Consider the following 54,964-nt stretch of genomic DNA (forward strand, 5'->3'; position numbering starts at 1 on the left):
CATTCCGAATCGCTCGATCAACCTGTTGGTCAGCGATGAAGAACTGGCTGCACGCCGGGTCGAGCAGGACAAGAAAGGCTGGAAGCCGGTCGAACAGCGTCCACGCAAAGTGACCACCGCTCTGAAGGCCTACGCCCTGCTGGCGACCAGCGCCGACAAGGGTGCGGTGCGTAACAAGGCGATGCTCGACGGGCTGTAAGCGTCGAATCGCCAAAACAAAAATGCCCCGCCAACTGCGGGGCATTTTTTTGCCTGATGCTTGCAAACCACCCCATGTAGGAGCTGCCGCAGGCTGCGATCTTTTGATCTTGCTCTTAAAAACAAGATCAAAAGATCGCAGCCTGCGGCAGCTCCTACAGGGATTTCAGGACTTACTGAATTTCTTCAGGCTTGACGATCACCCAGTTCTTGTCCGCCGTCACCGGCAACCCTTCCTTGGCCTGCGCCGCTGCGTGCTTGGCCATCATGCCGTTCAATTGAGTCATGTATTTGTCCTTGCGGTTGACCCACAAGTGAATGCCGCCCTTGGCCACATCCACATCGTGGAACAGCATGTAGCCATCGCTGCTCGGGGTGTCGCCGCCCACCAGTACCGGTTTTTTCCACTCATCGATGTAGGTCAGGATCGCCGCATGCTTGCCGGCCATCCAGGTCGCCGGGGTCCACAGGTACGGCGTCAGTTCGAGGCCGAGGTTGGCCTTCTCGTCATACTTGCCGGCGGTGATCTGTTTGCGCGCTGTGGTCAGTTCGCCGGTTTCGCGGTTCTTCAGCAGCGTGGTCACGCCGATCACGTTTTGCGGTTTGACGTTGTAGCCGTACTTCGGATCGGCCGCGACCATGCGTACCAGTTCTTCCGAGGCAGCGGTCATCACGTAGACCTCAATGCCATTCTCCATCAGCTTGTTGTACAGCTCGGCCTGGCCGGTGAAGACTTTCGGCGGCTGCACATCGAGGTTCTTCACCACGTCGCCGTCGTAATAAGTGGTCGGCACCGGTTTGCCCGACGCCATCAGCTCATCGACGTAGCCTTTGAGCTCCTTGAGCGTGAAGCCGGAGAACACTTGCGCCACCCACGGGTAGCAGACCATGTCGTCGACTTCGCACAGGCGGTAGTAGTAACTGAACAGGCTTTCCTTATGGTCGGCGGTGTCCTTGAACGGCATCAGCTTCAGGGAGGGATCGAGTTTGTCGCGGGTGATCAGGCCCTTGTTTTCCATGAACGGCAGCAACGACTCTTCGAGGTCATAGCGGTAACTGGTGTTGTCCATGTCGAACACCGCGTAGTTACCTTTGTTGGCGTTGGCCGCGATCATCGCGTCCAGTGCCTTGGCCTGATCCGCCGGCCAGTGCTTGAGATCGGTGGCGAATGCGTGAGCGGCTAGACCCAATCCAAGCACCACAGCGAGCATTTTCGGTGCGAACTTCATCGGCGTTTTCTCCCTGACTGAAAGACATCGACGCTAACAAATAAGTGTGACAGTCCTCGTCTGTCAGCGACCGCTTACGTCTCTTCAACGCCAGTTGCATTGCCAAGAGCGACAAGCGCTTATTCCAAAAACGACGGACGACCTGCTATTTCGGTATTAATTCATTGGAAATCAAACTGTTAGGCTTGCCGGTTCGCAGTTGCCCCAGAAGGCGACTGGCACAAGTCTTATCGGAGTCTTCATGAATCTGCCGCTGATCCTCAATCTGCTGGTGTTCCTCGCCCTGCTCTTCGGTCTGGCGCAAACCCGCCACACGACGTGGAGCCTGGCGAAAAAAGTCCTGCTTGCACTGGTGCTGGGCGTGGCGTTCGGCGTGGCCCTGCACACCGTTTACGGTGCCGGCAACCCGGTGCTGAAAGCCTCGATCGGCTGGTTCGATCTGGTCGGCAACGGTTACGTGCAGTTGCTGCAAATGATCGTGATCCCGCTGGTGTTCGCCTCGATCCTCAGCGCGGTGGCCCGTCTGCACAACGCCTCGTCGCTGGGCAAGATCAGCTTCCTGACCATCGGCACGCTGCTGTTCACCACCGCGATTGCGGCGCTGATCGGTATCGGCCTGACCAACCTGTTCGGCCTCACCGCCGAAGGCCTGGTCGCCGGTACTCAGGAAATGGCCCGTCTGCAAACCATCCAGACCGACTACGCCGGCAAGGTCGCCGACCTGAATGTGCCGCAACTGCTGCTGTCGTTCATTCCGCAGAACCCGTTCGCCGACTTGGCCCGGGCCAAGCCGACCTCGATCATCAGCGTGGTGATCTTCGCGGCTTTCCTCGGTGTCGCGGCGCTGCAACTGCTCAAGGATGACGTCGAAAAAGGTCAGAAAGTGATCAACGCCATCGACACCCTGCAAGCCTGGGTGATGCGTCTGGTGCGTCTGGTGATGAAGCTGACCCCGTACGGCGTGCTGGCGCTGATGACCAAAGTGGTCGCCGGTTCCAACCTGCAGGACATCATCAAGCTCGGCAGTTTCGTCGTGGTTTCGTACCTCGGTCTGGGCCTGATGTTCGTGGTGCATGGCCTGCTGGTGTCAGCGGCCGGGATCAACCCGCTGCGTTTCTTCCGCAAGATCTGGCCGGTGCTGACGTTCGCGTTCACCAGCCGTTCCAGCGCCGCGAGCATTCCGCTGAGCATCGAAGCGCAGACCCGTCGTCTGGGCATTCCACAGTCGGTAGCAAGTTTTGCCGCCTCGTTCGGCGCGACCATCGGCCAGAACGGTTGCGCCGGCCTGTACCCGGCGATGCTCGCGGTGATGGTGGCCCCAACAGTCGGCATCAATCCGCTGGATCCGCTGTGGATCGCGACGCTGGTGGCAATTGTGACCCTGAGCTCGGCCGGTGTGGCCGGGGTCGGTGGCGGCGCGACATTCGCCGCACTGATCGTGCTGCCGGCGATGGGCTTGCCGGTGTCACTGGTGGCGCTGCTGATTTCGGTGGAGCCGCTGATCGACATGGGTCGTACGGCGTTGAACGTGAGTGGTTCGATCACCGCGGGTGCGATTACCAGCCAGGTGATGCAGCAGACCGATAAAGCGCTGCTGGATGCGGATGAGCATGCGGAGCTTGCTCAGGCTTGATGTAAAGCACGATCAAAAGATCGCAGGCTTCGCCAGCTCCTACAGGGGACATGCGTAAACCTTGTAGGAGCTGCCGCAGGCTGCGATCTTTTAGGCTTTTTCCCAGACTTCGAAGTTGTACGCAGGCTTGTCGCCCTCAGCCGGATTCGGCACATTCGACACCAGCTTCCACTGGTTCAGATCGAACTCCGGAAACCACGCGTCCCCTTCCGGGCTCAGCGCCACACGGGTCAGATACAGACGATCGGCCTGCGCCAGCCCTTGCGCATACAACTGCGCGCCACCAATCAGCATCAGCTCATCGACGCCCTGCGCTTGCGCCCATTCCTCGGCACGCACCACCGCGGCTTCCAGCGACGGATACACCTCCGCGCCTTCCAACACCAAGTCTGGCTGGCGGCTGACCACGATGTTCAAGCGCCCCGGCAGCGGACGACCGAGGGAATCCCAGGTCTTGCGGCCCATGATGATCGGCTTGCCGAGGGTCGTGGCCTTGAAGTATTTGAAGTCCCCCGGCAGGTGCCAGGGCATGCTGTTGTCGACGCCGATCACGCGGTTTTCACCGAGGGCTGCGATCAGGCTGAGGGGGAGTGATTTAGTCATGCCGGCGAGGATACCAGAGCCTCGCTTGACCCGATAAGCGCCACAGCGGTTATGCTCACGGCTCAATTGAGCAACGGAATGGCGCGTGACTGAACTGACTCCCCTGCAAAACCTCTGGCTGACTGAAACCATCCGCCTGCGTGAAGAGCACGCGGGTCCTCTGGAGGATCTGGAAGCCAATCGTCTGGCCCGCGCGGCCGGCGGCGATCTGTCGAGCCGTATTCAGCGCCGGGCGGCGTGGCTGGCCGAGCGCGACGGGCTGAGCACGGCACTCAAGCACTGGTTGCAGGGCGCGCGTCTGGCGCTGGTGCTGCTGGTCATTTTCGCGCTGCTGAGCGGTGCCGGTCTGGCTTTCGCCGCACTGAGCCAGTCACCGGTGAATGTGTTCTGGGCCTTGGGCAGCCTGCTCGGGCTGAATTTGATTCTGCTGCTGAGCTGGGCGCTGGGGCTGATCTTTGCCGGTGAACACGGCGCCACCCTCGGGCGCCTCTGGTTGTGGCTCAGCGAAAAATTCGCCCGCGACGCCAAAGCCGCGCAACTCGCACCGGCCCTGCTGCTGATGTTACAGCGCAGAAAACTCAATCGCTGGGCCCTCGGCACATTGGTCAATGGCCTGTGGTTGCTGGCGATGTTCAGCGCACTGGTGCTGCTGCTGGCGCTGATGGCGACCCGGCGCTATGGCTTCGTCTGGGAAACCACGATCCTCAGCGCGGATACGTTCATCAACCTGACCCAAGCCCTCGGCGCGCTGCCGGCGCTGCTCGGTTTCAACGTACCCAGCGTGGAAATGATCCGTGCCAGTGGCGACGCAGCGCTGGATATCGAAAACGCGCGACAGGCCTGGGCGACCTGGCTGGTTGGCGTGCTGGTGGTCTACGGCGTTCTGCCGCGTCTGCTGCTGGCGCTGGTGTGTTTTTGGCGCTGGAATCGCGGCAAAGCCGCGCTGGCGCTGGACCTCAACTTGCCCGGCTACGCCCAGTTGCGCGAACGGCTGATGCCGACCAGCGAACGCCTCGGCATCAACGACGCGGCGCCTGAGCAGTTGCATCGGGTCGAAAGCAGCGTCAGCGAACACGCCAGCGAGGGTGCCCTGCTGGTCGCCATCGAACTCGACGATCAACGCTCCTGGCCACCAGCGCTGCCGAAAACCGTGAGCAACGCCGGCATTCTCGACAGCCGCGAATCGCGCAACAAACTCCTGGAGCAACTCAGCCGTTTCCCTCCGGCACGCCTGCTGATCGCCTGCGATCCACGGCGCTCGCCGGATCGCGGCAGCCTCGCGCTGATCGCCGAACTGGCGCGCAACGCCAGCGCCACCCGCGTCTGGCTGCTGCAAGCACCGCCCGGTGAAGCGCTGGACAGCGCCCGCCTCGGCGACTGGCATGTCGCGCTGCAACAGCTGGAATTGCCGTTCGCCGATTGCGCACCGATGAACTGGCTGGAGAACGGTCATGACTGATGCCCGCAAAGCCCCGCTGAAACTCGCGGTGGTCGGCCACACCAACGTCGGCAAGACCTCGCTGCTGCGCACCTTGACCCGTGACGTCGGTTTCGGCGAAGTCTCGCACCGCCCGAGTACCACCCGCCATGTCGAGGGCGCGCGGTTGTCGGTGGACGGCGAGCCCTTGCTTGATCTCTACGACACGCCGGGGCTGGAAGATGCCATTGCCCTGCTGGATTTCCTCGAGCGTCTGGAGCGCCCCGGCGAACGCCTCGACGGCCCGGCTCGACTGGCGCGGTTTCTCGACGGCAGTGAGGCGCGCCAGCGTTTCGAACAGGAGGCGAAAGTGCTGCGGCAACTGCTCGCCTCCGATGCCGGACTGTATGTAATCGACGCCCGCGAGCCGGTGCTGGCCAAGTATCGCGACGAACTGGAAGTGCTGGCCAGCTGCGGTAAACCGCTGCTGCCGGTGCTGAATTTCGTCAGCAGCGCCAGCCACCGCGAACCGGACTGGCGCGAAGCGTTGGCGCGGCTCGGCCTGCATGCGCTGGTGCGGTTCGACAGCGTTGCGCCGCCGGAAGATGGCGAGCGCCGCCTGTACGAAAGCCTCGCGCTGCTGCTGGAAAACGCCCGGCCGCAACTGGAACGGCTGATCGCCGATCAACAGGCCCAGCGCCTGGCGCGCCAGCAAAGTGCGGCACGCCTGATCGCCGAATTGCTGATCGATTGTGCGGCGTGCCGGCGCAGCGTGGTCAGCGACGCCGAGCAGGAACAGCAAGCCATCAGCGAACTGCGCAAAGCCGTGCGTCAGCGCGAACAGAAATGCGTTGAGGCGCTGCTCAAGCTCTACGCCTTTCGCCCGCAGGACGCGTCGGCCAGTGATCTGCCGCTGCTGGATGGGCGTTGGGGCGATGACCTGTTCAACCCGGAAACCCTGAAGCAACTCGGCGTACGGGTTGGCGGCGGGATGGCGGCAGGCGCTGCGGCCGGGGCTGGCGTGGATTTGCTGGTGGGCGGGATCACCCTTGGCGCTGCGGCGCTGGCCGGTGCGCTTGCCGGCGGCGCGCTGCAAACGGCGCGCAGTTATGGCAGCCGTCTGCTCGGCAAGATCAAGGGCCAGCGCGAGTTGACCGTGGATGACGGGGTGCTGCGGCTACTGGCGTTGCGTCAGCGGCAGTTGCTGTCAGCGCTGGATCAACGCGGACATGCGGCGATGGACGCGGTACAGGTCGCCACCCCGCAGGACAAGAGCTGGCGCGAGGGCAAGTTGCCCGAGGCGTTGAACAAGGCGCGGGCGCATCCGCAGTGGTCGTCGCTCAATCCCCATGCGAAGTTGAATCAGGCGGAGCGGCAGGAGCAGATAGATCTATTAGCTGCAGATTTGTAGCGTCTGATCCGGCCTCTTCGCGAGCAGGCTCGCTCCCACATTGGATCGTGGTCAGAACACAAAACCCTGTGGGAGCGAGCCTGCTCGCGAATGGCGCAAATCGGTGACATGGATTACGCAGCCAGCAGCCGCACCGCTTTCTCCTTCAGTAAACCAAGGTCCATCACCTGCACCGCCCTCTCCTTGGCCTGCTCATCCCACTGGCGCATGCGCAAACTCACGGCACACAACGGATCACGCTCAAACGCATCCGCCTCCTCCTCGCTCATCACCCCGCCCTGATACTCCAGGGTCCGGCGACTCGCTTCACTCAAGCGCTCGAAATACCCAGGCTCGCGCAAGGTCAGGTAACGCTTGGCCTCAACGTGATATTCCACCAGCCGCGCCATACGCTCACTGAAACCCGCCTCACGCAAATAATCCGCACCCAGGCGCTCATGGCTGACCACGCCATACCCGCCCATGTTCTCGGCGCCCTCGGCACACAAATGGCCGATGTCATGGAAGAACGCCGCCAGCACCACTTCATCATCAAACCCTTCAGCCATCGCCAACTGCGCGGCCTGGGACATGTGCTCGATCTGCGACACTGGCTCGCCGATGTAATCGCTGGTGCCGAAGCGCTCGTACAACCCGAATACCCGAGCGACGATTTGTGGATGATCCATCAGATTTCCTCCAGCCACTGCGCGACGTTGCGCTCGGCCAATGCCGGGCCGACGCTCATGCCCACGCCGGTGTGCATCAGCGCCACACTCAGCCCCGGTGCCGGGCGCAGCAACGAAAACGGCCCCGGCCCACGCGCACCGTAGACGCCCTGCCAGCGCTCGAGCACTTGCACCTTGCAGCCCAGCGTCTGTTCGGCCAGCTCGAGCATCCAGTTGTCCACTTGCTCGGCATTGAACGGCGACGGATCGCTGCCGTAATGGTGGGAGTCGCCGATGATCAGCTCGCCATACGGCGTCGGGCTGATCAGCAGGTGAATGCCGTTGTCGTGCAGGTGCGGTTGTTCGCGCAGGATCTGCGCCTGCACCGCCGCCGCTTGCGGCAGGTCAGCGAAAGCGCCGTAGTGCACGCAGCTCAGACCGGTGAGCAAGGCGTGTTGCAGATTCAGCTCGACCTGCGGTTTGGCACGGAGCATTTGCAGGCGGCAGATCTGCGGATCGAGCGCGGCGATCGGCTCGGCCAGCAGGGTCTGATAATCGTGGCCGGAGCAGACAATGACCTGCTTCGCCGTGAAGCTACCGGCGGTGCTGTACAGGTGCCCGGGTTCCACGTCGCGCACCAGCGTCGAGAAGTGAAACTCGACGCCGAGGTCGCGGCGCAGGTAGTCGATCAACGCCGGAATCGCTTCCCGCGAGTACAGCTGTTGATCGTCCATGCCGTGCAGCGCCGCCCGGTGGTGGCTGAACTGACCGTGGTACAGATCACGCAGGGCAGCGCCACGCAGCAAGGCCACGTTGTAACCGTGCTCCACGGCGCGGCCGTTGCAGAAAGCTTCGAGCAAGTGCTCTTCGGCTTCGCTGCGGGCGAACAGGTACGAGCCGTGGCGCTTGAGCTGCAGACCGGCGAGTTGCGCCCAGTCGCCCCAGATCTCGCGGCTGGCCTTGGCCAGTTCGAGCATCGGCCCCGGTGGCTGCCCGGTGACCAGCGCCTGACCGAAGTTGCGCACCGAGGCGCCGAGGGGTGTGGCGGTGCGTTCGAAAACGCTGACCTTGAGGCCGCGTTTGGCGGCGGCGTAGGCGTGGGACAGGCCGAGGATGCCGGCGCCGACGATGAGCAGGTCTTGGTGTTGTGTCATAAAAGCAATCCCGCTTTTGTGGCGAGGGAGCTTGCTCCCGCTCGGCTGCGAAGCAGTCGTAAATTCAGCAGACGCGGAGTGCCTGACACTACTCGTTTGCAGAATTTGGGACCGCTTCGCGCTCCAGCGGGAGCAAGCTCCCTCGCCACAGGCTGTGTGAGTCAGTTACTTGGCAGCGACTTTCTCGGACTTGCCGTCATAGCGCTTGCGCCATTCGGTCAGGATCTCGTCACGATTCTTCGAAGCCCACGCGAAGTCGTTCTTGATCAGGCGCTGCTCATAATCCGCCGGCAGTTCGGTCTGCGGCTTGGCGATGCCCGGCTGCGCAAGAACCGCGAAGTTCTCCTTGTACAGATCCATCGCCTCGGCGCTGGCGGAGAAGTCCGCGAGTTTTTTCGCCGCGTCTTCATGCGGCGTGCCTTTGATCACCGCAGTCGCTTCGATCTCCCAGCCCAGGCCTTCCTTCGGCAGGATGATGTCCAGCGGCGCGCCTTGGCGTTTCAGCTGTACCGCCGGGTATTCGAAGGAAATGCCGATCGGGAATTCACCCGCCGCCGCCAGTTTGCACGGCTTGGAACCGGAGTGAACGTACTGACCGATGTTCTGGTGCAAACCGTCCATATAGGCCCAGCCCTGCTTCTCGCCAAAGGTTTGCAGCCAGGCGCTGACGTCGAGGAAACCGGTGCCGGACGACGCCGGGTTCGGCATGACGATCTTGCCCTTGTACTCAGGCTTGGTCAGGTCTTGCCAGCTCACCGGTTTGCTCAGGCCCTGCTTTTCGGCTTCGACGGTGTTGAAGCAGATGGTCGCGGCCCACACGTCCATGCCGACCCAGGCGGGCGGGTTGGCGGCGTCGCGGTAGTTCGCGCCGATCTTGCTCAGATCCTTCGGCGCATAGCTTTGCAGCATGCCTTGCTGGTCAAGGATCGCCAGGCTCGACGCGGCCAGGCCCCACACCGCGTCGGCCTGCGGACGGGCCTTCTCGGCCAGCAGTTTGGCGGTGATGATTCCGGTGGAATCACGCACCCACTTGATTTCGACGTCCGGGTTGGCCTTTTCGAACGCAGCCTTGTAGGCGGTCAGTTGCTCGGCTTCGAGGGCGGTGTACACCGTCAACTCGGTTTTTGCCGCGAAGGCATTCAGGCTGAAAGTAGCGAGCACAGCAGCGGCCAGGGCCATAGGCTTGAACATGATCGTTTTCCTGTCTTGAGTTGAGGTTGGGAAAATCAGTGACCGGGCGCGGTTTGCCGCCAGGCCTGGGAACGGCGCAGCAAGCCGCGCGAAGCCCACGCCAGCAGCAAGGACACGCCTGCCGAGGTGAACAGAATCAGGGTCGACATCGCTGCCGCGCCGCCGACATTGCCGGCGTCATCCATGTTCAGCACCGCCACCGCCGCGAGGATGGTGTCGGGGCTGTAGAGGAAGATCGCCGCCGACACCGTGGTCATCGCCGAGACAAACAGGTAGCGCACGATGTCCAGCAGCGCCGGCAAACAGATCGGCACGGTGACGCGCAGGTAGTGGCGGTACAGCGGGGCCTTGAGCGACAGCGCAGCGGCTTCGAATTCCGCGTCGAGCTGGCGCAGTGCGGTGGTCGCGGTCATTTGTGCGGTGGTCAAATAGTGAGCAATGGTGCAGACAATCAGCAGGGTCATCGTGCCGTACAGCACGTGCAGCGGGTTGCCGCTGAGGTTGAAGAAGAAGACATAACCCAGACCGAGTACCAGCCCCGGCACGGCCATCGGGATGAAACTGAGCATGCGCAGCGCCAAATTGAGGCCGCGCTGGCTGCGGGTTTTCTCCATCAGGTAAGCGCCGGTGAAGATCAGCACGCTGCCAATCAGCGCCGTGCCCAGCGCCATCTTCAGACTGTTGCCGTAGGCCAGCCAGCCGCCGCCAGCGGTTTCGTTGAACTGGTAGTGATTGAGCGACAGCGACAGGTTGTAAGGCCAGAACTTCACCAGCGACGAAAACACCGCCATGCCGAACACCAGCAGCAACGCCGCGCTGATCAACACAACAATCGCCAGATAGCAGGCATCACGCATTTTCGACGGCGCTGGTTTGAATACTTGCGCACGGCCACTCATGGAATCGCCGTGACGCCGACGCAGCCAGGCATCGACGCCGAAGCTGAACAGCGCCGGCAGCAACAGCACCATGCCGATCAACGCGCCGCGGCCGAATTGCTGCTGGCCGACCACGGCTTTGTAGGCCTCCAGTGCCAGCACTTGATAGTCGCCACCGACCACCACCGGCACGCCGAAATCGGTGATGGTCAGGGTGAACACCAGACAGAACGCGGCAAATACCGCTTGCCGGGTCGCCGGCCAGGTGATGCTGCGAAAGGCTTTCGCCGGACTGGCACCCATGCTCGACGCCGCATCAAACAGCCGCGCATCGGCCAGCGACAGCGCCGACAGCAGAATCATCAACGCATGGGGAAAGGTGTAGATCACCTCGCCCAACACAATCCCCCAGAACCCGTAGATGTTGGCCGAGAGCAGTCCACGCAGCATGCCTTGGTTGCCGAACAGATAAACCAGCGCGATCCCCGGCAGCATCGACGGCGCCATCAATGGCAGCAGGGAAATCCCGCGCCAGAGGCCCTTGACCGGCATCAGCGTGCGCTGCAGAGCGTAGGCAAACAGGTAGGCCAGCGGTACGACGATGGCCGCGACGCTGAGGGAAACCTTCAGGCTGTTGCCGAGCAGCCAGTGGAAATTCTCGCTGCTCACCAGTTCCTTGGCGGCGAGCCAGCCGCCGCCCTGTCCGGCCTCGCTGCTGAAACCGCGCCAGAAGATCGCCAGCAATGGCAGCAGCACCGCGACACCGAGCAGCAACAGCAGCAGGAGTTTGCCACCGAGGACGAAGATCCGGTCGCCGACCTCGGCCCCGGACACTCGCCGCGCCTGCTTGTGCGGTAGCGGCAGTGCGATGTTCGCGCTCATCAGGCAAACACCTGCAGGCTGCGCGGTGGCAAGGCGACCATGATCTGCTGGGCGCCGAGGCGCGGCATGGCTTCCGGCGCCAGTTCGGCGAGCAGCGAATGGCCCGGCAACTGATCGAGTTCGAAGCTCATGCGGCAGCGGTTGCCGAGGAACGTGATCTCGCGAACCTTGGCCGGGAACAGGTTTTCTTCGTGCACCAACGGATTGACGCTGATCGCTTCCGGGCGGCAGAACAACCGGCCCGAAGCGCCGCTCACGCTGCCATCCGCCAGACGCACATCCATCCCGCCAACCCGGGCGTGACTGGCGCTGCTGCGCTGGAACGGCAGCCAGTTGCCCTGCCCGACAAACTCGGCCACGAATGGCGTGGCCGGGTGGTTGTAGATGTCCTGCGGAGTGGCGTACTGCTCGACCCGACCGTTGTGCATCACGGCGATGCGGTCGGCCATCAGCATGGCTTCGTCCTGATTATGGGTGACCATCAGGGTGGTGATGCCGAGGTTGCGCTGCAGCTGGCGCAGTTCGGTGCACAGATGCTCGCGCACCCGGGCGTCCAGCGCCGACATCGGCTCATCGAGCAATAACAGCGACGGTGCCGGGGCCAGGGCACGAGCCAGGGCGACACGTTGTTGCTGGCCGCCGGACAACTGGCCCGGGTACTTTTTCTCACTGCCGGTGAGACCGACCAGTTCCAGCATCTGCCCGACGCGACGGCGTACTTCGTCACGACCACTGCCGGCGAGGCCGTAGGCAATGTTCGCTTCAACTGTCAGATTGGGGAACAGCGCGTAGGACTGGAACAGGATGCCGTAGTCCCGGGCTTGCGGCGCGAGCTGCGAAACATCGCGGTCACCGAGGTACAACTCGCCGCTGTCCTGCTTCTCCAGCCCGGCGATGCAGCGCAATAGCGTGGTCTTGCCGCAGCCCGACGGGCCGAGCAGGCACACCAATTCACCGGCGGCGACATCGAGGGAGACGTTATCCAGTGCGGTGAAGGCGCCGAAGCGCTTCTGCACGCCGCGCACTTTCATCGGCGCACCGGGGTTGGTCAGGGCAGTTGCGATGGCAGGATTCATGGACAGACCTCATCAAGCAGATGGGGCCCATCCTAGAGTTGTAATGCGTCCGTCATGTGGCAGTGAGGCAAAAACGGCCGATAATGGTATTCGGGGATTTTGGTTCAGGTTTCAAGTCATGGGTTGCCGGGTCTGGCCCCATCGCTGGCAAGCCAGCTCCCACAAGGATCTTCAGTGAATGCAGATTTTGTGAACACCTGAAATACCTGTGGGAGCTGGCTTGCCAGCGATGGGGCCAGTACGAGCAGTGAAGAAATCAGGCCGGGGACATTTCCTGAGCCAAGCCGAGGAAGGCCGCCGGCAACCGCGCACCCTTGCGCTCCTTGAGGCAATACAGGTACTCGGGAATCTGCGGCGCATTCTCGATGGTCAGCACGCGCAACTGCGGATCATGCGGCACTTCCTGGCGGGCGATGATGCTGATGCCGATATTGCGCAGCACCGCCTCGCGGATCGACTCACGGCTGCCGATCTCCAGCAACGGGCCAAAACTGACCCCGGCGCTTTCCAGCAACTCCTCGGTCAGGCGCCGGGTGGTCGAACCGGACTCGCGCATCAGCAAGGTGTGACCGGCCAAAGCACTCAACGCTACATGCTCCTGCGCCGCCAGCGGATGGTTGCGATGCACCGCCAGCACCAGCGGATCGCTACCCAATACCCGGCGAATCAACCGCGCATCCTCGAGCAACTGCGACGACGCCGCGACATCGACGCGGTAATCCTCCAGCGCTTCGAGCACCTGCTGCGAGTTGCCGATTTCCACCGACACTTCCACCTGCGGCAGGCGCTCGCGGAAGGTCTTCACCAGATCGAGGATGTAATACGGCGCAGTGGCAGCAATGCGCAACGTGCCCTGCACCTGACCGCTGTTACGCAGGAAGAACTCGATATCGGCTTCCTGCTGCAACAGCGCCTTGACCATCGGCAGCAGTCGCGCGCCTTCGTCACTGACACTCAGGCGGCGACCGCCACGGTAGAACAGCTCCACCGAATACTGGCTTTCCAGATTGCGGATCTGCGTGGTCACGGTGGGTTGGCTGAGGCCGAGCTTTTTCGCCGCCAGCGTAATGCTGCCCAGGCGGGCGACCATATAAAACGCTTTCAGCTCGGCACTCAGCACAACCATCCCTCATCGTTTATTTGCGCAGCAGGCGCAAACCGTTGAACACCACCAGCAGGCTCACGCCCATGTCGGCGAACACCGCCATCCACATGGTGGCGAGCCCGGCGAAGGTTACCCCAAGAAAGATAGCCTTGATCACCAGGGCCAAGGCGATGTTCTGTTTCAGGATGCTCGCGGTGTCGCGCGACAAGCTGATGAACGCCGGGATCTTGCGCAGATCGTCGTCCATCAGGGCAACATCAGCGGTTTCAATTGCGGTGTCGGTACCAGCCGCCGCCATTGCGAAACCAATCTCGGCCCGCGCCAATGCCGGGGCGTCGTTGATACCGTCGCCGACCATGCCCACTCGATGACCTTGTGCATAAAGTGCTTCGATGGCTTGCAGCTTGTCAGTTGGCAGCAAATCGCCTTTGGCCTGATCGATACCGACCTGCACGGCGATCGCCTGCGCGGTGTGCACGTTGTCGCCAGTGAGCATCAGGGTTTTAACGCCCAGTGCATGCAACTGACGGATCGCTTCGCGGCTGGATTCCTTGACCGTGTCGGCCACGGCAAACAGCGCCAATGGGCCGGAACTGTCGAGCAGCAGCACTACGGATTTGCCCTGTTTCTCCAGCGCAAACAGCTTCTCTTCCAGTTGTGGCGAGCACAGGCCCAGCTCTTCAACCAGACGGTGGTTGCCCAAGTGATAGGTCTGGCCGTTGACCTGGCCCTTCACACCACGCCCGGCCAGCGCTTCGAAGTTATCCACAGTCAGCACGGCGAGGTTTTTATCCACAGCCGCATTGGCGATGGCCAGCGACACCGGGTGATCAGAACGCCCGGCCAGCGCGGCAGCGATTGCCGGAGCAGTGGCGTCGGCGATCGGATCGAGCGACAGGTAATCGGTCTGCACCGGTTTGCCGTGGGTGATGGTGCCGGTCTTGTCCAACGCCAGATAATCGAGCTTGAAACCGCCCTCCAGATAAACGCCGCCCTTGACCAGAATCCCTTTGCGCGCCGCCGCCGCGAGGCCGCTGACGATGGTCACCGGGGTGGAGATCACCAGTGCGCACGGGCAGGCCACCACCAGCAACACCAGCGCACGGTAGATCCAGTCGAACCACACCGCGCCCATGAACAGCGGCGGAATGATCGCCACGGCCAGCGCCAGCACGAACACCACCGGGGTGTAGATTTTCGAGAATTGATCGACGAAGCGTTGGGTCGGAGCGCGCGCACCCTGCGCCTGCTCGACGGCGTGGATGATCCGCGCCAGGGTCGAGTTGTTCGCCGCCGCAGTCACCGTGTACTCCAGCGAGCCGGCCTGGTTGATGGTGCCGGCGAAGACTTTATCGCCGATGGTTTTCTCCACCGGCAGGCTTTCGCCGGTGATCGGCGCCTGATCGATGGTGGAACTGCCGCTGACCACTTCGCCGTCCAGGGCGATGCGCTCGCCGGGTTTTACCCGCACGCGGGCGCCGAGTTCGACGCTTTTAACCTCTTGTTCGACCCAGTTGCCGTCGGCCTGCTGCACCGTGGCCTGTTCCGGGGTCATCTGCATCAGGCCGCTGATTGCGTTGCGCGCACGATCCAGCGAGCGCGCTTCGATCAGCTCGGCCACGGTGAACAGGAACATCACCATTGCCGCTTCCGGCCACTGCCCGATCAACACCGCACCGGTCACCGCGATGCTCATCAGCGCATTGATGTTGAGGTTACGGTTCTTCAGGGCGATCCAGCCCTTTTTATAGGTGGTCAGGCCGCCGCTGAGAATCGACACCAGCGCAATGATCGCCACCACCCAGGTCGGCGCGGCGTTGGTGAAGTGGATCACTTCGGCGGCGAGCGCACCGACGCCGGACAGCGCCAACGGCCACCAGTGTTTTTTTACTGGTGCCGGGACCGGGGTTTCGACGCCCGCCTCCAAAGGCTCGGCGTGCATGCCCAGCGAGGTGATCGCCTCGGTGATCGGCGCGGTGTCCGGCAGATTGTGGGTCACGCCGAGCACGCGGTTGATCAGGTTGAACTCCAGCTGCTGCACACCGGCCAGCTTGCCGAGTTTGTTCTGGATCAGCGTCTGCTCGGTCGGGCAGTCCATCGCTTCGATGCGGAAACTGCTAAGGCGGGCGTCAGCGCTGGTCTTTTCGCTCAGTTGCACCAACGCAGGCGCAGCCGCTGTCGACGAGCAGCAAGAATCTTCGTGCGAATGAACCGGTGCCGGTGCTGCGGCTTTCGACCCGCAGCAGGAATCGCCGCCATGTTCGTGCTTATGCACAGGCTGCAATTTATGGCTGTGGCTATGATCGTGCCCGTCGCCGGGCTTGTGGGTGTGCTGGGAATCGCTCATTGGTCGCGTCCATGAAGGTGCCTGTTGCCAAGTAAAGACCCTGTAGCCACTATAGGGTCAAGCACCCATTTGGAGATGGCCGTCATGAAGATCGGAGAACTGGCGAAACAGACCGATTGCGCCGTGGAAACCATCCGCTATTACGAGCGCGAAAACCTGCTGCCAGAACCGGCGCGCAGCGATGGCAACTACCGCGTCTACACCCAGGCCCACGCCGAACGCCTGACGTTCATCCGCAACTGCCGCACCCTCGACATGACCCTCGAAGAAATCCGCAGCCTGCTGGCCATGCGTGACAGCCCGCAGGATCAGTGTGCAAGCGTCAATACGTTGATCGACGAACACATCCAGCACGTGAAAGCGCGGATTGATGGCTTGCTGGCGCTGCAGACGCAACTGCTCGACCTGCGCCAACGCTGTGGCGAAGGGCCGGGGGCGGATCAGTGCGGGATTTTGCAGCGGCTGGAGGTCAGCGGCGGGGTTGTGGCGGCGGAGGTTGAGCATTCGCACGTGGGCAGAAGCCACGGCCACTAAGTCACCTGTCTCCTGTCTCCTGTCACCACACTGATCAGATCAGTTTGAACTCCAGTATGCCTTGGGGGCCCATACCGTAACTGATCCCCGGGACCATTCCAGCACCTAGAAAGAAGCCGCCGTACAGAAAAATCGACTCTCCACGAAACCCTTGATACACACTTGGCTCAATGCGGAACTGGACAGGTGATTCCGGAGTGACTGTCAATTTGCGTTGATAGTCTCTCCAGTTCTGTGCGCCGGGTCCGCCCTGAAGGTCACTGCGCACATAAATTTCAATGGCGTTATTGGTTCGCAAGTTCGAGACCTTCGGAACAGTAAGAATCAGGCCATTTGGATACTTATCAATCTCCAGCTGGCCATTCGATACGCCCTCGATGGAAATCTGCCCGGTTTGAACCAGTGGCAAAACGAAGTCGACGAACAGAGACGGCGAAGTCAAAGCTTCTCCGTTTCTTGTGATTACATAGAAGATTTCGACCCTTTTTCCTTCGAGCTCAAGTGCTTCAGCGTCGGAAAAAGGAAAACGCAAATCGGTGAATTCTTCGACTGTCTGGGAGGGTAACCGGAAGCTTTCTCCGCTGGCCTCAAGCACCTGCCCTTGCACCCGCACTTGATCGCCGATCTGAAAGTCCTGATTGTTTACAGACACCTGATAAAACAGCGAATTAACAAAAATCGGGGCGCCCCGAAGCAATTCACCAGGTATCACGCAACCCCAAGGTGCAATGGAAGGTAAGAAATGAATGAGCCCCGAACTACTCTCGCAGCCAACAGACGGCGCTCCGGACAATTGAACGCTTGAGCTCTGCGCGGTAAAACCCGCTGCGCGCTCCGAAAACCCGCCGGGTGGACCGATTGTATTGCGTGACATAGCGAAGCTCCAAAAAGAAAGGGCATTTGCCGACCTGGCCGATTGGCAGTGGTCAGTCAAACACCCTTTCATCTATTCGCCACCTGTCAGAGTTGACAGTCTGTTAGATTCTTTTGCAATCAGGCAAAGCCATGACTGCAACAGAATCAGACCGCCATCGGCGCGGTCATCGGCGCATGGTGCTCATAGCCTTCCAGCGAGAAGTCGCTCGGCTCCACCAACTCCAGCCACTCCGGCTGATACACACCGGTCTTGGCAAACTCCGGCACGCGGTCGGAGATTTTCAGTTTTGGCATGGCGAACGGCTCGCGCTTGAGCTGTTCGTTGAGCATGTCCAGGTGGTTTTCGTAGACGTGTGCATCACCGATGAAATAGGTGAACCAGCGCGGCGTGTAGCCGGTCAGGCGCCCGATCAGGCTCAGCAGCGCGGCGCCTTCGGTGAGGTTGAACGGCGTGCCCAATAGCTTCACCCCCCACCTTTACTGCACATTACGCTGACTTGTAATGCCTTCCAAGCAACTTGGTATATGTGCATTATAGCTTTTGCACATTACCTGCGCAACCCCTAATGCTGGATAAACCACCAGTTTTTTTAAGTCCCGCCCGCAGTTCCCTTTCTCCTGAAGCCCCCGAAATACGGGGCCTGCAGCCAAGAAGTTGACTCACCCTGGCAATGTGCTATCCATAATGTCGGGGGAATCTATCTCCCCAGACTAAGCTCCAGCGCTTCCGCAGACGCTAAGGCGCAATAAAGCAGGGAGAGTCGATGCGCCTAGATCAGATGCCATACCACTCAATGCCCACCCTGGCCGTCCTTCCGTTCCGGCAATTCAGCATCGGATGGACATGGCAGTTGCGGGCACTCAAGCTCTTCCCCGAGTCTCAGCTGTCCTGGAAGCGCTACTCCTACGATAACGGCAGTGGCCATGCGAGGGCGGCTGTTTTCACCTCCTACGAGGAGGCCATAGAAGCTGCGGACGAATTCAACAGCCGAACCAGTGAACTGGTAGCTCAGGCGGTACCGGATCCTGTGCTTCAGAGCTCGACCGCCCTAAAAGTCGAGAAGGCCCTGACAGCAGCGCGTCGCATCCACGCAGAAGAAGAGCTCATGGAGCGCGAAGCAATCAAGCGAAACGCCCATTTGCCCCGTCCCAACATGCAGGAGCTGGAACTGCACAATACGATGGAAAGCTTGCGACAACCCCTCTACCAGGAGCTTGAGCGCGCTCCTTACCTGGAGATAGTTGCCATCCCGAGATTCAACATGTGCCTTCGTCGTACCGAAGACCAGACGTGGGAACAGATCGGAGCCTTGTCTCCCAAACGCTCGCAGATTTGCCTGCGAGAGGTGACAGCCAAAGGATTCGGTCTTTCGGGAGCAGATCACTGGGGGAGAACGAAAGCACAGATTCGGGCACTGCTTCTTCCCAGGGCCAATCAGCTGCTGCAGTTAGCGAGCGTCAAGCAAATGCTTGCCGAGGCGAGGATGCGCGGCCAGAGAGTAGTGGTCTGCGGTGGCTTCGTGTTCTGGTATGAGGACGACGGGGTGCCACGGTGGGTGCTGAAAAACACGGGTGGCGAGTCCAGCAGCGATGAAGGAAACACCTTGTGGTACGAGGGAACGATCTTATCCAAGAACCATGGCCGGATCGTCGTGCTTCCCTATATCAAGGAGAACGGGGAAAAGGTTCAAGGGCACACGAAGAACGCACCGCACGATGGAAAGGCGCTACCTCGCCATCGAGATCAGTACGTCACCCTACCTTTTGAGATCCTGGACGGCGACCTCATGATCGGACTATTTGGTGAGCTCCACTATGAGTAATGCACCGACTAATCGGACATCCCTTCCATGTAAGGACAGCAGATGATCACGAAGATCAAAATCCAGGGCTATCGGATCTACGGCGACTTCACGCTGCTGCCCAACAGGGATCTCAACATCCTTGTGGGCGGTAATGACGCGGGGAAGTCGACCCTGATGGAGGCAATTGGTCTCGCGCTCAACGGGCGTATCGGTGGTCGCTCCGCTCAGGAGGAGTTGAACCCCTATTGGTTCAACAAAGAGCTGGTTAATCAATTTCTAGATAATTGCGATTGGGATGAAAACCCAGCTCTACCAGAAATTCTGATTGAGCTTTTCCTCGAAAATCGGCCAGAGCTGCAATTCCTCTGTGGCGCGATCAATAGCGACAGGAAGACAAATGCCTGCCCTGGCATCTCATTCAAGGTCATTCCCAACCCTGAATATGACGAGGAACTTACCCAGTGGCGTATCAACCCCAGCGCGCTGATCCCCGTCGAGTACTACAAGATTGAATGGCGTACCTTTGGGGATGAAGTACTGACTAGGCGCCCCCGGCAGCTAGCCGTAGCGACTATCGATTCCCGTACCGTCCGCTCGACCTCGGGCGTCGACTACCACCTGCGCCAAATCCTAAGTGACCACTTGGAGCCGGGCGAGAAAGCCAAGATATCCCAGCATTACCGCGAGATCAAAGAGTCCATGACCTCTAACTCCCTGGGTGGCGTGAATGATCGCCTCAAGGATATTCGAGCGCCACTGGATAACCAGGTGATGGCCCTGGCCATGGATCAAAGCGCTCAATCCTCCTGGGAGGGGTCGGTCACACCACATGTGGATCATGTGCCTTTCGCGCTGGCAGGCCAAGGGCAGCAAGCCTCAATCAAGATTTCGCTGGCCATGCAGCGCCTGTCCGAGCACACCAGCATCGTGATGATCGAAGAGCCAGAAAACCATCTGTCGCATACGAGTTTGACCACGCTGCTGTCGCGCATCGAGGAAGCTGCAGGCGAGCGTCAGCTGTTCATCTCGACTCACAGTGCCTATGTGCTAAATCGGCTCGGCCTGAGCTCCTTGCTCCTCCTGCATCGCGGCAAGGCATCTCACATCGAGACGCTTGATCCGGACACCGTCGGCTATTTCCAAAAGCTGCCAGGCTTCGACACGTTGCGTATGGTACTGGCTCACAAGCTCGTCCTGGTGGAAGGCCCCTCGGACGAGATCTTGTTTGAGCGCTTCTTCAAAGACCTCTACGGTAAGCACCCGATGGAGCTGGGGATTGATGTGATGAGCATGCACGGACTGACATTGAAGCGCTGCCTGGAACTGTGTACTGCCATCGATCGCCCAGTTGCAGTGCTTCGAGACAACGACGGGGAAGACCCAGAAACCCTTAAGGAAACTGTCAGCGAACTGCTCGAAACAGGAAAGCGCGAACTCTTTATTGGTGCAAAGGAAGCGGGCAGGACATTGGAACCACAATTGAGGGCGTGCAACAGCGAAGAGTCTCTGCGCAATATTCTTGGGGCCACTGATAGGGCCAGCCTTGAGAAATGGATGTCGAGAGAAAAAACGGAAGCAGCACTTCTCATCGCCAAATCCAAGGAGACGGTCACACCGCCACCATATATGGCTGCGGCTGCGGCGTTCATTCATGGCTAAAAACTACCTGACCCTGGCAGTTGCGGGTGCTCGCAAGACTCAAGGCCTGGTGGAGCATTGCAAAGCATTAGCAGCCGATCGCAAAGTTCTGCTCATCACCTTCGCCCAGGCCAATCAGATCGAGTTGCGCGAGCGCGTAAGGCGGTATGCCGGAGACCGACCCGGCTTGGAAGTCTCTGGCTGGTTCAGCTTTTTGCTGCGTCATTTCGTCAAACCCTTCGTCCCATTCGCCTTCCCCGGCAAGCGCTGCAGGGGCTTCAATTTCGAAGGTGATCCAGGACGATATGCCAGCGGTGAGAATCGATTTTTCGATTCGTCGGACAGTGTGTATGCGAAGGAATTAGCACGCTTGGCCCACCAACTGATTGGCCAAAGCGGCGGGGCCTTGATTCAACGCCTCGAATGCCTTTACGACGAAATACTCATCGACGAGGTTCAGGATCTTTCAGGTTACGACTGGGACATCCTGGAGGCGCTGTTCGGCACACGCATTGAGATACGGCTCGTCGGGGACGTCCGGCAGGCAGTCTTGTCCACCAATCCTCGTGGTCAAATGAAGAAGGCCTTTGCCTACTCGAAATCCATTGCATGGTTCAAAAAACAGCAGAAAGCAGGCCGCCTGGAAATCAACTACAGCTCTGTCACATGGAGGTGCTGCCAGACAATAGCTACCTTTTCCGACACCATCTTCGAGGCAATCTGGGAGTTTCCGGAAACGACCTCACAGAATCACGCGATCACACCCCACGACGGCGTTTTCCTCGTGAGAAAGACTCACGTCCGTCAGTACGTTGAGACATTCCAACCCCAGTGCCTGCGCAACAGCATTCGCTCGGGGACGGAGTTCGACCTCAACTACATGAACTTTGGGGTATCCAAAGGGCAGACCTTCAACCGCGTGCTGATTTATCCAACCGAACCTATCGGCAAGTTCATCAGCAAAGGGGAGTATCTCCTGCCCCTCTCCGCAGCCGATTTCTATGTGGCGGTCACACGGGCCGAGCAAAGCGTGGCGATTGTCTTGGATAAGCCAGGGGCCTCACAGATCCCCTATTGGCATCCAACTGTCGCCGCTGAGTAATTGCATGGACTTGACCACCCATTTGCATTCGACTTGACCAGTCGCTTGCGTCGGATTTGACCAGCCCGCTGGCCGACCCTGATCGGCCATTAGCTGCCATACGTGACTACCAGCAATCGACCCAAAACAGTCATTTTTTTGCAGGATGTCAGGCAAAAATTTTTCGTCACGCAGAAAAAACAAGGCCGCATTTGCGGCCTTGTTTTTATGGGGTTATTCGTGGGAATGTCCGTGCTCAGCTTTGTCGGAGGTTTCTACTTTCTCACCACCACCGCATGCCGTCATCAGGCCGAAGAAGCAGATCAGGAGCATAGAACGAACCAGAGTGGTTGGGGTTTTCATGGAAGGACTCTTCAAAAGTTGATAAATGGTCTGGGGGCAGGCTGAACGGTGAATTTTCGGCAGTAGGACAGCCATCGCTGTTTCGAATTACTGTTTGACGCTCAAGTAATCGCCGGTTGTTTTCAGTGCGATGGTCACGTCGCTGTTGCTGCGATTACGCCAAAACCAACCATGGGTGCCGTCAAAAATGGCGGTAAATTCACCCTTGTCACTTTTGACCTGCTTGCCCTTGCTGTAGCTGTGGAAGTAACCCTTCTCACCGTTGTAAGGTTCGCCATGGGTATCGAAGTTCACAGGCCCGCCAACCGCAGTCCATTCGTAGCTAACAGACTTGCCATTCAAGACTTCGAGCTTTATTTCCGTCCCTTCACCTGGCTTGAGCGTGACGCTCATTTGATTAGTCTTCAAAGCTGAAGTGGGTGTGGGCGCCGGCTGAGTAACAGGTTTCGCAATAGGCTGGACTTGCGCAACCTGCGGAGCTGGAGCTGGAGCTGGAGTAGCAGCTTGCGGTGGCGCGGCATCCGCCAAAGCTTCCTGAGCAAGGATGATCTTCAATTCGCCCATTTGGGTCAGTCCCAGTGCTCGGCCCACACCCGTTGGATCGACGGCATATTCCGAAGGCATAACCACTGTCACCAGCAGGCCGACCGCAGTCAGCAGGGCAATAACAGTGGAGCGCACCAGTTTGCGAGTGCTTGGCAATTCATTAACAGTCGGAAGCGGAGTATTAAACATGGTCAGAATTCCTTACACGGAGACAAACAGGCCGGTGATCTGGTAACCCATCAGCAGGAAACCGGCACTCATCATGGCGACGTTGGCGGTATAGGCGTGGCGCCAGAAACTGCCGGTGCGCCGCCAATAACCCATCAAAATGAGAATCGCGCTGAGGGCCAGCAACTGGCCAATCTCAACACCGACGTTGAAGGCGATGAGGTTCGGAATCAGGCCATCAGGCGAGATCTCGTACTCCTGGATCTTCGTCGCCAGACCAAAACCGTGGAGCAAGCCGAAGATCAGCGTGGCCACCTTGGTGTTGGGTTGGAAACCGAGCCAGCGCTGGAATGCGCCCAAGTTGTCGAGCGCCTTGTACACCACCGAGAAGCCGATGATGGCGTCGATGATGTACGAGCTGATGCTGACCTCTGTAAGTACGCCAAGCAGCAGCGTGACCGAATGGCCTACAGCGAACAGCGTGACATACAGCCCCACGTCTTTCAGGCGATAGAGGAAGAAGATCACCCCGAACAAAAACAGCAGGTGGTCGTATCCGGTCATCATGTGCTTGGCGCCCATGTAGATGAAGGGCAGCAACATGACGCCGGAGCTTTCCTGGATGAAGCCTTTGTCACCTTCCGCTACGGCGTGAGCCATCGCCTCGGGCATTCCCAGGAAAAGTGCAGCGACAAGTAAAAACAACAGCAATACGGGGCGGTGCAAAGGCGTAGTAAACGCGCCGGCGCCGCTCATCGAGTACGGATGCATAGATCAATCCTACGTTGCAGAGATCGAAGGCCGCAGTGCGGCCAAGGTCAAGATGCGAACGAAGGACGGGGTGGACGCTCGATCAAGAATATCGGCGGCAGGGGAACAGAGTGTCGAAGCGCATCGACCCGGATGGATAGCATTGGGGATGTCGCCAGCATCAACGCCGCTGTGAGTTGCGGTGTTTCGTGCTGGTGATCAGGGGTCAATGGCGAATGGTAGTGATCTGAAAGACTCGAATAGCTGGATGAAGCCTCTTCGCCGTGGGAGTGATGGGCGTCTTGCGTGATCTCCCAGGCTGGCTGTTTCGACGCCACTGATAACGAATAGGTATGCCCGGCCCAAGCCACTAACATGGCGAGAGCCAGCGCGATTACCACCGTAGTTGTCAGTGTTCTGCTGAACATGGCGTTAGGGTTTCAACTCGGTTTATAGGGCTTTTACGCGTTTGACCACATCCCCCTAGGGGGGATAGGATGCCAGCGTAATTCATTGAGGCCTGAGGCTCAAGTCATGAGTGAGCACGAACACGAACACAGCCATCCCCACACCCACCAAAGTCATGAGGCGATCATCAAACGTCTCAAACGGGCGGATGGGCATTTACGCGGCATCATCACCATGATCGAAGAGGGTCGTGAGTGCGTGGACATCGCCCAGCAGCTGCATGCGGTTGAAAAAGCAGTGTGCCAGGCCAAACGTACGCTCATCCAGGATCACATTGATCACTGCCTGGAGGACACCGTTTCGGCGCTAGGCAATGGCGAACGCGCACCACTGGAAGCTTTCAAGCAAATCACCAAGTACCTCTAGGTCTGTCATGCCCAATTTTGCTGAACTGCTGCAACAAGGCGGGGCTCACGCCTGGCTGTATTTCCCGAGCGCGATCCTGCTCGGCGCCTTGCATGGCCTGGAGCCGGGACATTCCAAAACCATGATGGCGGCCTTCATCGTGGCCATCCGAGGCTCGGTCAAACAGGCTGTTTTGTTAGGTTTGGCCGCGACGTTGTCGCATACCGCAGTGGTGTGGTTGGTCGCCATCGGCGGCATGTACCTGGGCAAAGGCCTGGATGCGCAAACCACTGAGCCGTACTTCCAGCTTGCCTCTTCTGCACTGATTATCGTGATTGCGCTATGGATGCTCTGGCGTACTTGGCGCGGCGAGCAGATGTTCAAGTTCGAGCAAGGTGATGATCATCACCACGGCGAGCACGACCATGGTCATCATGATGAGACCCATCGAATCGATACCGGCCATGGCCGCATTGAGCTGTCGATCTTCGAGGAAGGCATGCCACCGCACTGGCGCCTGAAGACACTGACCGGGCACGCTTGGGCTGCCTCAGATGTTCGCCTGATGACTACTCGTCCGGACGGTAGCAGCCAATCGTTCTCTTTCGTTGAGCGCGACGGCTTCCTGGAGTCGAAGGTCGATATTCCGGAACCACATGAGTTCAGTGCTCGCTTGAGTCTTGGGCATGCAGGTCACTCCCATGATTACGATCTCCAGTATCAGGAACACGATCACGGGCATGCTCATTCCGAATTGGAAGGCTTAGAGTTGTCGATTGATGGCTACCAGGATGCGCATGAACGTGCGCATGCCAACGATATCCGCAAGCGCTTCACCAATCGCGAGGTCACCACGGGCCAGATCGTTATGTTCGGCCTGACTGGGGGTCTGATTCCTTGTCCGGCAGCCATTACCGTTCTGTTGCTATGTCTTCAGGTTAAAGAAGTCGCGCTGGGAGGCATGCTTGTCCTGTGTTTCAGCATAGGATTGGCGCTCACCTTGGTCACTGTCGGTGCTGCTGCGGCAATTGGTGCTAAGCAGGCCTCCAACCGTTGGCCTTGGCTGGGCACCGTGGCTCGTCGTGCTCCGTACCTGTCCAGCGTGCTGATCATTGGTGTTGGTCTGTACGTGGGCTTCCATGGCTGGATCGGCCTGAACGCTTGAGGCAAGTCTTTCGTGTTTGAACTCACGAGCTACATTGGTCTGTTCGTGGCGGCATTCGGTGCCGCGACGTTATTGCCGATGCAGTCTGAAGCCGTGCTGGTCGGGATGTTGCTCTCCGACCGGTACGTTGTTTCTTCGCTATTGGCAGTCGCCACTGTTGGCAACGTGCTTGGCTCCGCTCTGAACTGGCTTCTGGGCCGTTCCGTTGAGCGATTCCGCCACAAGCGCTGGTTCCCCGTGAGCGAGAGCAAGTTAGAAAAGGCCCAGCAGTCGTATCTGCGCTACGGGCGCTGGTCACTGTTGTTGAGCTGGGTGCCCATCATTGGCGACCCGCTGACAGTCGTCGCCGGAGTCATGCGCGAGCCACTCTGGAGTTTCCTGCTGATTGTCACCCTGGCCAAGGGCCTGCGTTATCTCGTGCTGACCGCCGTCACGCTGGGGTGGGCATGACGATGCCTACTGTCCCGCTTTCCCCACTCAAGAGCCGAAGCAATAGCCTGGATCTGATCAAGTGGCTAGCGATGTTGACCATGGTTATCGATCACTTGCGGTTGGTGTGGCCGGAGTTGAGCAACCTGTTCATTCCGGGGAGACTTTCCTTTCCGTTGTTCTGTGTCGCCATTGCGGCCAACGTGGCGCGCTCCAAACGGGGCGAGTTGTTGACGGCGGCGAATGGTCGATACCTTGCCTTGATGCTGGTGTTCGCCGCCATTTCAGAAGTGCCGTATCGCTACATCAGTTCTTCGGGGTCATTCAACGTGTTGGTGACGCTGGCATTGGGACTGGTGATTGCCTGGGGATGGCAGCATCGCACCCTGTTGAGCAGTGCTATGGCGTTATTGGCCGCCGCGATTGCCTACGTGCTGGATGATCCACTGATGTACGGCTTCTACGGTGCGCTTGTTCCAGCGGCTGTCTTAATAGCAATCAAAGGCCCTGGTGTTCTTTGGCTGCTGCCTGCGGCTCTATGCTTGATGAGCAATACGCGAAGTAGCATCGTAACCAAGGCGCTGGACTTGGAGGTCTATTCATTGGTGGCTTTGAGCACCGCGTTCGCGGCGCCGCTGATCGGACTCTGGCTACTGCGTCAGACCTTCACCTTCAAGGTCTGGCCGGTGCGGCAATGGGGATATTGGTTCTATCCGGGCCACCTTGCCGCTTTGCAAGCGCTACGGTTGCTTGGCTGAATACCGGTCACCAGCTTTAGCAAATCTTAGGAATTCGCGATCACCTATTGGGCCATCGGCGATGCTGATCATCGATCACGTATGGGTGTTCGTGATCCACACCGTCCTGGCCGTCGATGTGCGCGTGATCGCCCGGCAGATTCTCATGGGTGTGTTTGATCGACTCCTGATCATGAGCTGGGCGCCAGATCACGATGCTGACCAGTAGTGCACTGCCTGCCACCACGGCGAGGCCAACAAACGACGCCGTGAGGCTGATGTTGGCTCCCAGCCATCCCGCCAGTGGATAAGTAATCAACCAGCAAGCATGGGACAGCGCAAATTGGGCGGCAAACAACGCCGGGCGATCTTCGGCATGTGCCGAGCGACGCAACAGGCGACCGCTCGGAGTCTGGGCCAGCGAATAGCCCACCCCGAGCACCATCCACAACGGCAGCAGGAAGTTGTAGGTGGTCAGGTTGATGCCGACGGCCAAGCCTACGACCAGTATTCCTCCGCCAAACAACATGGCCGTTCGGTCTTTGATGTTTTTCAGCAGGCGAGGCAAGACCAGGGCCGAGATCATGGAACCACCACCAAACGCAGCCAGCGCCAATGCCGTTGAGCTTTGGGGCAGAGCGAAGCGCGACTGAACCAGAACCACGGTGTTGACGATGACCATTGCACTGGCAGCCGCTACCGTCAGGTTGAGAGCCAGCAGCCCTCGCAGGCGGGGCGTCGCTAGGAATATGCGCATGCCACGGGTGGTTCGTTCATAGATGCTGCGTCGTGGTACTTGCTTCGCCTTTGGCAACAACACCGTGGCGACTAGGGCGGCAGAAGCGAGGAAGCCGATGACCGTGCCGGCGAAAAGGTTGTGGAAGCTGATCACCGTCAGGAGCGCGGCAGCGAGCATCGGGCTCGCGACGCTTTCGAGATCGTAGGCCAGGCGCGATAACGACAGCGCACGCGTGTAGTCGTCTTCATCCGGCAGGATGTCTGGAATGGTCGCTTGGAACGTTGGAGTGAACGCTGCCGATGCGGACTGAAGGACGAAAATCAGTACGTAGATTTGCCAAACCTCAGTCACAAACGGGAGAGCCAGCGCGACCACGGCCCGCACCAGATCCAGAGAGACCAGCATGGCTCGGCGAGGCAGGCGCTCTGCAAAAGCCGCTGCAATGGGCGCAACGCCAATGTAGGCGGTCATTTTGATCGCCAACGCCGTGCCGAGAACGGCACCTGCTTGGGCGCCTGCTAGATCGAACGCCAGTAAACCGAGCGCGACGGTGGCAAGGCCAGTCCCTACGAGTGCAATCACTTGAGCCAGGAAAAGATGGCGATAGGTTCGGTTGGCTAGGATTTTCAGCATGAGAAATCTCAAAAGGAAACGCGTGCGCCTATCTAGTCACTGAGATTTCCCGAAGATAGAAGAACTACGAGTTCTCGTTTTCAGATGATTTTGTATCCCCCCTAGGGGGATATGAATTCATCCTAAACCAGAGCCAGAAGTAGCTCAAGAAATAAGCATTCGACCTTTGATCGAGTCCCCGGAGAAGTAGCTTGCTCAGTGAAGGCACTTAGCCATACGCTGCCGGGCGTGAGACCTCTCACGGATATAAAATATGAGCAAGGAGCAAGCCCTGATGAAACTGTCCGCCATTTTGATCGCCGCTTTACTTTCGATTACGTCCGTTGCTGCCTTCGCGCACAGCGGCGGTACTGATTCAAAAGGTTGCCATCGCAACCATAAAACCAACGACTACCACTGCCATTAAATGGCAAAAGCCCAGCGTCAGGCTGGGCATTGGTGTGAGCTGGTCACTTCAGATCTGAAGGGGCCTGGGTGTCTGACGGACGCTGTTTAATCCGCTCGTGATAGCTAGCGCAGCAGATGTACTGCCAGACCAGCGAGCGCACAGGCCATCAGTACCTGAATGACGCCGCGCTTGAAGCGGAACAATGCTATTGCCGCTGCGATGGCGATTACTGCAGAGGGCCAGTCGAGGTTGCCGCTGAAGCCTTTCGGCCAAAGCACGTGATACCCGAAGAAGCACGCCAGATTGAGGATCACCCCAACTACGGCGGCGGTGATGGCGGTAAGCGGTGCAGTGAACTTGAGTTCGTTGTGGGTCGACTCAACCAGAGGGCCACCCGCAAGGATGAACAGGAACGAGGGCAAAAAGGTGAACCAGGTCACCAGGGCAGCTGCGACAGCTCCGGCCAGAAACAGCTGATCAGCCCCGAACACTTGCGAGACATAGGCCCCGACGAAGCCGACGAAAGCCACCACCATGATCAGCGGCCCAGGCGTGGTTTCCCCCAGCGCAAGGCCGTCGATCATCTGTGTCGGGGTTAACCAGCCATAGTGACCGACTGCGCCTTGATAGACATACGGCAGTACGGCATAAGCACCGCCAAAGGTCAGCAATGCAGCTTTGGTAAAGAACCAGCTCATCTGGGTCAGGGTTCCTTCCCACCCAAAGAGCGCGGTCAAAACACCCATCGGCAAAGCCCATAGCACGGCACCAATCAGTGCGAGTGAGGCCAATTTCAACCAGCTGAAGCGGGCATGTTCCGGGGACGGCGTGTCGTCATCGATTAAGGCCGGGCCGAAGGATTTTTTGGCGGCGCTATGGCCACCGGCTCTGAACTTCTCAGGTGCCAGTCGCCCGCCGAAATAGCCAATCAATGCTGCCCCTAAGACGATCAGCGGGAACGGAACATTGAATGCAAAGATCGCAGTAAATGAAGCCGCCGCTATCGCCCACAGCCAATTATTCTTCAATGCCCGAGAGCCGATCCTATGTGCCGCCTGCACCACGATGGCCGTCACGGCGGGCTTGATGCCGTAGAAGAGTCCGGCTACCACGGGTACTTCGCCGAACGCGATGTACATCCACGACAGCGCGATCAGGATGAATAGTGAGGGCAGCACAAACAGCGTGCCGGCGATCACGCCTCCCCACGTTCGATGCATCAGCCAACCAATGTAAGTCGCCAGTTGCTGAGCCTCGGGCCCTGGCAACAACATGCAGTAATTGAGGGCATGCAGAAATCTGCGTTCTGAAATCCAGCGTCGCCGCTCCACCAACTCCTGATGCATGATCGAGATCTGGCCCGCAGGCCCGCCGAAGCTAATGAAACCGAGCTTCAACCAGAACCAGAACGCCTCACGCAGACTAATTTCTTCAGGCCTCGACGGATCCGCTTCAATCTCTGGTGCAATAACTTTACTCATTGGGCTGCTCCTCTTTCACAAAACCGGCGAGCAGACCGTCGAAAATGGCACACGCGGCAGCCAGCAGTTGGTCGTCGTCGGTAATGGTTTCTCGCAGCCCTGCCAGTACACGTTCGATGCCGGCAGCCTCCACGGGTTGAATGCCCCCGATATCGAGGTAATGCACAAGTGCAGCAATGCGACCTAGACCTTGTATCTGGATTTGAAAACTGGCCTGTAGGGTTTCAAAGGTGACGCGGTTACCAACATGGCTGAAGGTTGCATCATCAAAATCAAACCCTAAGGCGTCGACTGGGCAGTCCTGTGGAGTCTTCAGCCAGACGATCTGAGCTTGCGGGTCGATGAAGCGGCGGATTAACCAGGCACAGGCGAGCCGGTCGACCCAGGGACGGTTACGGGTCGCCCAGATACGGCCCTGATAATCGCTGAGATTGAGTGCCGTTATTGGTTGGTTGCTGCTGTGTGGCTCATCCGGCGACAGGGCTCTACTGACCGCCGTCTCTAGCTCCTGCAACGCCGAATCAACTTGCTGCTTGGGCTTGCCTGGAAAGTAATCGATGCTGACCAGTTGATCGTGGGCTTTGCGCAGCTTACGAATTTGTTTGGTCGTCGCCAGGGCATTTTCAGAATTCAGCTGTCCACGGCACTCTTCTATCTCCGCACCAAGCCTACCGTAGTCATCGCTACGGTCGAACAACTCGACGAAGCGCTCACCTCTAGGGTCGACGATCGGCAGAACGTAGGCCGTGCCATTGATGGCGAGGATATCGCGCTCGACAGACGTCAGTGCTTCACGGCAGACGCCAGTGTCTGGCAGCAGATACGCGCCATCGCGCAGAACCGCAGCACCAGAAGCTTTCAATGCACGCCAGGCGCGCATGCGTTCGGTGGCATTGGCAGTGGGTAAGCCAAGAATCAGAGCCAGCCAATTATTCATGTAGAGTTAGCTATATAGTTTGTAATGACGATTACATTAATCAAGATCTTGGCGCTTGGGAAGCCGCGCATCGAAACACGGATATTGGTGAGTCCGACTGTAGGAGGAGTGGTCGTGCGCAAATAAGGGCTTTAGGAGCTGCACAATGTTGTCAGCGACAGAAATGCTTCTTTCATGCGCTTTAGATTTCTAAAGCTGGAGGGCCGCTTTTGGCCGATTCTGTTGAAAAAGTCGGCCATGGTTTGCGCATCAGAAAAGTACGCGTCCGAGATTGAAATCTTTACTTTTGGCAGGGGCTTCCGGACTCGGATTTCACGTAGCTGCGTGCAAAAAAGGCGTTCTCACCAGTCAATGATCAGGCAGTTTGGGCAGACCGACTTTTTCAACAGAATCGGCCGTTAGCTGCCCCCAGCCGAGGGCAGCTATTGGTCGACTCCAGCCGGTCGAGGGCATGCAGTTCGCCGGTCAAGTCTCTTGCAAACGGGCGGCCAAGTGGAATGCAATTCTCCAGTCGCTACACCACAAGATTGATACCTGGCTGCGTAACAGCTGAAATTAGCTGGAGCCGGCGTCCTATGATCAGTGGCGGCCACACGCAGCCTCCTGCAGGGGCGCTCAATACACCAGAGAGACTTGATGCATCCTTGGCACGGGTACACACCCACAGCTGGCCAGGGACGTCTTCTCGCGACACCAAGCGACATCTACCCTAAAGCCATCATCTGATCGAGAGTGTTTTCGTCGCGAAAACTCATCATCTCGTTGAACAGCTCCTCTGGCAGTACCCGAGACGCTGGAAGATGATCGATAAGGTAAAGCCGGATAGTCTGGGTAAAGTGAGACGTAACCGCTGAGCGAATTCGATCTTCTAGCTCCTCTGCTTTGTACCCGCTGCCATAGTCGAATATGGCAGATCTCCATCGGCTTTTGAGGAGATGGAAGCTCAGGACATTTCTTGAGGCCTTGGCACTCGTTCTATGGTGGGGCTCTGCCGTGACTCTGTGGAAATAGGCTGAGTCGATACGGAACATCTCCTTCAATCCCGACCCTGAGTCATCCCAAAACTCTGGGATGACAAAAATGAGCCGCTGCAAGAAATCGTCCGATAGCTCGCGGGGAGGGGTTACCGTCACCAGCATATTCCCGACGTGCTCAGGAAAAGCAACGTCACGCTCCTTCCATCGAAAATCGAAGCTGATATGAAATTTCTTCATGTCGGCCTCTTCCGCTTGCTGCAGCTTTTCCGTCACCAGGTAGCGAAGGCCGTCGCTCACGGCTACCCCCGCATTTTCGACCATAGCCGAGTAATTCGCGTACTCCACTGGATCGAATCGGACGCTGATTGCCTTTTTGACTTTGCTCTCAGACACGTTTACACGCCTCGTAACGTTTACTTTTCAAAACAGGTGACAAACCCATGAGCAACGATTATGGTTGCTTCACCCGCCGATGTCGAGCCTACGCCGCAAACGTGTCGCAGCACTGGCAGGGCAAATGAGCCAGGCTCCCATGGACTGGCTCACCCATTCAGCAAAAAACTGGGCCAAGCCCACATACAGGACTTCACGAATGACGACATTCAACCCCCACATCGCTGCAGATCCTGCAGCACAACAGGCAGCAGCGCCTACCCCCGCTGCCGGTGAATACTCAGAGCAATACACGATGAAGCGCCAGCAACGCCTGTCACTCACCCAGGAGGAAGCCGATTCGGTAAACCGCCAACTTGATTTGATGGAGCGATGCACCGGCAAACGTATTTCCGTGAACAAGCTCATTAAGCAGGCGACTTTGCAGAAAGCGGAACAGGTTTTGGAACAGGGGAAAAATAAATGAGCCGCAAATCCGCTCCACCCGCCATCGCTGGCAAACCCATTTTGGTTACCTTTGGGGTCAACCAGACCGACAAAGTCAACAAAGCGGCCAACATGCTGAACAAGTCTCCACGCCAATTCATACTCGACTCGACGATGGAGGCCTGCGAATCAGCCGGCAAAGTACCTAAGCCTTAATGGCTATCGTGTTAGCAGTGCTCGGCGGCCTCTGAGGTATCCCACACCTTGAGTCATCGAGCCACCTGCACGATTCTAGGGATCACCCCGACTCAGCTTCTCCATCCAGAGTACTCGCCGCAGAAACCCAATGACCATCGGCATCACTAAATTCTGTAAAATGGGAAAGTGCGGTTCTGACACGGCCAGTCGTGACGTGAGAATGGAGCCATCAAGTAGTTAAGGATTGCTGGCATGTCACGTTTCAAGGCGCCGCCGCCTCAGGCGATACCGGTCGAGTTCGACCATCACGAAGATTTCAATATTGCTCACCCCTCCACAGGCCTGGAATCCTGGGGATTGGTGAAGGTCACCAGCCAGTTATTGCAACAGCCTGGCGGGGATATCTACCTCAGGGCGGGCAAGCACATCGGGCCCCACAAAGGCTTCGGTGTACGCCACATCTGGCAAGAGCGTGGCCATGACCTAGTAAAGTGGGGCTACCCAACGGTCTATGACGTACCGCGTTTTGTGTCCGACATCATCGTGCATGGCTCAAACATCGTTTGTGAGTTTGACTCGATGAAGGGGAACGAGCGACTGATCGTGCTCCGGGGTCGCAAAGGGTGTGCAGTATTAGCAGCTTGGCCTATCGGCGATGACCAGCTCTATTACAGCGTGGTGACGGCTTATCGCAACCGTACGCCGAACGGGAAAGCTGTCGGGATGATTGAGGGTTTTCAAATCCCAGAAACGCCAAAGGCGCCAGATTTGGCGCCCTTGACTGAAGAAGATATGCGGGATGGTAGTCGCAGCGCTTGCTTAGCTAACCCCTAGGGGTTGGGTCACATGCCAACAGACCGAAGTCTGATGCCGCTACCACACGGATGGCGTCTCCGTGCAATCCACACTCCAGATCCAATTTCGCCTGATGATCTCGGAGCCCTGCTCTTATTTCCCGCACACCCACTATAGCGTCACGACCTGCGTTATACAAGGTGAAATCCCATGATGGGAAGTGAGGGCTGGCTATTTCAGATGAAGCGGATGCCAACAAAATAGGGGCAAAACCACTTCAGTTGAGGCTTGAATCTCCTAATGCTCCCCGGCCCACGCAGACTTGGTACGCGAGCGATTGCTCACATCAGCCATAGCAACCTAGGCTGATGCTTGCTCGAATTCAGGGTACCGGCCTCTCGGGCTGCCAAAAATTACAGCTGAAGTTATTCAGGCCCCCGCCGTAGGCACTAGGCCTCACCGCGAACACCTCTGGCACCGCATCCCCATCGCCGCCATCGCGGAAGAACTCTCTCATAGAGAAAAGCGCCTGAGCCTTCAAACGCTCCCATTCTCGGTTAAGACTGTCTTCTAGATCCCTGGCTGCCTCCGCCGCGCTGGGCTTGCGCTTGGGCATCGGCAAGGTATAGCTGGGCTGAGGGGAGAATTCGTAGACGAACGTCAGGTGCCCGTGCTTCCAGTCCGAAGACGGTGACGCTCGCCAGCGGAATGACACTTGCACTGACAGTCGCTTGCTGAGATGGAAAGGCGGCCTGATCTGATCATCAATGAAAAACAGCTCCCCCTCTTTGTGCTCAGTTTCAAGCCGACCCTTCATCTGCTGCACAGCGTGAATGAGGTCATTGCCGGCATGCAGCGCATCCTGTCGAGTGCGTTCGCGCTTGGCATGGGCCTTGGCCTTGCCGTACTCAGCGATCGCTTGTTGGAATGCGTGAAGCTTGGTACCCACGTAAGGGCCACAGTCACTGAGCCCAAGGCCATGAATCGGCCCCATACGCTCTTCATCCAGGCACTTGCGCACAGCTGTCCGAAGCGCTGTCTCGTCTACGTCGCTGATTGCAGCTTGCTGATTACTCGGCAAGTTAATGTAGGTCATACCCAAAACTATCCTTGTGTAATGGTGGCCAAGCTACCGTCTCATCTCAGCGCACAGCTTTCCGCGTCTCTGAGAGATAGCCCCATGGCGATGAAACACAGAAGCCCTTGAGGTTGATCAGGGGATACTGGCACAGATGCTCAGATAGGCGCAGCGCCCACAATGCCGACCTCTGGAGGCGGATCGATCACCTGCGGCAAAACGTTGAGCCATCTTGTATACGGACGTGCTCGCGGCCTGCTTGGAAGGGCCATCCATCACGTACTGGTCAGTGATAATGGAGTAGATCTTCGCACTCGGCCTTCGAGAGCCATTGATATCGAGCATCATGGGCCGTAGGTGACTCAGGGTGTATGGGATCCCCGTCTGAGCTCGAATCCAGTGCAGCTGCCCTTTATCGACGAGCATCCAAGGGAGCTCAATGCGCACACCGTTGACTTCAGAAACCATCCCTTCTTCGACGGCACCGCCGACGCTGTTAACCACCACCAGCCCACGCTTGGCGGCGGCAATCGCATCATCCATCAAGCCAGGGTCTTCTGCCCTATCTGGAAGTCCGCGTAACGCCCATGCAGCTTGGAATGCCGTGTTGGGGTCAGTGCCGTCCCTCGCCACGGCCAACAGCATGTCCATAATCGCCCAGCGAGCACGGATCGAGACGTCGATTTCCTGCTCGGCAGTGAGCGCTAGCTCATAGCGATAGTGGTACTGGAGGGGACAGCTCATGTAGGCCTGGAACGCCTCATAGCTCACAGTGGGTACCACGGTGCTGCTAGCCAACGGCAGCGGTATGATGGGTGCGGGCGGTACCTTCACCCCCAAGCGCTTAACCAGACTAGTGGGAGCAGCGCGATTGAGCGGAACTGGACGTGGCCACCCACTGATCTCATAGAGATACAGGTAATCACGGGCCCGAGACAGGGCGACATAGAGCAGGTTATTGCGCTCTACCCGCTCTTCGAACATGAACTCTGACCCAGTGCTGTTCAAAACTTCGGGAGGGATGAGATCCAACCCCCGCACATCGTATGCATAGGGTCGATTGGCGCCGTATGACGCGTCGTCAACATCGGTGACGTGAACTGCTGGGTACTCAAGCCCCTTGCTGGAATGCACGGTCATAACGCTCACCGCATCCAGGACTCGCGCTTCAGGCGGTAAACCGCGATCCCCTAGTTTTTCTCCAATCCTACGGCGAAGCTCCTCGCGAAGCAGGAACTGGGAAAGCCGTGCCTGGCGGATATCTCCGTCACCATTGCGTACGGCATAGACGAACAGCCATGTTGCCAAGCGCTGAGTATGGGCCTGAATGGTCTGATCAGCAGGGTTTGGAAGACCGTAGCGCTGATCGAGCAGTACTTTGGCGACAAAATCCCAAGGCCTTGAATTCCGCTTGAGCCCTCTCAACAGCAACGCCAAATTTGACTTGGCTTGCTGGCCAGCGGGCGAGAGGCCTGGCGTAGGCAGCCATAGCCAACGGCCTCGCTGCATGCTCAATCCCGCGCCTTTGCGGGTCAGGAATATGAGGTGCTCAATGTCTTGGGGCGGCATTCGAAACGCTGGCTCAGAGATCAGCCCGACCAGTGAACGCGGCTGTCGCATACACAGCAGTTCCATCAGGCACAGCAGCTTCTTTATCTCAGGGCGCTGGCAGACATCGCCGATGTGCAGCACTGGCACATTCAGATTTTCAAGCGCTTCAACAATTTGCTCAACGTTTGCCGATTTGCGGCTGATCACGACTTGATCCCTGTACGGGACACCCCTCTGCACCAGCCCATCAATGCGCTGAGCGATGGTGACGGCTTGGGAGGGCTTGGAGTCGCACTCATACAGGGTAGGTATGACCCCGATCGAGGGACGATACGCCGTGACTGGTTCCAGAGGCATCCGGTCATTCAGTGCATGATGGATGCCTGCGCAGGAAAATAGCTCCAAGATCTCAGGCGTGCTTCGCCGATTCAGGTCGAGAGCGTAGCGGCGCACCGTTGCTCCTGGAATGGTGCTCAAGAACGTGGTGTCGAAGTGCATCAAGCTACGGATCGACGCGCCTCGCCAATGGTGAATGGCCTGACGCACATCACCGACGACCCAGAATGATTGAGCATTCAGCGCCAATTGACGAAGGAGGTCGACCATCACCTCGGTGACATCCTGATACTCGTCCACTAGTACGTGCGAGAAATGGTCGATGTACTGAGCAACGCTTGTTCTATCCCGCTTGGCCTGGGATGCAGGGAGGGCAATGAGGTCAACGTAGTCGACCAAATGCTCAGCTCGCATTGCTGTTTCGTACGCTTCAAACAGGGTGGCGATGTCTTCGCGCTCATTGGCTACATCCGGCTCGCAGGGCGGAAGTGCAGCCAAGCGCGTGCGGTAGTCGGCAACTGTGAGGCATTCTTCCTTGAGTCGTTTGATATGGCCCAGAACGCCAGGTAGCCAATCGTACGGGTTCTGTAGCCTCAGATAATACTTGAGCCGCACCTTGGGCAGCGTGCTCACCATCAGGCGAACTTGCATCAGCGGATCTGCGAGCCGAACGTCGGACTCCAGGCCGAAAATCTGATGGTATTTGCGAAGGAATTCGAGCCCGAATGCATGAAAAGTCCCGGCCCACACGTCGGCGGCTCCGGCGATGCCAGACACCTTCAGGCGTTCAACCAATTCATGAGCCGCCTTGTTCGTGAAGGTCAGCACCAAGATTTGGCTGGGAGGGATACCGCGCTCGACCAGGTGCTTGATGCGATGGATCAGTGTCGTCGTTTTACCAGTACCCGGCCCGGCAACAACGTTGACGAAGGTTTCGGACGCGGTAGCAGCATCGTGCTGCCCCTGCGTCATAAGCGGCAGAGGAGGAGGTGGAGCAGGAGGCAATATGGGGAGCAAAATGCCGTCGAATAGCTGAAGACGAACGATCTCCAGCGGTACCTCCAGAGTGGCCGCGATGACCGTGGCACCAGTACCGCTATGGAACAGTTGGCTTGCGACACCACGGGGTAGCAGAAGCTCACGAGCAAACACGTTTGCTTGAAGCTCCAAGCGCTCACGAGCACCGTATGCTTCCACCGCCACCGTAGCCTGACTCCCATAGGAATCCGTCATGCTGGTCAGATGAGCGACCGTCTGTGCAGGGCGATCGCCGTCGAGGTACCAGTGACCCAACTCATGGGCGATGAGATAGGCCGTTTCTCCTGGAGACACATCGTTGCGGATGTAGATGGTTTGAATTTCTCGCTTGAGCACCCCGCTGCCGCCACCCAACTCTGGGTGCCCGAAAGGTAAGCGCTCAATCGCGATTTCGAGCGTGTCCTCAACATGAGCCAAGAGCCCAGAGGAGCTGACGCCACCTAGAGAAGCGGCCAATCCGACCAGGGCTTCTCGGGTTTCGAATGCTTGCCGACGTGCCCGGTCGAATGGATTCACACTTAGCCCTCTAGGTTCAGGAGACGCTCTTGTTCCTCAGCCGGCAGCTGAAGCTCTTTGACTGCGACACTCCACGCCTTGCGTTCCGCTTGCACGGTGGGTTTTCCATCAGTCGCTTTGAAAGCTGGAACGCATTGGGTGGCGAACCGACGCTCCAAGGCTACCGACACAACATCCAAAGGCTTCTTCAAAACGACAGCCAGCTTCGCCAGGACTCGCGCAGGCGCCAGTACAGAACCACCAAGGATCATGTTGGTCAGGCCGCGTTGCTCACCTAGATCGATCTGAGGAGCGAGAGCACGGGCTTTTACCCCACTGACCTGCTCGATCGCCTTGATAGCCTCTACGACAACCTCATCACGGGTAATCGAATTAGTCGTTGCCTCACGCACAGCAGCAGCGTGAGGGCAATGGCTCAAAGCGTTGGCGAGAAGGAAGTTGGTGAATGATGACAACGAGCGCTCATATTCACCTGCGCGTAAGCGCGTTCTCATCACCAGACGCCTGTCAGCCCGGATGATCCAACTCTCCGAATCGGCACCTGCGTAATCATTGGCAGTGCGCTCGTAATCAGTCAGCAGCTCCGAAGGGTCTACTGTCCTTGATTCTTTATCGAACCGGGTCAGCCCGTCCTGCACCAGATCTCGCGCAGCGATCGACAGCGATACCCCACGGCGTTTTGCTACGCGTCTTACCAACTCATGAAGCGAGACCTTGGTAGTTAAACCAATTTGCAAGCGGGCAGCTTGTGTTCGTTCATCGGTGATTTTGGTAGTAGCGGTAGGTTGCATGGTCGCCTCCAAAGTCTGCTTATCCGCAGGCACTGTGCGTGAGACAGGTGGCATCGCTAACCGTTCGTCGGCTGGAACTTGAGGAATCAGTTCGACGAGTACGGACATCAAGCCAAGCAGCAGGTGCGGTTCGTCCTTGCCGGTGACCACTACAGGCTGGCCATTAGCCAGTGTCATCTCACACTCAATGCCCTGGGAGGTCTCCCGCAAGTGCATGAATGGCTTAAGGCAGGCTAGGAAACTAGCGCACCCTTGGAGATAATCGGCAGGCTGAAGCTTGGGCATTTTCATAGACGGATTTGGTCGCTGGTGAGATCGTGCGTGATAATCACGCTGACATACATCACTTTTATATCACTCGCGCGTGTAGGGACACAATTGATCCAGGCAATCTTTACAGAAGCAGTGCGTGTCGCAGTCAGCGAATGGCGAGCGAACGTGACCTACGAGCAAGTGCTTGAGTACCTGGCGCGCCCCGGCGATCTGGGGCGTGAGCTGCAGCCTGCGATCGAACGCGAGCTCAATAGCCGGGGGAGCAGCTGTGCAGAGGTGCAAGCCTTTGCATGGGCACAGCCTTGCCTGACGCTGGAGGGTATCTTCCGGCCAGATGACCTACCCGATACCCCTATTGATTTTTGCCCGGTGCCTGAAGCAGAAGGCACGGTCATTGCCCGAGTCACTGCGATCGCGTGCCTTGCGGCTATCAATTCCGCCACGGTTTCCTATGGCTCCGAGAACGGAGGCGATCTGTTCGTGAACCTGGTGGTGTTCCCGCCTGGCCGAGGTAAATTCACAGTCAAATCGGCGGACAAGATGAGTGGGCACACCGATGGAGTGACCTTCCCGTTGCGGGGATACCGCGACCCCCTGAATGAACGCATTGCACCCTCTCCAGACTTTGTGTGCTTGTCGGCACTGCGCAACCCGAAGCAAGTTCCGACTACGGTTATGCCTCTTGACCACCTCATGGCGCACTTGAGCCAAGAGCATATCGACGAACTCCAGAAGCCCCAGTACATCATTGGTTCGCAACTGACCTTCCAGGATGGGATGGTAGACATCCTGGGCGACGAACTTGATGTCGATGATGCGCAGCTTCTCTTCCAAATGAATGGAAGCTGGTGGATCCGATTCAGCCACAGCACCACGCAGATTGCTGACATCGGCCACAAGTCCGCGCAGGAGGCAATGGACGCTCTGAAACACGCATGTGCTGACTGCGCAATCGCTGTTCCTCTGCAGCCAGGTGATATCGCCTTGGTAAACAATCGCATTGCGCTGCATGGCCGCAGTGAGCCTGGAAGTGAATACGGCGAGCAAACACGCTGGCTCCTGCGCACCTACGGGCTAGAAATCACTGATATCGATCCTAGCCAGTGGCATGAGGGCAGCGACTTCAAGCTATACCCGTAAACCTCAGCGCTTGGGCTATCACAAATGAGCTCGTCCGCTGCAAGCCTCTGCAAGTCCGGAATCCGTAGGTGTCTCAACTGGACAAGGTCAAAGCCCCAGGTCTGCCGCAAAACGCTGGTCGCGGATTGAAGCAGGGGCATGCCCATCGATGATCAGCTTCTGCTGCAGATGGCGTACGAGATGCCAAGCCAAAGGTTCACGGATTTCCAAGCAACCGTCGAGCTGATGGAAACCATTGGAGCGCTGTGTAACAAGGGCCTCTCGAAGCGCAGTAAAGCCATCAACGCCGATGACCGACCTGTGAACACGGATAGGATTATTCAGCCCAGGACGACGCTCGTAGGCGCTTAAAAGCGATCGAAGGATTACAGGGAGATCATCCCCATAGGCTTCGCAGGCAAGAGACCAGAGCTGACCATCAGACAGTGGGGTCATAGGATCCGATGTCGGGCTCGCATTATCCATAAATTGGCAACATAGCACCCAAGCGCGGCCAGAATTCAGGTGCACCCTGTAAACCAATTTTTTAACGTGTTAATCACAGGAGTTTACAGTGTAAAAATTTGGTTTACAGGCTCGAATTTTCAAAGTGCGTACAAGGGTCAGCAAATGCATTTCGTTAGAAATATGACGGGGGCGGACGTTTGCAGACGCCTGTTGTACGAGACGGGTGGAATTTCAGACGGACTGATCCCAGCAAAAAAGCCCTATTGGTTTGACGTCAAAGCGTAAGCAGCAGCCTGCGGCTGCAAAGTAAAGCGATTTCTCCTTGGCCCCCGGCCCACCCATTCCAACCTCAAATTCACCTTCAGTCCTCAAAACCGTGTGATCTAGAAGCCGTAAATATCAGATGTAAAAGCCGGCGAAATCCTGTGAGAAAAGCGGTGCCTGGGCCACTGCCGCTTTTATCTTGCTCTCAAATATAAGAACTCCGTCTCGCTTAAAAATTTTCAAGAGGGGGGGGTGAAAATAAAATGGACATTGCCGACGAACGGTAAATAAATTGCCTATTTGTCAATCTGAGTTTTCACTCAAAAATCCTCGAAAACCTATAAAAAATGCTTTAAAACAGGCGAAAACGCTAACATTTATGAGTTTCGATTCACCAAATGCGAATTTTGATCGCCTACAACCGCGTCCAGTAGCAGATACATTGGCCATGTCGATCATTTGTAACCGTCCGGCCAACTCACCTTCCTATCCACAATTGCTGGGACAAAAATCAGCAATCCTCCCTGGGTCAATTTTCAATCGGCAGGATGGGTCAGTTTTCAATCAGCGCCAACAATCAAACATCTTGCCTAGCCAAAAGGGCCTTCAGATCGCTTGCATGCAGCTGCTCTTGATGCCTATTGATACCATTGGCGCTGATGCTATAGGATCAGATCAGGAGATGGCATTCCTCCTTTAACCGCCTTCGTGCTGATGATGCCTACGTGAACCCTGGACAGGGTGCGTAGGTGCGTCTCCCTGTCCTCCATTTTAGGACAGGCTATGATCTTATCCTCCGAGTTTCCTTTTTCTTTCGGCGCGAGCCGCTTACCAGTTAGTCCACTCAGGTCTGATGAGGTGGGCTCGCCATGCTGAAGTCTTTAATGGTCATCGCCGTTGGCGCTTCACTTGGAGCCTGGTTGCGCTGGATATTGGGCATGAAACTGAATGCTCTGTTTCCTACGATTCCCCCAGGTACTGTGGTCGCGAACATGGTTGGGGGCTACATCATCGGCCTGGCCATCGCCTTCTTGGCCGCTTCTCCTACCCTCAGTCCAGAGTGGCGTCTCCTGATCATCACGGGTTTCTGTGGTGGGCTTACCACCTTCTCTACATTTTCAGCCGAAACGGTTGCCTTGATTCAGGAAGGCAGACTGGTCTGGGCGCTTGGCTCAATTTCGTTGCACGTTGCAGGCTCGTTAGCGATGACCGCTGCGGGGCTTCTGTCCTACCAAATGATTGGTACTCGCTGACGAGATAGAAATGAAAGGCTATATGGTCGTTTTCTTCACCCAACAAAACCGTCGTTATCAGGGAAAGATGCTAGGCGAATGGATCGTCGACGTGGCTAAAGAAATGGGGTTGCGAGGCGCCACGCTCTGCACCGGAATCGAAGGGTTTGGGCACACAGGAAAACTGCATTCATCGCACTTTTTTGAGCTGGCGGATCAACCCACGGAGATTCGCTTGGCCATCACGGAAGATGAGGCAGAACGATTGTTCAAACGATTGGACTCTGAGGAAATATCGGTGTTTTTCACGAAGACGCCAGTCGAGATGGGCACCCTTGGAAAAATGCCCTCCAGCTCAACACCCTCCACAACTTCGGAGCTATGAACATGAGCTACGCGGACATCCCAGCTGGCAACGCCATCCCCGATGACTTCTTCACCGTTATAGAGATTCCTGCAAACCACTCGCCGATCAAGTACGAGGTGGACAAGCCAAGTGGGCAGATCTTTGTCGACCGCTTCCTCAGCACACCGATGTTCTATCCAGCCAACTACGGATTTATCCCGAACACGCTGAGCGACGATGGTGATCCGCTGGACGTCCTGGTGGTTTGCCCTTATCCCGTCTCACCTGGTGTTGTCATCCGTAGTCGCCCGGTTGGTGTGATGTACATGACTGACGAAGCCGGAGCGGATGCCAAGGTGATCGCAGTGCCTCACGAGAAACTTAGCTCATTGTACACCGACGTGAATGAGTGCTCAGACCTACCTGCGTTACTCCTCGCACAGATCCAGCACTTCTTCGAAAACTACAAAGCATTGGAGCCGGGTAAGTGGGTGAAGATGGGGCGTTGGGGGAGCGCGGATGAGGCGCGGGAAGAGATTCGCAAGTCGGTAGCGGCGTATATCCCCAAATAGGCTTACTCCAGATTCAAATGCCACTGTCGTAGGATCGCGCTGAGGTGCGTGCATTTATGCTGGGCCTCAGTTGCTTCAATCATCAAATATCCGAGGAGCCACACACCTGTAAAGAAGGATCGATGCTCGCTCGCCTAGTGAGGCTATGTGCTTGGAGCGCGCTCCTGCGTTTCATGAGCGAGCCCGTGCCGGGGAACACACTGACGGCTGATTAAGGCTCGGTGTAAATCGTTACAGGCTATGTGCCCTGCCGTGCTGGTAAACCTCGGATGTTAAAATAATCGCTTTGGATCAAAGCGCAAGGACACTGATGACTCATAGTAGAGCTCCCGCAGAAACCCCTAGAGCAGCCGCGATTCTGGCTCGCTTCCTATCGTCGGAATCCGCTGGCGGTCTTGTACTGATGGGCGCAGCACTCGCGGCCCTAATCGTGGCGAACTCGCCTCTCTCGCAAGGTTATTTTGCCGCCTTGCACAGTGTCTGGTTGGGCATGTCTGTGGAGCATTGGGTCAATGATGGCCTCATGGCCATCTTCTTCCTGATGGTCGGCCTAGAGATCAAAAGAGAGGTTCTGGCAGGTGGGCTTTCCACTTGGGGCCAGCGCGCCCTGCCGGGGTTTGGTGCTTTAGGTGGCATGGTTGTGCCTGCGCTGATCTACATCGCAATCAACTGGGGTAATTCTGAGACTTTGAAGGGGTGGGCTATCCCAGCCGCTACCGACATCGCATTCGCCTTGGGCGTCTTGTCGTTGCTGGGGAAGCGAGTCCCTACGTCGCTGAAGGTCTTCCTCGCCGCCTTGGCGATCATTGACGACCTGGGTGCTGTAGTCATCATTGCCTTTTTCTACACCTCTGGTCTTTCCATGCCGATGTTGCTGGCATCGCTCGCAACCCTGGCCATTCTGATCACAATGAATCGATTGGGCGTCAGACGATTGTTCCCGTATCTGCTGGTAGGTGGTGTGCTGTGGTTCTTCGTGCTGCAATCGGGAGTGCACGCCACCCTTGCAGGTGTCGCTGTAGCGCTGTGTGTTCCAATGGGTAAGCCTGAAGAAGAAGCCCGGTCTCCACTGCTGTTCCTAGAAGAAAAGCTGCATATGTGGGTAGCGTTCGCTGTGGTGCCGATTTTTGGCTTCGCCAATGCGGGTGTTTCATTGGCCGGTATTTCGATGGAAAACCTAGTCGATCCGGTTCCGCTGGGTGTAGCGCTCGGTCTGTTGGTGGGCAAGCAAGTTGGCATTTTCCTATTAGCTGCTCTGGCCATTCGTATGGGCTTGGCCAAACTGCCGGAAGGCAGCAATTGGGCACAGCTTTACGGCGTTGCGCTCTTGTGTGGCATCGGCTTCACCATGAGCCTGTTCATCGGAAACCTGGCGTTTGCTGGATCAGCTCACCTGATCGACGAAGTAAAAGTCGGTGTGTTGATCGGTTCGACCTTAGCTGCAATCGGTGGAGTCCTGATTTTGCGACGCAGCGCTGGGCCCGCCATTGTCGCCGCCACGGTCTCTAAATAAGCGTAAGCGAGCCGGCCACGGAGTTTCTCCCTGACAGAAATCCTGTGGCTGGAACATCGTCTCGCGAAGTGAGGTCATCGTGCTTTACGCCACAAGCTGCTGAGATAGCCCATCAAAGGCTGATTGGCGGCATCAACTCGGACACAACTTTTTTCAGCATGAACGTTTCGCGCTGAATTGACTGCCCCATCGATGACTCCTGACGCTGCATCACGGCTTCATTATGCGTTATGGCCTCATGCAGGTTGATCCAGACAGGCCGCATACCATTCGCGATTTCGTGGCTTTCCATTCTCACGGGCTCTAGCTGGGGCGCTACTTCGCATTGATAAAAATGCGAGGTCATGTGCATCAGATCGTACTGTGGCTTCCAGTAGGGCCGGTACTCCTCAATGTAACCGTAGTGCTGGAGCACCTGTATTTCACGGGCGCCAGTCTCTTCCTCAAGCTCACGCTTCAAGCCTGTGACAATGTCCTCGTCACCGTCAAGGCCGCCGCCAGGAAAGCTGAAGTCGTTATAGCGCTCGGTAAACAGCAACAGGATCTGCTCATGCCGCATCACGATGCCGCGTGCTGCATGTCGACGGAATACTCTGCCCTGCTTTGATGTGAGCTCGGGGTGAACAATTTCAGTTATGAGTTGCATGTGCTCTCGTTACGGCAAGATCAGTTAGTCATCGCCCAGGGTGGCCACGGCATTTCCGCAGTTCTGGAAATACTGTGGCCAGTGGCACTGGCTCAGCGAAGCAGCAATACGGGAAAAGTGGATGTTCGCAGCATCGTCGTGGTCGTGCTGCCTACCAGAAATTGCCTGATGCGTGAGTGCCCGTAACTGTCGGTTCTTCCCCGCTATTGCGGATCAATTCCAAGGTGTTGCGAGAGGTGCCGCATTCGGGGTTGTGGTAGATCGTGATCTGGCTCATATCGCTTCCTCGTGCTGACGTTAGATGGAGCGCTGGTTGACGCGCTTGGACAGGTCTTCGGCGGACTCTTTACGCTCGGAGTACCGATCAACCAGATAATCCTGGCGATCCCGCAACAGCAGGGTGAATTTCATCAACTCCTCCATCACGTCCACCAGTCGGTCGTAGTACGAGGACGGCTTCATACGGCCTGCTTCATCGAACTCGGTGAACGCCTTGGCCACGGAAGACTGGTTAGGGATGGTAAACATCCGCATCCATCGGCCAAGTACCCGTAGTTGGTTAACCACGTTGAAGGATTGAGAACCACCACAGACCTGCATCACAGCAAGGGTTTTGCCTTGGGTAGGTCGTACAGCGCCCATCGCCAGCGGAACCCAGTCAATTTGGGCTTTGAATACCGCACTCATGGAGCCGTGACGCTCAGGGGAGCACCACACCTGCCCCTCAGACCATTGCATCAGCTCGCGCAGCTCAGCGACCTTGGGATGTGTATCGGGAGCGTCATCCGGCAGCGGGAGACCTGACGGGTCAAAGATCTTGGTTTCGGCGCCAAACTCTTCCAACAAGCGCGCTGCTTCCTGAGTCACCAGCCGGCTGAAAGAGCGCTCTCGCGTCGATCCGTACAAAAGCAGAATTCGAGGCTTATGAAGCGAAGGCGTACGAGGTGCCAGTTGCTCCAACGAAGGAATGTCGATCAGGTCGGCGTGGACGTTCGGCAATGTGTCTTGCATATAAACTCCTACGGCGACGCCAGGTTGGGCACCGCCTCGGTTGATCTCTAAAGTGAACCGATGCGACTCAGTTCAGCTTTCAACTGTTCAGCGCTTATGGTCTTCAGTGGAAGCGCAAGAAATGCGCTCACGCGCTCGTGAATTTTCACGAGTGTGGCTTCAAACGCAGCGGTGATCTCGGCTTCCGACCCGCTAGCCTCAGACGGGTCAGCCAGCCCCCAATGCGCCTTCAAAGCTGGCCCAAAGAAGATTGGGCATGCCTCACCTGCAGCCCGGTCACAGACAGTGATCACGATGTCTGGAGGCGAGCCTTCAAAAGCATCCGAAGCCTTGCTGCTTAAGCCCGCCGTAGAGATACCCGCCGCCTCAAGCGTCTGCAGTGCCCTTTGATTCACCCGGCCACTGGGAAAGCTCCCCGAGCTGACCGCTTCTACGCCTTCAGGCGCCAGGTGATTGAACAGCGCCTCGGACAGGATGCTGCGGCAGCTGTTGTGGGTGCACATGAACAAGACTTTCATCAGAAGATTCCTTGATTCAGAAACTGAGGCGCAATGCCAGGGCAGACAAGGTGGCGACGAGGATAGGCAAGGTCAGCACGATCCCAGTCTTGAAGTAGTAACCCCAACTGATCTTGATGTCCTTCTTGGCCAGCACATGTAGCCACAACAGCGTGGCCAAACTGCCAATTGGGGTGATCTTCGGGCCTAGGTCGCAGCCAATGATGTTGGCGTACACCATCGCTTGCTGAACGACGCCATCCACTTCGGCGGCATGAATGGATAAGGCACCCACCAGAACCGTGGGCATGTTGTTCATGATCGACGACAGCAATGCCGTTAGCATCCCAGTACCCAGGGATGCCCCCCAGACGCCATAACCGGCGAATACGTTCAGAATCTGGGCGATGTGATCAGTCAGGCCCGCGTTCTTAAGGCCATAAACGACCAGATACATACCCAGGGAAAAAATCACCACTTGCCATGGAGCCTCCTTGAGCACCTTGCTTGTGTTGATGGCATGACCACGAGCCGCGATGACATAGAGGACGAATGCGCAGACCGTAGCAATGGCGCTGATTGGCACACCCAGCGGCTCAATGACAAAGAATCCGATCAGGAGTAGTGCCAGCACCCACCAGCCGGCTACGAAAGTGGCGCGGTCGTGAATTGCCTCGTCCGGGTTGTCCAGTTGGTCGAGGTCATAGGTCTTTGGTAAATCTTTGCGGAAAAACCACAGCAGCATGGCTAATGTCGCTGCCACGCTGACGATGTTTACCGGCACCATGATCGAAGCATATTCGTTGAAGCCGATATCGAAGTAGTCGGCAGAAACGATGTTGACCAGGTTGGAAACCACCAGCGGTAAGCTCGCCGTATCGGCGATAAAACCGGCTGCCATGACGAATGCCAACGTAGCAGCAGGAGAAAAACGCAACGCCAGCAACATCGCGATCACAATGGGTGTGAGGATTAACGCTGCTCCGTCATTGGCGAACAGTGCCGACACAGCTGCGCCCAGCAAGACGATGAACGCAAACAACTTACGAGTGCTTCCAGCACCCCACCGCGCTACATGCAACGCAGCCCACTTGAAAAAGCCTGCTTCATCAAGCAGCAGGCTAATGATGATGACTGCGATAAACGTCCCGGTGGCATTCCAGACAATGCGCCAAACCTCTGGTATGTCAGCCAGGGTAACGACGCCTGCCAGCAGCGCCACGATGGCACCCAACGTCGCGCTCCAACCTACCCCGAGCCCCTTGGGTTGCCAGATGACGAGCACGATAGTGGCGATAAAGATCAATACGGCAATCAGCATTTCAGTAATCCGGTTGGGGCGTGAATCAGCTGCACACGCCCTGATTGATAGGGCGGTCGTTCATACCGCACAGGCGTTTAGCCTCGGTTTCCAGCCAATGCTGATTGGCGTCTACGACTTCTTTCAAAACCGCAGTTACCCACGCAGGCAAGTCGGGGTTCAGGCGGTAGTACACCCACTGACCTTGCCGACGATCCATCAACAAACCAGCAGAACGCAGCAGGGCCAAATGACGAGAAATCTTCGGCTGGCTCAGGTCGAGTGCCGCCGTCAGCTCGCAGACACACAGCTCGCCTTCGCTCACGACAAGCAGGGAAATTTTGGCTCGGGTGTCATCCGCCAAGCACTTGAATAACGTGGTGGGGTTCATGGGTTCTGTCATAGATCCTCCAGGTGTTTGGTCTTGACCAAAACGAAGAGCTTGATGCGCTCATGGATGTCGTGGAGCGTGTGGCGAAATGCGCCGGGATCATCGCTCGTTACTGGGTCAGAAAAATCCCAGGCAATGACTTCACCTGCACTGGGCATTGATAGGCACTCGCTGGCGGACTTATCGCAAAGAGTGATGACGTAATCGAATCGATCAGCTTGAAACTCGCTGATGGACTTGCTTCGCAGGCCCGCTGTATCGACTCCAACTGCCTCCAATGCCTGAATCGTGCGCGGATCAATCTCAGACGGTTGGGATCCTGCGCTGAAGGCCTCGAAGCGCGGGTCGGTGTGCCGCAGTAACGCCTCTGCAAGCTGGGAGCGGACTGAGTTGGCAACGCACACGAAAAGAACTTTGATAGCAGGGGTCATGACTGAACTCGATGCATATGGAAAATCGAATATACGCTTTGGCAGATATTCGGTAAAGCGAATATGATGACCGCTGCTCAGGCTTGAGCCATAGCGGTCATGCAAAGCAAGGCATAGGGAATGACAGGGTGGAGACGGAGATGATGATCCAGACAATGCAAATAGCCGGAGGGCAATGGCAGCGCTTTCGCGACGCCTTGGAGTCTGCTGACCTTCCATCAGACGATGTGGATCTTCCGAACCGAACCTTTTTCGAATTCACGCGGGATGGTGAGACTGTTGGGTGGGGAGGGTTTGAAACGCATGGGGCAGATGGATTGCTGCGTTCCCTGGTCGTGGAGCCGGCATACAGATCGACAGGGGTTGGAGCTGAAATGCTTCGAGTCGTTGAAGCAATAGCTGCGAAGCAGGGAAACGCTCGATTTCATTTGCTGACAACAATTGCATCAGGCTTTTTTGAACAGCAGGGATACGCACTAACCAGCGAGACTCTGAGCCGCCTCTGATTGGGAATTGCACCTCACTTGACCAATCGTTTGCATTGCACTTGACCACCTGTTTGCATCGGACTTGACCAGCCAATTGCATTGGATCTGACCACTTGAAGCACGGCGTAAGCCGATCAGAACGAGTTCCATGATGGTCGACCTCAATTATCGATTTACGCTATCGTATATCGATAATTTCATCCAGCCTTGTCAGAGATCAGGTATTGACCATGACTGAAATAACCAAGACTGACCGTAGCCCTTGGGCTGTTTTTTTGATCTTCCTCCGCTTGGGGTTCACCTCCTTCGGCGGCCCAATCGCACACCTGGGCTATTTCCGCGATGAGTTCGTGGTGCGTCGACAATGGTTGAGCGAGCGCAGCTATGCGGATCTTGTCGCCCTTTGCCAGTTCTTACCGGGGCCAGCCAGTAGCCAGGTCGGGATTGCGCTCGGGTTGTCTCGATCCGGCTACGCCGGGGCACTAGCCGCGTGGATGGGATTCACCTTGCCCTCCGCAATCGCCTTGATCCTCTTCGCACTCGGCATCGCCAGTTATGGTGATGCCATGCCTGCTGGCGTGCTGCACGGTCTGAAGGTGGTGGCCGTGGCGGTGGTCGCCCAGGCTGTCTGGGGCATGGCGCGCAATCTTTGTCCCGATGCGCCGCGTATTTCCATCATGGCAGCGGCGACCTGCTTCGTGCTGCTCGTACCCTCTGCCTGGGGGCAAGTGAGTGTCATCATCCTTGCAGCCATCGTCGGCCTGCTGCTATTCAAACCACAGCAGGGCGAGGCCCATGATCCACTACCGATCAGCGTGCGGCGTCGCGTTGGCTTGTTCTGGCTGGCCCTGTTCTTTGCCCTGCTGCTTGGGCTGCCGTTGCTGACAGCTGTGTTCCCGAGCCAGACACTGGCGATGATGGATGCCTTCTACCGCGCCGGCTCGCTGGTATTCGGTGGCGGGCATGTGGTGCTGCCGCTGTTGCAAGCTGAGGTCGTACCAACAGGCTGGGTCGACAACGAAGCATTCCTCGCGGGCTATGGTGCGGCGCAGGCCGTGCCGGGGCCTCTATTCACCTTTGCAGCATTTCTCGGTGCCTCGATGAACCAAGCACCAACTGGCTGGCTTGGCGGGCTGATTTGCCTGCTGGCGATCTTTGCGCCGTCTTTCCTGCTGGTGGTGGGGGCCTTGCCATTCTGGGAGCACCTGCGCCGTAACCTGCGTACGCAGGCAGCACTGCTGGGCATCAATGCGGCCGTGGTCGGCCTGCTGCTTGCTGCTCTCTACCAGCCGGTATGGACGAGTGCGATTCATGGCCCGCAAGACTTTGGCCTGGCCCTCGTGGCACTGGTGGCGTTGATGTTCTGGAAGCTGCCGCCGTGGATGGTCGTGCTGGGCAGCGGTGTCCTGGGCGGGCTGTTGAGCATTGCACTGTGAGATACATCGAGTGACCGACAAAGACCTCTACGGCGGGTTGATCCGCCTGCATATCCTGCACCACGCTGCCGAGGCTCCCATCTTCGGGCTGGCCGTCATCGAGGAGCTGAGCCACCACGGTTACAAGCTCAGCGCGGGCACGCTGTATCCGATGCTGCACGGTTTGGAGAAGAAGGGTTATCTGTGCTCGCACCATGAACGCACTGGGCGCCGCGAGCGACGCATGTATGAGATTACCGATGAAGGCCGAGCCGCGCTGGCAGATGCCAAGGTGAAGGTTAGGGAGTTGTTCGGCGAGTTAATCGAAGGACGCTGATGGTCTTAACCGGAGTGCCTGCGACCAGCTACTTGCTTTCATGACCGCACACTGACCGAAAGCAGTGGCCTATTAGCTACGTACGCTTTTGGCCGACTTCTGCCCGTCAAGGCGTACCCGTGCGCCGGTCAAATTCGATGCAAACAACTGGTCAAGTCGAGTGCAACAGGTGGTCAAGTCCATGCAATTACGCATCTGATCTCACAGACGGAGCAGTTCAGGGGGCTTTGCCCTGGCTCGGCTTGCTACATGTGCAAGGCGTTACCATTCGTCAATGGCTTATAGTCTGCCCACCCGATAGTCTGAAAAGCCAGATCGGAAAAATGTGGCAGTGAAGCTCAGCACACAAGACCACGAATCGCACAGTCTCTGGTGCGGCGGCCCTCACTCGATAGAACGCAACGACAGGCTAGATGGCATTAGGCTCGTATGCCGTGGTCAAGCCGTATAATCTCGTCATGGATAATTGTGAGTCCCATAGGTGTGCACAGCACCCTGCAGGGTGCCTGACGGCCTACACCTACTACAGATCTTACGAGCCATCGCTCCGCCTTCTTTCGGCTTCCAAACACTTCAAGTGCGATTGAGAAGACCTGCTCGTAACGCGTTTCAAAACAGCGATGCCTAGCACTCCAGCAGCCGATCGGGGAGCGAACGCATCGCCCGACAATCCTAAGCTCATTCATGCTTCACCCTCTGGTGATACTGGTCTGGTCGCCGCTCGTACTCTGTGCAGGGGGCATCCCGACAGGGCCACCTCGTGGCGCGGCCCTTTAGCTCAGACGCAACGCTTCCATCGAATTGAAGATCTGCTCCCAGCTACCTATCACTCAGCACTGATTGTGCAAAATGGGAAAGATTGGAAGCCCCGCCTCCATTCCTGCGCAACAGATAACCCTTGATACCAACCTGGCCAGGCCCATCCCGATCACACCTTTCTGAGTCGCCAATCATGACAATCCGCCTCTGACTACTGAGCTCATTTCCTGGCCGAACATCAAGTAGATCGCAGATGTGCTGGTAGATGGTCGCTTGCGGTTTCATAACACCAATGCGATAGCTGAAACCATAGGCCCCAAGGTGCGGGAAAATCCTTTCCACTACGGGGCCGTAAGGCATGGCCAGGTTTGAACACACAGCCAGTCTCAGCCCTGCAGCTTGCAGTAGCCCAACGGCCTCAACCGCGTCTGGATAAGGCCGAATGCTTGCCAGTTCCTCCTCCAGGCATTGGTCGAGAAATGCAAGCTGGGAGGGCGAGATTTTGATACCAAAGTACAGCGCAGCCTCGCTTAGGGAAAGGCAACGGGTCATGATCGCTCGAATGTCATCAGCGCGAGGCAAGCGGCCTTGGCGTCGCCCCTCTCGAAGCAACTGTCGAAACGGATGTGTCGGCTGCTGAATCTCGACCAGCGTTCCGAAGGCGTCAAAGATAACGGCATTGGTCTTCATCTGAGTTTCCTTCGCTGGTCACCGTCCGCAAGACAGCCACTCTAACGAGAATCAAGTTCAACAACCAAAAAACTAAGCTATCGAAGAGTAACGCCAAATTTTGAAAAATCATCCACCAGCGTTTTTCGACCCAGCATTTTCGGAAGCTTGAAGACGTTCCTGTACCCATACCACAAAAACATAGGAATAATGACAAGCCCAACTCCAAAGGTTGCCGTTGCAGCAATAATCCCAGCTGGAACCGCTGCTAGCGAAATAACCACACCCTTTACCAAAGTCGACCTTGCAATAATTCGCAGATCATCCAAGTCGCACTCAACTTTCCCACCAGCCTTCTCAAAAGCGACAACAATTATCGATTTCTTTGAGGCATGCTTATAGTACCAAGTTCGCGGAACATCAGTCGCCAAAGCACCATGCTTCACAAGGTACTTCAGCATCACAACCTCTTTGAAATAGAGAGTAGCGCCGTGCTCATCTTCGTATCTAACACGTCGATAGAGAGCGTCTAGATCACCGCTCCCTTGAGCATCATAGTTCTTAACAGTCAATGTCAGTTTCTTTAACTCGGACATGCTTCCTCCCTTAAACACACATTAACTATTAATGGATTAGATGACGGCGGGGCCTAATTAAGCAGGCTGAGACAGCGGCCTCGACAACGCGGGGGCAATCAAGCGGCGGCAGGCAATCGGCTGACCATGACGTAATGATCGTTGCCTGACACTGTCCGCAATAACGCCATGCCTTCGACCTCCGCTATCACCTCACTAGGGGGTGTGACAATTGTCATCCCATCAGCCAGTTGCCCTGAAAGATCGCCATACACATACGCAACGAAACGATCGCCAACTTCAGCTGCATCTACCAGGTACGCGTCCACTAGTGCACCCCAATCATGGGCCTGCGCGATCGCCAACTTAGCTGACACCAGACTGGGCAGTCGTATTACGCCCTCAACCATCCAGTCCTGGGAATTCAGACAACTCATGGATTCTCCATCACGTTCGAATTTGAAACCTACTCACTTACTGAAAAAGCTAAACGACGGCAGCCCAATCAGTCTTCATACACTGACAACTAGGTCTGGCCGAAAGCCAGTTTCTTCGGTGGGATAACCACGAGGATTACTCACAAACCGAACGCCATTAACCACCTCATCCACAGCTTCGTGGGTATGGCCAAAGATCCATAGATCGATCTTGAAATCCATCAGGCCATCCCAATTGTTTCCATAGGCTGCTCGCAAGTGAGGATCGGCTCCTTGGTCACTCACGAACTTCATAAGGGGCGGATAGTGAGTCACAACTACACGCTTACCGTTGAATGGCAGCGATAGCTGGCCCTCCAACCACTCCTTCGTCTCTCGATTTCTCGCGATCAGATCATCAGGGCGCAAACGCCGATACTGTTCACCGACACGGATTGCGCGAAAGTCATTCAGTGAGTTACGAGCGCACCAAGAAGCAGCTACTGGGTCTCCGGTCGCGGCCAGGCTCGTCCAACCCGTAGCGCAGAGAAACTGCACGTCACGGTGTTCTAAAACCTGATTTTCCAATACGTGGACGTGCGCCTCAGCAGCGTCAAGCAGCTTGCTGTGGGTTCGATCTATATTCCCGCTGTAGTGCTCATGATTGCCCATGGCATATATGACAGGCGTGCTGAAGGTCAGGCTGGCCCACATGGCCCCCCTGGACTTCACGTGGATGTCACCGGCTAATACGACCACGTCACAGTCCACCACAGGGGGGACGAAATCGGCGAACTCACAATGCAGATCAGACAGTATATGAAGCTTCATCCCAAGCCTGCTGACGTCGACTTTCTAATAAATTGATCATTCCCTGGCCCGGTCGCTCGGACGCGGCGAAGCTGCCATCAGTAGGCCCACGATAAACGATGATCGCCATTATTGCTAGCTTTCGATATTTATCGACGCATGGCGCTGTGGCCCTATTCTTCGTTTTGAGCGCTCAGCATGCAGAACGAGATAGCAGCAATAGTCCGAGCTCTGCGCGACCTGAGAGGATCAGCTCAGGAGGAGCTTGCCGAGATCAGTTCCCAAGCCAATCTGTCACGATTGGAGCAAGGGAAAACGCAGGTCTCTTTGGTCAAGCTGAGCAAGATCGCGCGCACCCTGGATTTCGACCTCGTGGCTCTCGTCGCGCTATGTCAGGCCCTCCAGGATGGGTCATCACCTATCGATGTCATGGCGAAGGCTTCAAAGGACTTGGAAGGCTTCGTAGCCCAGGGAGGGTT

56 protein-coding genes, 3 pseudogenes and 1 riboswitch (2 of these 60 cut by a window edge) are annotated in these 54,964 nt (G+C 57.4%); of the genes and pseudogenes, 26 read left to right on the forward strand and 33 right to left on the reverse strand.

Annotated features, from left to right (window positions below):
- Positions 1-199, forward strand: the 3' portion of a protein-coding gene (ilvD, locus tag HXW87_RS01355; RefSeq protein WP_007964170.1) for a dihydroxy-acid dehydratase. It extends 1,643 nt beyond the left edge of the window; 199 of the gene's 1,842 nt are visible here — the last part of the coding sequence; its start codon lies off the left edge, out of view; it ends in the stop codon at positions 197-199.
- Positions 200-371: 172 nt separating this feature from the next.
- Here ilvD and HXW87_RS01360 read toward each other — a convergent pair whose 3' ends face one another.
- Positions 372-1,427 (reverse strand): hypothetical protein, encoded by a 1,056-nt coding sequence (locus HXW87_RS01360; protein WP_047297167.1) that lies wholly within the window; start codon positions 1,425-1,427, stop codon positions 372-374.
- A gap of 241 nt (positions 1,428-1,668) precedes the next feature.
- Between HXW87_RS01360 and HXW87_RS01365 the strand changes: the two genes are divergently transcribed.
- On the forward strand, positions 1,669-3,060 hold the full coding sequence (locus tag HXW87_RS01365; protein ID WP_041063642.1) for an L-cystine transporter: 1,392 nt from the start codon (positions 1,669-1,671) through the stop codon (positions 3,058-3,060).
- Between the two features lie 90 nt (positions 3,061-3,150).
- Here the strand turns inward: HXW87_RS01365 and HXW87_RS01370 are convergent, their stop codons facing one another.
- Positions 3,151-3,663 (reverse strand): dihydrofolate reductase, encoded by a 513-nt coding sequence (locus tag HXW87_RS01370; RefSeq protein ID WP_182402892.1) that lies wholly within the window; start codon positions 3,661-3,663, stop codon positions 3,151-3,153.
- Between the two features lie 85 nt (positions 3,664-3,748).
- Between HXW87_RS01370 and HXW87_RS01375 the strand changes: the two genes are divergently transcribed.
- Positions 3,749-5,122, forward strand: coding sequence for a DUF2868 domain-containing protein (locus HXW87_RS01375; RefSeq protein WP_239778354.1), 1,374 nt, complete (start codon positions 3,749-3,751; stop codon positions 5,120-5,122).
- The gene (locus HXW87_RS01380) at positions 5,115-6,491 is read left to right on the forward strand and encodes a GTPase/DUF3482 domain-containing protein (RefSeq protein WP_239778355.1); all 1,377 of its coding nucleotides are present in this window, start codon (positions 5,115-5,117) and stop codon (positions 6,489-6,491) included. The genes HXW87_RS01375 and HXW87_RS01380 overlap by 8 nt, the downstream gene beginning before the upstream one ends.
- Before the next feature lie 113 nt (positions 6,492-6,604).
- On the opposite strand, the gene HXW87_RS01385 is transcribed toward HXW87_RS01380, so the two are convergent.
- The 7 genes from HXW87_RS01385 to HXW87_RS01415 form a co-directional block, all read right to left on the reverse strand.
- Positions 6,605-7,162, reverse strand: a complete 558-nt coding sequence (locus HXW87_RS01385) for a phosphonate degradation HD-domain oxygenase (protein ID WP_239779132.1) — start codon at positions 7,160-7,162, stop codon at positions 6,605-6,607.
- Positions 7,159-8,292, reverse strand: a complete 1,134-nt coding sequence (locus HXW87_RS01390) for a TIGR03364 family FAD-dependent oxidoreductase (protein WP_182402898.1) — start codon at positions 8,290-8,292, stop codon at positions 7,159-7,161. The genes HXW87_RS01385 and HXW87_RS01390 overlap by 4 nt, the downstream gene beginning before the upstream one ends.
- A gap of 165 nt (positions 8,293-8,457) precedes the next feature.
- Positions 8,458-9,483, reverse strand: a complete 1,026-nt coding sequence (locus tag HXW87_RS01395; protein ID WP_239778356.1) for a putative 2-aminoethylphosphonate ABC transporter substrate-binding protein — start codon at positions 9,481-9,483, stop codon at positions 8,458-8,460.
- Positions 9,484-9,518: 35 nt separating this feature from the next.
- The gene (locus HXW87_RS01400; protein ID WP_239778357.1) at positions 9,519-11,243 is read right to left on the reverse strand and encodes a putative 2-aminoethylphosphonate ABC transporter permease subunit; all 1,725 of its coding nucleotides are present in this window, start codon (positions 11,241-11,243) and stop codon (positions 9,519-9,521) included.
- A complete protein-coding gene (locus HXW87_RS01405) occupies positions 11,243-12,319 on the reverse strand; it encodes a putative 2-aminoethylphosphonate ABC transporter ATP-binding protein (RefSeq protein ID WP_182402902.1) in 1,077 nt (358 codons plus the stop codon). Before HXW87_RS01405 ends, HXW87_RS01400 begins: the two co-directional genes overlap by 1 nt.
- 256 nt (positions 12,320-12,575) lie before the next feature.
- Positions 12,576-13,439, reverse strand: a complete 864-nt coding sequence (locus HXW87_RS01410; RefSeq protein WP_041072184.1) for a LysR family transcriptional regulator — start codon at positions 13,437-13,439, stop codon at positions 12,576-12,578.
- Positions 13,440-13,455: 16 nt separating this feature from the next.
- On the reverse strand, positions 13,456-15,771 hold the full coding sequence (locus tag HXW87_RS01415) for a heavy metal translocating P-type ATPase (protein ID WP_239778358.1): 2,316 nt from the start codon (positions 15,769-15,771) through the stop codon (positions 13,456-13,458).
- 84 nt (positions 15,772-15,855) lie between these two features.
- On the opposite strand from HXW87_RS01415, the gene cadR reads away from it, so the two are divergent.
- Positions 15,856-16,305: a Cd(II)/Pb(II)-responsive transcriptional regulator gene (gene cadR / locus HXW87_RS01420; protein WP_239778359.1), complete on the forward strand. Its 450-nt coding sequence runs from the start codon at positions 15,856-15,858 to the stop codon at positions 16,303-16,305.
- Positions 16,306-16,339: 34 nt separating this feature from the next.
- Here cadR and HXW87_RS01425 read toward each other — a convergent pair whose 3' ends face one another.
- The gene (locus HXW87_RS01425) at positions 16,340-17,179 is read right to left on the reverse strand and encodes a hypothetical protein (protein WP_182403081.1); all 840 of its coding nucleotides are present in this window, start codon (positions 17,177-17,179) and stop codon (positions 16,340-16,342) included.
- Between the two features lie 146 nt (positions 17,180-17,325).
- Positions 17,326-17,640, reverse strand: a pseudogene (locus tag HXW87_RS01430) (thymidylate synthase); the annotation flags it as partial.
- Between the two features lie 305 nt (positions 17,641-17,945).
- Here HXW87_RS01430 and HXW87_RS01435 point away from each other — a divergent pair.
- The 4 genes from HXW87_RS01435 to HXW87_RS01450 all read left to right on the forward strand — a co-directional run bounded on the left by HXW87_RS01435 (position 17,946) and on the right by HXW87_RS01450 (position 22,113).
- On the forward strand, positions 17,946-19,004 hold the full coding sequence (locus tag HXW87_RS01435; RefSeq protein ID WP_042561592.1) for a hypothetical protein: 1,059 nt from the start codon (positions 17,946-17,948) through the stop codon (positions 19,002-19,004).
- Between the two features lie 42 nt (positions 19,005-19,046).
- A complete protein-coding gene (locus HXW87_RS01440) occupies positions 19,047-20,645 on the forward strand; it encodes an AAA family ATPase (RefSeq protein ID WP_042561593.1) in 1,599 nt (532 codons plus the stop codon).
- Entirely contained in the window at positions 20,638-21,726 is a 1,089-nt protein-coding gene (locus tag HXW87_RS01445; RefSeq protein WP_042561594.1) for a UvrD-helicase domain-containing protein, read from the forward strand. Before HXW87_RS01440 ends, HXW87_RS01445 begins: the two co-directional genes overlap by 8 nt.
- A gap of 102 nt (positions 21,727-21,828) precedes the next feature.
- Positions 21,829-22,113 (forward strand): hypothetical protein, encoded by a 285-nt coding sequence (locus HXW87_RS01450; RefSeq protein ID WP_155401175.1) that lies wholly within the window; start codon positions 21,829-21,831, stop codon positions 22,111-22,113.
- Between the two features lie 42 nt (positions 22,114-22,155).
- Here the strand turns inward: HXW87_RS01450 and HXW87_RS01455 are convergent, their stop codons facing one another.
- Both HXW87_RS01455 and HXW87_RS01460 read right to left on the reverse strand, forming a co-directional pair.
- Entirely contained in the window at positions 22,156-22,803 is a 648-nt protein-coding gene (locus HXW87_RS01455; RefSeq protein ID WP_042561595.1) for a hypothetical protein, read from the reverse strand.
- A gap of 12 nt (positions 22,804-22,815) precedes the next feature.
- Positions 22,816-23,553: a HupE/UreJ family protein gene (locus tag HXW87_RS01460; RefSeq protein WP_042561596.1), complete on the reverse strand. Its 738-nt coding sequence runs from the start codon at positions 23,551-23,553 to the stop codon at positions 22,816-22,818.
- A gap of 513 nt (positions 23,554-24,066) precedes the next feature.
- Here HXW87_RS01460 and HXW87_RS01465 point away from each other — a divergent pair.
- Genes HXW87_RS01465 through HXW87_RS01480 form a run of 4 tightly spaced genes read left to right on the forward strand, consistent with a single transcriptional unit; the run spans position 24,067 to position 26,697 of the window.
- On the forward strand, positions 24,067-24,366 hold the full coding sequence (locus tag HXW87_RS01465) for a metal-sensing transcriptional repressor (protein ID WP_032894820.1): 300 nt from the start codon (positions 24,067-24,069) through the stop codon (positions 24,364-24,366).
- Positions 24,367-24,373: 7 nt separating this feature from the next.
- Positions 24,374-25,510, forward strand: coding sequence for a nickel/cobalt efflux protein RcnA (locus tag HXW87_RS01470; RefSeq protein WP_042561597.1), 1,137 nt, complete (start codon positions 24,374-24,376; stop codon positions 25,508-25,510).
- Between the two features lie 12 nt (positions 25,511-25,522).
- Positions 25,523-25,960: a YqaA family protein gene (locus HXW87_RS01475; protein ID WP_042561598.1), complete on the forward strand. Its 438-nt coding sequence runs from the start codon at positions 25,523-25,525 to the stop codon at positions 25,958-25,960.
- The gene (locus HXW87_RS01480; protein WP_080896070.1) at positions 25,957-26,697 is read left to right on the forward strand and encodes a TraX family protein; all 741 of its coding nucleotides are present in this window, start codon (positions 25,957-25,959) and stop codon (positions 26,695-26,697) included. The genes HXW87_RS01475 and HXW87_RS01480 overlap by 4 nt, the downstream gene beginning before the upstream one ends.
- A 40-nt stretch (positions 26,698-26,737) precedes the next feature.
- Here the strand turns inward: HXW87_RS01480 and HXW87_RS01485 are convergent, their stop codons facing one another.
- A complete protein-coding gene (locus HXW87_RS01485; RefSeq protein WP_042561599.1) occupies positions 26,738-28,048 on the reverse strand; it encodes an MFS transporter in 1,311 nt (436 codons plus the stop codon).
- 253 nt (positions 28,049-28,301) lie between these two features.
- Here HXW87_RS01485 and HXW87_RS01490 point away from each other — a divergent pair, with 253 nt between their 5' ends.
- Positions 28,302-28,454, forward strand: a complete 153-nt coding sequence (locus HXW87_RS01490) for a YHYH domain-containing protein (protein ID WP_223656464.1) — start codon at positions 28,302-28,304, stop codon at positions 28,452-28,454.
- Between the two features lie 104 nt (positions 28,455-28,558).
- On the opposite strand, the gene chrA (HXW87_RS01495) is transcribed toward HXW87_RS01490, so the two are convergent.
- The 3 genes from chrA (HXW87_RS01495) to HXW87_RS01505 all read right to left on the reverse strand — a co-directional run bounded on the left by chrA (HXW87_RS01495) (position 28,559) and on the right by HXW87_RS01505 (position 32,224).
- On the reverse strand, positions 28,559-29,917 hold the full coding sequence (gene chrA / locus HXW87_RS01495; protein WP_042561600.1) for a chromate efflux transporter: 1,359 nt from the start codon (positions 29,915-29,917) through the stop codon (positions 28,559-28,561).
- Entirely contained in the window at positions 29,910-30,854 is a 945-nt protein-coding gene (locus tag HXW87_RS01500) for a chromate resistance protein ChrB domain-containing protein (RefSeq protein WP_042561601.1), read from the reverse strand. Before HXW87_RS01500 ends, chrA (HXW87_RS01495) begins: the two co-directional genes overlap by 8 nt.
- A gap of 704 nt (positions 30,855-31,558) precedes the next feature.
- Entirely contained in the window at positions 31,559-32,224 is a 666-nt protein-coding gene (locus tag HXW87_RS01505) for a hypothetical protein (RefSeq protein ID WP_052491576.1), read from the reverse strand.
- Positions 32,225-32,423: 199 nt separating this feature from the next.
- On the opposite strand from HXW87_RS01505, the gene HXW87_RS01510 reads away from it, so the two are divergent.
- From HXW87_RS01510 to HXW87_RS01520, 3 genes are all read left to right on the forward strand, one after another.
- Entirely contained in the window at positions 32,424-32,690 is a 267-nt protein-coding gene (locus tag HXW87_RS01510) for a hypothetical protein (RefSeq protein WP_042561603.1), read from the forward strand.
- Complete coding sequence (locus HXW87_RS01515; protein WP_042561604.1) at positions 32,687-32,866, forward strand: hypothetical protein; 180 nt, start codon at positions 32,687-32,689, stop codon at positions 32,864-32,866. The genes HXW87_RS01510 and HXW87_RS01515 overlap by 4 nt, the downstream gene beginning before the upstream one ends.
- 234 nt (positions 32,867-33,100) lie before the next feature.
- Positions 33,101-33,682 carry a hypothetical protein gene (locus tag HXW87_RS01520; protein WP_052491577.1) on the forward strand — a complete coding sequence of 194 codons (582 nt, stop codon included), beginning with the start codon at positions 33,101-33,103 and terminating at the stop codon, positions 33,680-33,682.
- A 343-nt stretch (positions 33,683-34,025) separates the two neighbouring features.
- Here HXW87_RS01520 and HXW87_RS01525 read toward each other — a convergent pair whose 3' ends face one another.
- The 3 genes from HXW87_RS01525 to HXW87_RS01535 all read right to left on the reverse strand — a co-directional run bounded on the left by HXW87_RS01525 (position 34,026) and on the right by HXW87_RS01535 (position 39,130).
- Positions 34,026-34,739 (reverse strand): hypothetical protein, encoded by a 714-nt coding sequence (locus HXW87_RS01525; protein WP_042561605.1) that lies wholly within the window; start codon positions 34,737-34,739, stop codon positions 34,026-34,028.
- Positions 34,740-34,856: 117 nt separating this feature from the next.
- On the reverse strand, positions 34,857-38,162 hold the full coding sequence (locus tag HXW87_RS01530; RefSeq protein ID WP_042561606.1) for a UvrD-helicase domain-containing protein: 3,306 nt from the start codon (positions 38,160-38,162) through the stop codon (positions 34,857-34,859).
- Positions 38,163-38,164: 2 nt separating this feature from the next.
- A complete protein-coding gene (locus HXW87_RS01535) occupies positions 38,165-39,130 on the reverse strand; it encodes a hypothetical protein (protein ID WP_096144210.1) in 966 nt (321 codons plus the stop codon).
- A 261-nt stretch (positions 39,131-39,391) separates the two neighbouring features.
- Between HXW87_RS01535 and HXW87_RS01540 the strand changes: the two genes are divergently transcribed.
- On the forward strand, positions 39,392-40,366 hold the full coding sequence (locus HXW87_RS01540) for a TauD/TfdA family dioxygenase (RefSeq protein WP_235378434.1): 975 nt from the start codon (positions 39,392-39,394) through the stop codon (positions 40,364-40,366).
- An 87-nt stretch (positions 40,367-40,453) separates the two neighbouring features.
- On the opposite strand, the gene HXW87_RS01545 is transcribed toward HXW87_RS01540, so the two are convergent.
- Entirely contained in the window at positions 40,454-40,801 is a 348-nt protein-coding gene (locus HXW87_RS01545) for a hypothetical protein (protein ID WP_143129414.1), read from the reverse strand.
- 945 nt (positions 40,802-41,746) lie between these two features.
- Positions 41,747-41,808, forward strand: a riboswitch (Fluoride riboswitch).
- Between the two features lie 138 nt (positions 41,809-41,946).
- Between HXW87_RS01545 and crcB the strand changes: the two genes are divergently transcribed.
- From crcB to nhaA, 4 genes are all read left to right on the forward strand, one after another.
- On the forward strand, positions 41,947-42,330 hold the full coding sequence (gene crcB, locus HXW87_RS01550; protein WP_017337059.1) for a fluoride efflux transporter CrcB: 384 nt from the start codon (positions 41,947-41,949) through the stop codon (positions 42,328-42,330).
- A 10-nt stretch (positions 42,331-42,340) separates the two neighbouring features.
- Positions 42,341-42,694 carry a DUF190 domain-containing protein gene (locus HXW87_RS01555; protein WP_020191805.1) on the forward strand — a complete coding sequence of 118 codons (354 nt, stop codon included), beginning with the start codon at positions 42,341-42,343 and terminating at the stop codon, positions 42,692-42,694.
- A 2-nt stretch (positions 42,695-42,696) separates the two neighbouring features.
- A complete protein-coding gene (gene ppa / locus HXW87_RS01560; RefSeq protein ID WP_042561608.1) occupies positions 42,697-43,227 on the forward strand; it encodes an inorganic diphosphatase in 531 nt (176 codons plus the stop codon).
- A gap of 310 nt (positions 43,228-43,537) precedes the next feature.
- A complete protein-coding gene (nhaA, locus tag HXW87_RS01565) occupies positions 43,538-44,740 on the forward strand; it encodes a Na+/H+ antiporter NhaA (protein WP_042561609.1) in 1,203 nt (400 codons plus the stop codon).
- Between the two features lie 112 nt (positions 44,741-44,852).
- On the opposite strand, the gene HXW87_RS01570 is transcribed toward nhaA, so the two are convergent.
- The 8 genes and pseudogenes from HXW87_RS01570 to HXW87_RS01605 all read right to left on the reverse strand — a co-directional run bounded on the left by HXW87_RS01570 (position 44,853) and on the right by HXW87_RS01605 (position 49,016).
- Positions 44,853-45,386, reverse strand: a complete 534-nt coding sequence (locus tag HXW87_RS01570) for an NUDIX domain-containing protein (RefSeq protein WP_020192018.1) — start codon at positions 45,384-45,386, stop codon at positions 44,853-44,855.
- A 92-nt stretch (positions 45,387-45,478) separates the two neighbouring features.
- Positions 45,479-45,574, reverse strand: a pseudogene (locus tag HXW87_RS01575) (universal stress protein); the annotation flags it as partial.
- A pseudogene (locus HXW87_RS01580) lies at positions 45,571-45,663 on the reverse strand (arsenate reductase); the annotation flags it as partial. The pseudogenes HXW87_RS01580 and HXW87_RS01575, both read right to left, overlap by 4 nt.
- 20 nt (positions 45,664-45,683) lie before the next feature.
- Complete coding sequence (arsH, locus tag HXW87_RS01585; RefSeq protein ID WP_020192019.1) at positions 45,684-46,397, reverse strand: arsenical resistance protein ArsH; 714 nt, start codon at positions 46,395-46,397, stop codon at positions 45,684-45,686.
- Positions 46,398-46,444: 47 nt separating this feature from the next.
- The gene (locus HXW87_RS01590) at positions 46,445-46,915 is read right to left on the reverse strand and encodes an arsenate reductase ArsC (RefSeq protein WP_020192020.1); all 471 of its coding nucleotides are present in this window, start codon (positions 46,913-46,915) and stop codon (positions 46,445-46,447) included.
- Between the two features lie 16 nt (positions 46,916-46,931).
- Complete coding sequence (locus HXW87_RS01595; RefSeq protein ID WP_020192021.1) at positions 46,932-48,215, reverse strand: arsenic transporter; 1,284 nt, start codon at positions 48,213-48,215, stop codon at positions 46,932-46,934.
- 25 nt (positions 48,216-48,240) lie between these two features.
- Entirely contained in the window at positions 48,241-48,597 is a 357-nt protein-coding gene (locus HXW87_RS01600; protein ID WP_020192022.1) for a metalloregulator ArsR/SmtB family transcription factor, read from the reverse strand.
- Complete coding sequence (locus HXW87_RS01605; RefSeq protein ID WP_020192023.1) at positions 48,594-49,016, reverse strand: arsenate reductase ArsC; 423 nt, start codon at positions 49,014-49,016, stop codon at positions 48,594-48,596. Before HXW87_RS01605 ends, HXW87_RS01600 begins: the two co-directional genes overlap by 4 nt.
- A gap of 140 nt (positions 49,017-49,156) precedes the next feature.
- Between HXW87_RS01605 and HXW87_RS01610 the strand changes: the two genes are divergently transcribed.
- From HXW87_RS01610 to HXW87_RS01620, 3 genes are all read left to right on the forward strand, one after another.
- A complete protein-coding gene (locus HXW87_RS01610; RefSeq protein WP_020192024.1) occupies positions 49,157-49,522 on the forward strand; it encodes a GNAT family N-acetyltransferase in 366 nt (121 codons plus the stop codon).
- A gap of 212 nt (positions 49,523-49,734) precedes the next feature.
- A complete protein-coding gene (gene chrA, locus HXW87_RS01615; RefSeq protein WP_042561610.1) occupies positions 49,735-50,940 on the forward strand; it encodes a chromate efflux transporter in 1,206 nt (401 codons plus the stop codon).
- A 10-nt stretch (positions 50,941-50,950) separates the two neighbouring features.
- Positions 50,951-51,256: a PadR family transcriptional regulator gene (locus HXW87_RS01620; protein ID WP_020192026.1), complete on the forward strand. Its 306-nt coding sequence runs from the start codon at positions 50,951-50,953 to the stop codon at positions 51,254-51,256.
- 819 nt (positions 51,257-52,075) lie between these two features.
- Here HXW87_RS01620 and HXW87_RS01625 read toward each other — a convergent pair.
- The 4 genes from HXW87_RS01625 to HXW87_RS01640 form a co-directional block, all read right to left on the reverse strand.
- On the reverse strand, positions 52,076-52,705 hold the full coding sequence (locus tag HXW87_RS01625; protein ID WP_020192027.1) for an HAD family hydrolase: 630 nt from the start codon (positions 52,703-52,705) through the stop codon (positions 52,076-52,078).
- A gap of 77 nt (positions 52,706-52,782) precedes the next feature.
- On the reverse strand, positions 52,783-53,280 hold the full coding sequence (locus HXW87_RS01630; RefSeq protein WP_020192028.1) for a hypothetical protein: 498 nt from the start codon (positions 53,278-53,280) through the stop codon (positions 52,783-52,785).
- A gap of 98 nt (positions 53,281-53,378) precedes the next feature.
- Positions 53,379-53,696 carry a hypothetical protein gene (locus tag HXW87_RS01635; RefSeq protein ID WP_020192029.1) on the reverse strand — a complete coding sequence of 106 codons (318 nt, stop codon included), beginning with the start codon at positions 53,694-53,696 and terminating at the stop codon, positions 53,379-53,381.
- Between the two features lie 75 nt (positions 53,697-53,771).
- Complete coding sequence (locus HXW87_RS01640; RefSeq protein ID WP_020192030.1) at positions 53,772-54,506, reverse strand: metallophosphoesterase; 735 nt, start codon at positions 54,504-54,506, stop codon at positions 53,772-53,774.
- 177 nt (positions 54,507-54,683) lie between these two features.
- On the opposite strand from HXW87_RS01640, the gene HXW87_RS01645 reads away from it, so the two are divergent.
- On the forward strand, positions 54,684-54,964 hold the 5' portion of the coding sequence (locus HXW87_RS01645; RefSeq protein ID WP_042561611.1) for a helix-turn-helix domain-containing protein. The gene runs 196 nt beyond the window's last position; only the first 281 of its 477 coding nucleotides appear in the window; the start codon lies at positions 54,684-54,686; its stop codon lies beyond the right edge, outside the window.

This window comes from Pseudomonas sp. Y5-11, assembly GCF_022368695.1.
In the GTDB taxonomy this organism is placed as follows: Bacteria; Pseudomonadota; Gammaproteobacteria; order Pseudomonadales; family Pseudomonadaceae; genus Aquipseudomonas; species Aquipseudomonas parakoreensis.

What these genes read in the sequence shown, in the direction of transcription:
- HXW87_RS01425 (WP_182403081.1), bottom strand. Translation starts at nt 17,179, where the DNA reads ATGTCACGCAATACAATCGGTCCACCCGGCGGGTTTTCGGAGCGCGCA.
- HXW87_RS01470 (WP_042561597.1), top strand. Translation starts at nt 24,374, where the DNA reads ATGCCCAATTTTGCTGAACTGCTGCAACAAGGCGGGGCTCACGCCTGG.
- HXW87_RS01570 (WP_020192018.1), bottom strand. Translation starts at nt 45,386, where the DNA reads ATGCAACTCATAACTGAAATTGTTCACCCCGAGCTCACATCAAAGCAG.
- HXW87_RS01640 (WP_020192030.1), bottom strand. Translation starts at nt 54,506, where the DNA reads ATGAAGCTTCATATACTGTCTGATCTGCATTGTGAGTTCGCCGATTTC.
- HXW87_RS01515 (WP_042561604.1), top strand. Translation starts at nt 32,687, where the DNA reads ATGAGCCGCAAATCCGCTCCACCCGCCATCGCTGGCAAACCCATTTTG.
- HXW87_RS01545 (WP_143129414.1), bottom strand. Translation starts at nt 40,801, where the DNA reads ATGACCCCACTGTCTGATGGTCAGCTCTGGTCTCTTGCCTGCGAAGCC.
- HXW87_RS01365 (WP_041063642.1), top strand. Translation starts at nt 1,669, where the DNA reads ATGAATCTGCCGCTGATCCTCAATCTGCTGGTGTTCCTCGCCCTGCTC.
- HXW87_RS01610 (WP_020192024.1), top strand. Translation starts at nt 49,157, where the DNA reads ATGATGATCCAGACAATGCAAATAGCCGGAGGGCAATGGCAGCGCTTT.
- HXW87_RS01625 (WP_020192027.1), bottom strand. Translation starts at nt 52,705, where the DNA reads ATGAAGACCAATGCCGTTATCTTTGACGCCTTCGGAACGCTGGTCGAG.
- HXW87_RS01460 (WP_042561596.1), bottom strand. Translation starts at nt 23,553, where the DNA reads ATGCATCCGTACTCGATGAGCGGCGCCGGCGCGTTTACTACGCCTTTG.
- nhaA (WP_042561609.1), top strand. Translation starts at nt 43,538, where the DNA reads ATGACTCATAGTAGAGCTCCCGCAGAAACCCCTAGAGCAGCCGCGATT.
- HXW87_RS01590 (WP_020192020.1), bottom strand. Translation starts at nt 46,915, where the DNA reads ATGAAAGTCTTGTTCATGTGCACCCACAACAGCTGCCGCAGCATCCTG.
- chrA (WP_042561600.1), bottom strand. Translation starts at nt 29,917, where the DNA reads ATGAGTAAAGTTATTGCACCAGAGATTGAAGCGGATCCGTCGAGGCCT.
- HXW87_RS01600 (WP_020192022.1), bottom strand. Translation starts at nt 48,597, where the DNA reads ATGACAGAACCCATGAACCCCACCACGTTATTCAAGTGCTTGGCGGAT.
- HXW87_RS01400 (WP_239778357.1), bottom strand. Translation starts at nt 11,243, where the DNA reads ATGAGCGCGAACATCGCACTGCCGCTACCGCACAAGCAGGCGCGGCGA.
- HXW87_RS01595 (WP_020192021.1), bottom strand. Translation starts at nt 48,215, where the DNA reads ATGCTGATTGCCGTATTGATCTTTATCGCCACTATCGTGCTCGTCATC.
- HXW87_RS01485 (WP_042561599.1), bottom strand. Translation starts at nt 28,048, where the DNA reads ATGCTGAAAATCCTAGCCAACCGAACCTATCGCCATCTTTTCCTGGCT.
- HXW87_RS01555 (WP_020191805.1), top strand. Translation starts at nt 42,341, where the DNA reads ATGAAAGGCTATATGGTCGTTTTCTTCACCCAACAAAACCGTCGTTAT.
- HXW87_RS01405 (WP_182402902.1), bottom strand. Translation starts at nt 12,319, where the DNA reads ATGAATCCTGCCATCGCAACTGCCCTGACCAACCCCGGTGCGCCGATG.
- HXW87_RS01490 (WP_223656464.1), top strand. Translation starts at nt 28,302, where the DNA reads ATGAGCAAGGAGCAAGCCCTGATGAAACTGTCCGCCATTTTGATCGCC.
- HXW87_RS01445 (WP_042561594.1), top strand. Translation starts at nt 20,638, where the DNA reads ATGGCTAAAAACTACCTGACCCTGGCAGTTGCGGGTGCTCGCAAGACT.
- HXW87_RS01480 (WP_080896070.1), top strand. Translation starts at nt 25,957, where the DNA reads ATGACGATGCCTACTGTCCCGCTTTCCCCACTCAAGAGCCGAAGCAAT.
- HXW87_RS01440 (WP_042561593.1), top strand. Translation starts at nt 19,047, where the DNA reads ATGATCACGAAGATCAAAATCCAGGGCTATCGGATCTACGGCGACTTC.
- HXW87_RS01370 (WP_182402892.1), bottom strand. Translation starts at nt 3,663, where the DNA reads ATGACTAAATCACTCCCCCTCAGCCTGATCGCAGCCCTCGGTGAAAAC.
- HXW87_RS01390 (WP_182402898.1), bottom strand. Translation starts at nt 8,292, where the DNA reads ATGACACAACACCAAGACCTGCTCATCGTCGGCGCCGGCATCCTCGGC.
- ppa (WP_042561608.1), top strand. Translation starts at nt 42,697, where the DNA reads ATGAGCTACGCGGACATCCCAGCTGGCAACGCCATCCCCGATGACTTC.
- chrA (WP_042561610.1), top strand. Translation starts at nt 49,735, where the DNA reads ATGACTGAAATAACCAAGACTGACCGTAGCCCTTGGGCTGTTTTTTTG.
- crcB (WP_017337059.1), top strand. Translation starts at nt 41,947, where the DNA reads ATGCTGAAGTCTTTAATGGTCATCGCCGTTGGCGCTTCACTTGGAGCC.
- HXW87_RS01415 (WP_239778358.1), bottom strand. Translation starts at nt 15,771, where the DNA reads ATGAGCGATTCCCAGCACACCCACAAGCCCGGCGACGGGCACGATCAT.
- cadR (WP_239778359.1), top strand. Translation starts at nt 15,856, where the DNA reads ATGAAGATCGGAGAACTGGCGAAACAGACCGATTGCGCCGTGGAAACC.
- arsH (WP_020192019.1), bottom strand. Translation starts at nt 46,397, where the DNA reads ATGCAAGACACATTGCCGAACGTCCACGCCGACCTGATCGACATTCCT.
- HXW87_RS01535 (WP_096144210.1), bottom strand. Translation starts at nt 39,130, where the DNA reads ATGACACTGGCTAATGGCCAGCCTGTAGTGGTCACCGGCAAGGACGAA.
- HXW87_RS01635 (WP_020192029.1), bottom strand. Translation starts at nt 53,696, where the DNA reads ATGAGTTGTCTGAATTCCCAGGACTGGATGGTTGAGGGCGTAATACGA.
- HXW87_RS01435 (WP_042561592.1), top strand. Translation starts at nt 17,946, where the DNA reads ATGCGCCTAGATCAGATGCCATACCACTCAATGCCCACCCTGGCCGTC.
- HXW87_RS01520 (WP_052491577.1), top strand. Translation starts at nt 33,101, where the DNA reads ATGTCACGTTTCAAGGCGCCGCCGCCTCAGGCGATACCGGTCGAGTTC.
- HXW87_RS01465 (WP_032894820.1), top strand. Translation starts at nt 24,067, where the DNA reads ATGAGTGAGCACGAACACGAACACAGCCATCCCCACACCCACCAAAGT.
- HXW87_RS01360 (WP_047297167.1), bottom strand. Translation starts at nt 1,427, where the DNA reads ATGAAGTTCGCACCGAAAATGCTCGCTGTGGTGCTTGGATTGGGTCTA.
- HXW87_RS01395 (WP_239778356.1), bottom strand. Translation starts at nt 9,483, where the DNA reads ATGTTCAAGCCTATGGCCCTGGCCGCTGCTGTGCTCGCTACTTTCAGC.
- HXW87_RS01605 (WP_020192023.1), bottom strand. Translation starts at nt 49,016, where the DNA reads ATGACCCCTGCTATCAAAGTTCTTTTCGTGTGCGTTGCCAACTCAGTC.
- HXW87_RS01455 (WP_042561595.1), bottom strand. Translation starts at nt 22,803, where the DNA reads ATGTTTAATACTCCGCTTCCGACTGTTAATGAATTGCCAAGCACTCGC.
- HXW87_RS01525 (WP_042561605.1), bottom strand. Translation starts at nt 34,739, where the DNA reads ATGACCTACATTAACTTGCCGAGTAATCAGCAAGCTGCAATCAGCGAC.
- HXW87_RS01380 (WP_239778355.1), top strand. Translation starts at nt 5,115, where the DNA reads ATGACTGATGCCCGCAAAGCCCCGCTGAAACTCGCGGTGGTCGGCCAC.
- HXW87_RS01500 (WP_042561601.1), bottom strand. Translation starts at nt 30,854, where the DNA reads ATGAATAATTGGCTGGCTCTGATTCTTGGCTTACCCACTGCCAATGCC.
- HXW87_RS01630 (WP_020192028.1), bottom strand. Translation starts at nt 53,280, where the DNA reads ATGTCCGAGTTAAAGAAACTGACATTGACTGTTAAGAACTATGATGCT.
- HXW87_RS01510 (WP_042561603.1), top strand. Translation starts at nt 32,424, where the DNA reads ATGACGACATTCAACCCCCACATCGCTGCAGATCCTGCAGCACAACAG.